A 56,526-nucleotide genomic window follows, 5' to 3' on the forward strand; every position below is an offset into this window, starting at 1 on the left:
GGGGGGTTTGTTCCCCCCGGGTCGGGTGTTCCCCGCCCCCCCCCCCCCCCCCCCCCCCCCTCCCCCCCCCCCCCGGCCCCCCCCCCCCCCCCCCCCCCCCCCCACCTTCGGCAGGTGAACTCACCCACCACGTACGGTCTTTCACCGTTTCAAGCCTTGACGGCCGAGGACTCCGGGAGCACATTGGCCCCACCCTGAGAGCGCTCTCATCGGGCCACCGCATCCCCGCTCCCCGAGAGGGTCTGCCGGTGCCGAGAGGCGCGGGAGGTGTCCGACCTGGCGAGGACCCCGGCTACCGCGCCTCGGCGAAGCGCGCCATCTGCTCATCGGTCAGCCGCAGTTGGCGGGCCGCGAGCGCCTCCTCGATCTGTTCCACCCGGCTCGCGCCGACGATGGGATCGATCCCCTGCCGCATCAGCCAGGCGAGGACGACCTGGTTCCGGGTGGCCGCCAGTTCGCCGGCGACGGCGTCCAGCACCGCGAGGACCCGCTCGGTACCGGGGTGATCGTAGGTGCCCGGCAGCGGCTTGTCCGGGCGCGCGTACGAGCCCCACAGCAGCGAGCTGTACGACCACACGGCGAGCCCCTCCGACGCCGCGAGGTCCAGGTCCTCGGCGGTGAGCATCCGGTGGCCGGCCTCCGCGACGGGGGTGAGCGGGCGCGGCTGGAGCAGCGAGTGCCGCAGTTGCAGGGCCGTCCACGGGGCCACCCGCAGCTCCCGCGCGAGACTCCGGGCGCGCTCGACGCGCCAGGCGGCGTGGTTCGCGGCCCCGATCCGCAGCGCCACTCCCCTGTCCACCAGTTCGCCGAAGGCCCCGACCGTCTCCGCAAGCGGCACGGCCCGGTCCTCGGCATGCGCCCAGAGCAGGTCGACGTGCTCGACGCCCAGGCGGCGCAGGCTGCCTTCGACGCCCGCGCGGACGGCGGGGGCGGAGAGCCCTTCCGCGCTCTGCGGCCAGGCGCCCGGCACCAGCGGGTTCTGCCGGACCTTCGTGGCGATCCGCACCGCCTCGCGCGCCCCTGGACGGGCCCGCAGCCAGGCGCCGATGACCCGTTCGCTGGCTCCGCCGGCTCCCTCGGGGTCGGCCCAGAAGGAGTAGCAGTTCGCGGTGTCGAGCCAGCGACCGCCGCCGGCGACGAAGGCGTCGAGGACCGCGAAGGCCCGCTCGGGCTCCACGCGGGTACCGAAGTCCATGGTGCCCAGGACGACGTGGGGATGGGTGGTGTGCACCCGGCCGGTGTTCATGCGGCCCATGCTCGGACCTGGAGCGCGCTCCAGGTCAAGAGCCGTGGCGGCTACCGCAGTTCGGCGCGGAAGGCCGCCGGCGTTCTCCCGGTGTGCAGTTGGAAGAACTTGGAGAAGTTCGCCGCGTCCGGGAAGCCGACGGCCGCGCCGACCCGGCCGATGGGCAGCTCGGTGTGGGCGAGGAGGCGCTTGGCCTCCAGGACGACGCGTTTGTCGATGAACCCCTTGGGCGTCTCGCCGGTGGCCGCGCGCACGGCCCGCACCAGGGTGCGGCGGGAGTAACCGAGGGCGTCCGCGTAGGCGCTGACGCTGTGGTTGGTGGCGAAGCCCTGCTCGACCGCGTCCCGGAACAGCGTGAAGGTGTTGTCCGCCTGCTGCCGTGAGCCGGGCGCGGAGCTGGCGGCGAGATGGGCGAGGCGCAGCAGGAACGCGGTCAGGTCGTGCCGCAGGACGGCCGTGTGCAGGCTGGGCGGGAGGGTCGTCGTGTCCTCGTACTCGCGGCGCAGCTGCTCCAGGGCCGCCCGCAGCGCTTCGAGCTGGGCCGCGTCGGGGTGCAGCAGCGGCGGCAGGTCGTAGCGGTACAGGCCGGTGGCCTCGACGGTGGCGCGGGGCAGGAAGCCGGGTTGCATGGTCAGCACGGTTCCGCGGTACACGCACTCGCGGGAGAAGCGGTGGACCTGTCCGGGTCGTATCCACAGCAGGTCGCCGGCCGCGGCCTCGTACTCGGTGAAGTCGACCATGTGGCGGACGGGGCCCTCGGTGAACAGCAGGACGACGTGGAAGTCGATGCGGTGGACGCGGTCCAGCGGGATGTCGGTCCGCCAGGAGCGGTCGGTCCCCATCCGGCCGATCCGCATGCCGACACCGCCGACGGCCAGCTCGGTCGGGAAGGGGAGGGTTCTGATGCCGTCATCGGCCGCCGTGCCGTCCTCTTGGCGCGTTGTGTCAGCCATGTCCGTTTCGTGCCGTCCCTGCTCCGCGATCACTGTCCCAGATTCACCACAGGGTGACACATCCCGCCCTTCCGTCGAAAAAGTCAGACTTTTAAGTTTGAACGCGTCCGGCCAGCCCTTCCGTACTGAACGAGGACTTCTTGAAGATGAGCACGCACACTTCCGGTGGCTTCGAGTGGACCGATCTCGACCGGCGGGCCGTGGACACCGCCCGGCTGCTGGCGGCCGACGCGGTGCAGAAGGTGGGCAACGGCCATCCGGGCACCGCGATGAGCCTGGCGCCTGCCGCGTACACGATCTTTCAGAAGGTGATGCGTCACGACCCGGCGGACCCGGAGTGGACCGGCCGTGACCGGTTCGTCCTCTCCCCCGGCCACACCTCGCTGACCCTGTACACCCAGCTGTTCCTGGCCGGGTACGAGCTGGAGCTGGACGACCTGAAGGCGTTCCGCACCCACGGTTCGCGGACCCCCGGCCACCCGGAGTACGGGCACACCGCGGGCGTGGAGACCACCACCGGGCCGCTCGGCCAGGGCGTCGCCAACGCGGTGGGCATGGCGATGGCCGCCCGCTACGAGCGCGGCCTGTTCGACCCCGAGGCCCCCGCGGGCACCTCCCCCTTCGACCACACCGTCTGGGCGATCGTCTCCGACGGCGACCTGGAGGAGGGCGTCTGTGCCGAGGCGTCCTCGCTCGCCGGCCACCAGAAGCTCGGCAATCTGGTCTTCCTCTACGACGACAACCACATCTCCATCGAGGGCGACACCGCGACCGCGTTCTCCGAGGACGTGCTGAAGCGGTACGAGGCATACGGCTGGCACACCCAGCGCGTCGAGCCCACCGCCGACGGCGACGTGGACGTGCCCGCCCTGTACGCGGCCCTCGATGCGGCGCGCAGCGAGACCGGGCGGCCCTCGATCATCGCGATGCGCACGATCATCGCCTGGCCCGCCCCGAACGCCCGCAACACCGAGGCATCCCACGGCTCGGCGCTCGGCGCGGAGGAGGTCGCGGCCACCAAGCGCCTCCTCGGCTTCGACGCGGAGCGGTCCTTCCAGGTCGAGGACGAGGTCCTGAAGCACACCCGGCGGGCCCTGGACCGGGGCGCCGAGGCGCACGCGGCCTGGGACAAGCGGATCGCCGAGTGGCGCACCGCGGAGCCGGCGCGGGCCGCCCTGTTCGACCGGATCAGCCGGGGCGAGCTGCCCGCGGGCTGGGAGGACGCCCTGCCGGTGTTCGAGGAGGGCAAGTCGGTCGCCACCCGCGCCGCCTCCGGCAAGGTGCTCCAGTCGCTCGGCCCGGTGCTGCCGGAACTGTGGGGCGGCTCCGCCGACCTCGCCGGCTCCAACAACACCGACATCGACAAGTCCAGCTCGTTCCTCCCCGAGGGCAACCCGCTGCCGACCGCCGACCCCTATGGCCGTACCGTGCACTTCGGCATCCGCGAGTTCTCCATGGCGGCGGAGATGAACGGCATCGCCCTGCACGGCAACACCCGCGTCTACGGCGGCACCTTCCTGGTGTTCTCCGACTACATGCGCAACGCGGTGCGGATGTCCGCGCTGATGCAGCTGCCGGTGACGTACATCTGGACGCACGACTCCATCGGCCTCGGCGAGGACGGCCCGACCCATCAGCCGGTCGAGCACCTGGCCTCGCTGCGCGCCATTCCGGGCCTGAACGTCGTCCGCCCGGCGGACGCCAACGAGACCGTGATCGCCTGGGCCGAGATCCTGAAGAGGCACGCCACCAGCCCTGCCCCGCACGGGCTCGCGCTCACCCGCCAGGGCGTGCCGGTGTACGCGCCGAACGAGGACGCGGCCAAGGGCGGCTATGTGCTGCGCGAGTCCTCGACGGAGGTCCCGGAGGTGATCGTCATCGCGACCGGCTCCGAGGTGCAGCTCGCCGTGGCCGCGCGGGAGCGGCTGGAGGCCGAGGGCATCGGCACGCGGGTGGTCTCGATGCCGTCCGTGGAGTGGTTCGAGGAGCAGCCGCGCGCCTACCGCGAGCGGGTGCTGCCGCCTGCCGTGAAGGCGCGGGTGGCGGTGGAGGCCGGCATCGGGCTGACCTGGTACCGCTATGTGGGTGACGCGGGCCGGATCGTCTCCCTGGAGCACTTCGGCGCCTCCGCCGACGCGGGGACCCTGTTCACCGAGTTCGGCTTCACCCCCGAGAACGTCGCCGCGGCGGCCCGCGAATCGCTCGCCGCCGCGCGCGCCTGACACCGACACACAAGGAAAGATGATCACTGTGACCGAAGCAATCGCGACTCCGGGAGCCCTCAAGCGCCTTGCCGACGAGGGTGTGTCCATCTGGCTGGACGACCTGTCGCGGGGGCGGATCACCTCGGGCAGCCTCGCCGACCTGGTGGCGAGCGGCAGCGCCGTCGGTGTCACCACCAACCCGTCGATCTTCCAGGCGGCCATAGGCTCCGGCGAGGGGTACGAGGAGCAGCTCACCGAGCTGGCCGTGCGCGGCGTGACGGTCGACGAGGCCGTACGCATGATGACCACCGCCGATGTGCGGGACGCCGCCGACGTCCTCGACTCCGTGTACCGGGCGACGGACGGCCGCGACGGCCGGGTCTCCATCGAGGTCGACCCCCGGCTGGCCCACCGCACGGCGGCCACCATCGCCGAGGCCAAGCAGCTGTTCTGGCTGGTCGACCGCCCGAACGTGATGATCAAGATCCCGGCGACCAAGGCGGGCCTGCCGGCGATCACCGAGGTCGTCGGGCTCGGCATCAGCGTCAATGTGACCCTGATCTTCTCCCTGGAGCGCTACCGCGAGGTCATGGCCGCCTACCTGGCCGGCCTGGAGAAGGCCCGCGAGCGCGGCATCGACCTGTCCACCATCCACTCGGTGGCCTCGTTCTTCGTCTCCCGCGTGGACTCCGAGATCGACAAGCGGCTGACCGCGCTCGGCACCGACGAGGCCCTCGCCCTCAAGGGCCGCGCGGCCCTCGCCAACGCGCGGCTGGCCTACGAGGCGTACGAGGAGGTCTTCGCCTCGGACCGCTGGCTGGCGCTCGCCGGGGACAAGGCGAACAAGCAGCGTCCGCTGTGGGCGTCCACCGGTGTGAAGGATCCCGCGTACAAGGACACCCTGTATGTGGACGACCTCGTCGCGCCGGGCACGGTCAACACCATGCCGGAGGCCACCCTGCTCGCCGTCGCCGACCACGGCGAGATCACCGGCGACACGGTGACCGGCGGCTACGCGCAGGCCCGTGCCGACCTCGGCGCGATCGAGCGGCTCGGCATCTCCTACGACGAGGTCGTCCAGCAGCTGGAGGACGAAGGCGTCGCCAAGTTCGAGACGGCCTGGCAGGACCTGCTGGACGCGGTGGCGAAGTCCCTGGAGAGCAAGGGAGTTGACGCGCGATGACCGAGAAAGCGAGCCCCGCCCCGGCACCGGAGGAGGTCCGGGTGCCCATCGCCCCGGCCGCCGACTGGGTGAACCCGCTGCGGGACACCCGCGACCGGCGCCTGCCGCGCATCGCGGGTCCGTCGGGGCTGGTCATCTTCGGGGTGACCGGTGACCTGTCCCGCAAGAAGCTGATGCCGGCCGTGTACGACCTGGCCAACCGCGGTCTGCTGCCGCCGGGCTTCTCCCTGGTCGGCTTCGCCCGCCGCGAGTGGGAGGACCAGGACTTCGCGCAGGTCGTCCACGACTCGGTGCGCGAGCACTCGCGCACCCCGTTCCGCGAGGAGGTGTGGCAGCAGCTCGCCGAGGGCATGCGCTTCATCCCCGGCGACTTCGACGACGACACCGCGTTCAAGCAGCTCAAGGACGCCGTGGAGGAGCTGGACGCCTCCCGCGGCACCGGCGGCAACTTCGCGTTCTACCTCTCGGTGCCGCCGAAGTTCTTCCCGAAGGTCGTGCAGCAGCTGAAGAAGCACGGCCTGGCGAGCCCGCCCGAGGGCTCCTGGCGGCGCGCGGTCATCGAGAAGCCGTTCGGCCACGACCTGGCCAGCGCCCGCGAGCTGAACGCGATCGTGCACGACGTGTTCGAGCCGGACCAGGTGTTCCGCATCGACCACTACCTGGGCAAGGAGACGGTCCAGAACATCCTGGCGCTGCGCTTCGCCAACCAGATGTACGAGCCGATCTGGAACCGCAGTTACGTCGACCACGTCCAGATCACCATGGCCGAGGACATCGGCATCGGCGGCCGGGCCGGCTACTACGACGGCATCGGCGCCGCCCGTGACGTCATCCAGAACCACCTGCTCCAGCTGATGGCGCTCACCGCCATGGAGGAGCCCATCGCGTTCGACGCGGAGGCGCTGCTCACCGAGAAGCTGAAGGTGCTCAAGTCGGTGCGGCTCCCGGAGGACCTGGGCCGGCACACCGTGCGGGCCCAGTACGCGGGCGGCTGGCAGGGTGGCGAGAAGGTCGTCGGCTATCTGGAGGAGGACGGCATCGACCCCCAGTCGAAGACCGACACCTTCGCCGCGATCAAGATCGGCATCGACAACCGGCGCTGGGCGGGCGTCCCGTTCTACCTGCGCACCGGCAAGCGGCTCGGCCGCCGGGTGACGGAGATCGCGGTGGTGTTCAAGCGGGCCCCGCACTCCCCCTTCGACTCCACCGCCACCGAGGAGCTGGGCCAGAACGCGATCGTGATCCGCGTCCAGCCGGACGAGGGCATGACGGTCCGCTTCGGCTCCAAGGTGCCGGGCACCTCGATGGAGATCCGGGACGTGTCCATGGACTTCGCCTACGGCGAGTCGTTCACGGAGTCCAGCCCGGAGGCGTACGAGCGGCTCATCCTGGACGTGCTCCTGGGCGACGCCAACCTGTTCCCGCGTCACCAGGAAGTGGAAGAGTCCTGGAAGATCCTCGACCCGATCGAGCAGTACTGGGCGGCGCACGGCCGTCCGGCACAGTACGCGTCGGGCAGCTGGGGACCGCGGGAAGCCGACGAGATGCTCGCACGAGACGGACGGAGCTGGCGCAGGCCATGAAGATCGACCTGACCGACACCACGGCAAGCAAGATCAACAAGGCGCTGGTGCAGGGCCGCCGAGCGATCGGCACCCCGGCCGTGGGCATGGTCCTGACGATGGTCATCGTCACGGACGAGGAGAACGCCTACGACTCGATGCGGGCCGCCGAGGAGGCCTCGCACGAGCATCCCTCGCGCACCCTGGTCGTCATCAAGCGGCACCCGCGCACCCTGCGCGACCGCACCCACTCGCGCCTGGACGCCGAGGTCCGGGTCGGCTCGGAGGCCGGCACCGGCGAGACGGTGGTGCTGCGCACCTACGGCGACGTGTCCGACCACGCCGACTCGGTGGTGCTGCCGCTGCTGCTGCCGGACGCCCCGGTGGTCGTGTGGTGGCCGGTGGACGCGCCCGACAACCCGTCCAAGGACCCGCTCGGCGCGCTCGCCCAGCGCCGGATCACCGACCTGTACGCGGTGGAACGGCCGATGGAGGTTCTGGAGGCCCGCGCCCGCAACTACGCGCCCGGCGACACCGACCTCGCCTGGACCCGGCTGACTCTGTGGCGCTCGATGCTGGCCGCCGCGCTCGACCAGGCGCGGGCGAAGGTGACGTCGGCGGCCGTGGAGGCCGAGGCGGACAACCCGAGCGCCGAGCTGCTGGCCCGCTGGCTTCAGGCGCGGCTCGGGGTGAGCGTGGACCGGGTGGTCACCGAAGGTCCGGTGGTCACGGCCGTACGGCTGGGTACCCGCGACGGCGAGATCGTCGTGGACCGCCCCGAGGGCCCGCTCGCGACGCTCACCCTGCCGGGCCAGCCGCCGCGCACCCTCGCCCTGAAGGTCCGCCCCACCTCCGAACTCATCGCCGAGGAGCTGCGCCGCCTCGACGCCGACGAGATGTACGCCGTCGCCCTGCGGGGCGAGGCCGCCAAGGAGAACGCCTGAGATGGCCGACGTCCATTATCCCAGCCTCACCCGCCGGCCGGAGTGGACGGCGCTCGCCGACCACCGCGCCGAGGGGCCGCTGCACCTGCGCGAGCTGTTCGCGTCGGATCCGGGCCGCGCCGAGCGGTACGTGGTCCGGGCCGGTGATCTGTACATCGACTACAGCAAGCACCTGATCACGGACGAGACCCTGGCCCTGCTGCGGGAACTCGCCGCCGCCACCGATGTGTTCGGGCTGCGGGACGCCATGTTCCGCGGCGATAAGATCAACGTCACGGAGAACCGGGCGGTGCTGCACACCGCGCTGCGCGCGCCGCGGGACGCGGTGATCGAGGTGGACGGCGAGAACGTGGTGCCCAAGGTGCACGCCGTCCTCGACAAGATGAGCGACTTCGCGCAGCGGGTGCGCTCGGGCGCCTGGACCGGGCACACCGGCAAGCGGATCCGCAACGTGGTCAACATCGGCATCGGCGGCTCCGACCTCGGGCCCGCGATGGCGTACGAGGCGCTGCGCAGCTTCGCCGACCGCGACCTGACCGTCCGCTTCGTGTCGAACGTGGACGGCGCCGACCTGCACGAGGCCACCCGCGACCTGGACCCGGCCGAGACGCTGTTCATCATCGCCTCCAAGACCTTCACCACCATCGAGACGATTACCAACGCCACCTCCGCGCGCACCTGGCTGCTGACCGCGCTCGGCGACGATGCCGCGGTCGCCCGGCACTTCGTGGCGCTGTCCACCAACGCGGGCAAGGTGACCGAGTTCGGCATCGACCCGGACAACATGTTCGAGTTCTGGGACTGGGTCGGCGGTCGCTACTCGTACGACTCCGCGATCGGTCTCTCCCTGATGATCGCCATCGGCCCGGACCGGTTCCGGGAGATGCTGGAGGGGTTCCGGCTGATGGACGAGCACTTCCGCACCGCGCCCGCCGAGGCCAACGCCCCGCTGCTGCTGGGCCTGCTGGGCATCTGGTACGGCAACTTCCACGACGCCCAGTCGCACGCCGTACTGCCGTACAGCCACTACCTGTCCAAGTTCACCGCGTACCTCCAGCAGCTCGACATGGAGTCCAACGGAAAGTCGGTGGACCGGCACGGGCGCCGGGTGGAGTGGCAGACGGGTCCCGTGGTCTGGGGCACGCCGGGCACCAACGGGCAGCACGCGTACTACCAGTTGATCCACCAGGGCACCAAGCTGATTCCGGCCGACTTCATCGGCTTCGCCGAGCCGGTGGCCGAGCTGAGCGGTGAACTCAAGGCGCAGCACGACCTGTTGATGGCCAACTTCTTCGCCCAGACCCAGGCGCTGGCCTTCGGCAAGAGTGCCGAGGAGGTCCGTGCGGAGGGTGTGCCCGAGGAGCTGGTGCCGCACAAGACCTTCCAGGGCAACCGGCCCACCACCACCGTCCTGGCGAGGGCACTCACCCCGTCCGTGCTGGGCCAGCTGATCGCGCTGTACGAGCACAAGGTGTTCGTGCAGGGCGCGGTGTGGGACATCGACTCCTTCGACCAGTGGGGCGTGGAACTGGGCAAGGTCCTCGCCAAGCGCGTGGAGCCCGCCCTCACCGAAGGCGCCGAGGTGCCCGGCCTCGACCCCTCCACCACGGCCCTCGTCGCCGCCTACCGCACTCTCAAGAACGCATCGGAGAACTGATCATGCAGCTCGGTCTCATCGGTCTCGGCAAGATGGGCGGCAACATGCGCGAGCGGATCCGCCGCGCCGGCCACACCGTCATCGGCTACGACCGCAACCCTGAGGTCTCCGACGTCAAGAGCCTCGCCGAACTGGTCGAGAAGCTGGACGCGCCCCGCCATGTGTGGGTGATGGTCCCGGCCGGCACCGCCACCCAGACCGTCGTGGACGAGCTGGGCGACCTGCTGGAGCCCGGCGACACGGTGATCGACGGCGGCAACTCCCGCTGGACGGACGACGAGAAGCACGCCGCGGCGCTCGGCATCAAGGGCATCGGCTTCGTGGACGCCGGCGTCTCCGGCGGTGTGTGGGGCCTGCAGAACGGCTACGCGCTCATGGTCGGCGGCGAGAAGGAGAACGTGGACCGGCTCCAGCCGATCTTCGACGCGCTCAAGCCGGAGGGCCCGTACGGCTATGTGCACGCGGGCCGGGTCGGCGCCGGGCACTTCTCCAAGATGGTCCACAACGGCATCGAGTACGCGATGATGCAGGCGTACGCCGAGGGCTGGGAGCTGCTGGAGAAGGTGCACTCCGTGGAGAACGTCCGCGAGGTGTTCCGCTCCTGGCAGGAGGGCACGGTCATCCGCTCCTGGCTGCTCGACCTCGCGGTCAACGCGCTGGACGAGGACGAGCACCTGGAGAAGCTGCGCGGCTACGCGGAGGACTCCGGCGAGGGCCGCTGGACCGTCGAGGCGGCCATCGACAACGCGGTGCCGCTCCCGGCGATCACCGCCTCGCTGTTCGCCCGGTTCGCCTCCCGGCAGGACGACTCGCCGCAGATGAAGATGATCGCGGCGCTGCGCAACCAGTTCGGCGGCCACGCGGTCGAGAAGAAGGGCTGACCGTGGCGGACCTTCTGCTGGTCCGCCACGGGGAGACGGAGTGGAGCAGGTCGGGACAGCACACCAGCTACACCGACCTGCCCCTGACCGACCACGGCGAGGAACAGGCCAAGTCCCTCGCCCCGCTCCTGTCCGGCCGGACCTACTCGCTCGTGCTGAGCAGCCCGCTCGGCCGCGCCCAGCGCACCGCCGCCCTCGCGGGCCTGACCGGCGTCGAGCCCGAACCCGCCCTGCGGGAATGGGATTACGGCGGCTACGAGGGCATCACCACCGCCGACATCCACCGCACCCGCCCCGGTTGGGACCTGTGGACCGACGGGGTGGTGCCGGGGCCCGAGGGGCATCCGGGCGAGTCGCCCGCCGAGGTCGGCGCCCGTGCCGACCGGGTGCTGGCCCGCGTGGAGAGCGCGCTCGCCGGGGACGGCGGCGATGTGGTGCTCGTCGCCCACGCCCACGTCCTGCGGGTCCTGACGGCCCGCCGGCTGGGCCTCGCGCCCGCACAGGGCCGGCTGTTCCAGCTGGCCACCGGCACCGTCAGCCGGCTGTCCACCGAGCACGGGCACCCCGTGATCGCCGAGTGGAACCGGCGGCCGTAGCACCGCACGCACCGTGGTCCGGGTCACCCCGTGTGACCCGGACCACGGCATTCGCGCTGTCATGTTCGCGTCTTAGAATCGGGGCACCGAGCGCACCACCGCGGCGGACCGAGGCCCTGAGGAAACCCCCGATGACCAGCGTCGAAGAACCGGTACGACCCGGCGGGCGGGTGCGGGACGCCGCGCGCACCAGGGCCGAGATCCTCGACGTGGCCACCCGCGAGTTCGCGCGGGCCGGTTACGAGGGCGCGCGGGTGGAGGAGATAGCCGCCCGCACCCGCACCACCAAGCGGATGATCTACTACTACTTCGGCGGCAAGGAGCAGTTGTTCACCGCCGTCCTCGAACGGGCCTACGGCGCCCTGCGCGACGCCGGGCGCCGGCTGGACGTCGCCCACCTCGACCCGGTCGCGGCGGTCCGGCACCTGGCCGAGACGGTCTTCGACCACCACGAGCAACACCCGGACTACGTCCGTCTGTTGAGCACCGGGAACATCCAGGGGGCGGAACACGTCAGGGCCTTACGGAGACTCGGCGCGACCGGCTCCCCCGCGCTCGACGCGCTGCGGGAGATCCTCGCCGCCGGGCAGGGCGCTGGGGTGTTCAGGACGGACGTGGACGCGGTCGACGTGCACGCGGTGATCAGCTCGTTCTGCTTCTTCCGGACGGTCGGCCGGCGTACGTTCGGCGCGCTGTTCGGGCGGGACCTGACCGATCCGGAGCGGCGGGGGCACTACCGCAGGATGGCCGGGGACATGGTGATCGCGTACCTCACGGCCGGCGGGACGGGACCGGTCGGCCGCTGACGGCCGGACCGGCTCACTCGGGCCGGGTGACGGCGGCGTCGAGCAGCGGGCCCAGTTCGCGCACCACCGTGGTCAGCGGCCGTACGTCCCGCTCGGCCCGTGCCATCAGGATCGCGCCCTCCAGGGTGCTGATCATCAGCGTGGCCAGGGCCGCGGAGCGGTCCGCCGGTACGCCCAGGGCGGTGAGGGCCCCGGCGAGCGGGGTCCGCCAGGCGGTGAAGGCGGCGGCCACGGCGGTGCGGGTCGCCTCGTCGGAGGCGGCGCGATCGACGGTGGCGGCGGCGACCGGGCAGCCCGCGGCGAAGCCGTCCCGGTCGTACTCGTCCGTCCACTGCGCGGCCATCGCCGCGAACAGGGCGCTCGGCACCGGCTCGGGCAGCTGCTCGACGAAGCGGGCGATCCGTTTGCCGGCGTACCGTCCGGCCCAGGCGACGGCCTCCGTGACCAGTTGTTCCTTGCCGCCTGGGAAGTAGTGCTGGAGGGAGCCGCGCGGGGCCCCGGCGTGCGCGGCGACCTCGCGCATGCCGGTCGCGGTCACCCCGTCGCGCCGGATGAGCTGGGCCGCGCTGAACACCATCCGCTCGCGCGGGCCGCGCTCCCGCTCGCCCATGTCCCGCCTCCGTGTCTCTCTGATGTCCCCCCGGACAACTCTATGACCGGCGTCATAACGCCCGCTACTATGACGACTGTCATAATCGGTCGGCACAGCGAAGGACGGCTCCCGTGCGCGTCGGATTCATCGGTCTCGGAGTGATGGGCGGGCCGATGGCCCTGCGCCTGGCGGCCGCCGGCACACCGCTGGTGGTCTGGAACCGCACCCCGCACCGCACCGAACCGCTGCGCGCGGCCGGTGCCGAGGTCGCCGCGGACGCCGCCGGGGTGTTCGCGCGGGCCGAGGTGGTGCTGCTGATGCTCGCCGACGAGCCGGCCCTGGACGCGGTCCTCGGCCGCGGCACCCCGGAGCTGGCCGCGCGGGTCGCGGGACGGACCGTGGTGCACATGGGCACGACGTCCCCCGAGTACTCGCGCGCCCTGGAGGCCGACATCCGTGCCGCCGGCGGGGGCTATGTCGAGGCGCCGGTGTCCGGATCGCGGGTCCCCGCGGAACAGGGGCGGCTGGTGGCCATGCTCGCGGGCGAACAGGCCGCCGTGGACGTGGTACGGCCGCTGCTCGCGCCGCTGTGCGGCGAGGCGTTCGGGTGCGGGGCGGTGCCCGGCGCGCTGCTGATGAAGCTGTCGGTCAACCTGTTCCTGATCACTCTGGTGACCGGGCTGGCCGAGGCGTTCCACTTCGCCGAGCGGCAGGGCCTGGACCCCCGCCTGTTCCTGGACGTCCTCGACGCGGGTCCGATGGCCAGCCCGGTCTCCCGGATGAAGGCGCCCAAGCTGCGCGAGCGGGACTTCGCGGTGCAGGCGGCCGCGCTCGACGTCCTGAAGAACAACCGGCTCGTCGCCGAGTCCGCCCGCACGGCCCGCCTGGCCTCCCCGCTCCTCGACGTCTGCCACGCCCTCTTCCAGGAGACGGTGGCGCAGGGGCACGGCGGAGAGGACATGATCGCCGTACTCAGGGCGATCGAGGCACGGACGGAGAGCGCGGCCTAGGCGGTACCACGAGCGTCTTCTCGCTGGTCGATCACCAAGCTCAACTTCCGCTCAGAACACTCACCTTTCCTTGACGATCTCTCGCTGACCCCACGATTGTTGTGCACATGCCGCTCACCCCTACATCGCCCACTCGTGAGTTGAGGACGGTCTGATGAAGCCTCTTTTGCCGGCTGTCGGCTTGTCGGCTCTGGCGCTCCTCACGGCCTGTTCCGGTGGGGGCCACCCTCAAGACACCGCGACTCACGGTGCGTCGAGGGCGACGGGTGCGGCACCGGCTCCGGCACAGACCCCGACGTCGCCGGACCGTCTTCCCGATCCGGTCCAGTCCCCGGTCCCTGTCGGGTCGAAGACCCTCTACACGGGGTCGGGGCACGGTGCGGGCGGTGTCGCGCTTCCCGCGTCAGCGGGGAAAGCCTCGTCTATCAAGGTGATGTGGACATGCGCCGGCCCCTCCAGGTTCAGCATCACGGCCGCCGGAGGAACCCTCGCCGGTTCCCAGTGTGGTGACGGGAGCGGGGTGTTCACCGCCGCGGTACCGCACGCCAACCTGCGTGACCTGGCGTGGAAGTTCGCAGCGGCCAATTCGGTGATCTGGCGCATCGTCGTCGTACAGCCGCCCGGGAACTGATGCCAACGCCGTGTAGTTCGCGGTTGGGCACGTCGCCAAGGGCCTGCGAACACCGCGGGAATCGTGTCCCCGCCTTGCAGGAGAAGCCGCAGGGCCGCTCAGGCGTAGGTCTGCGCAGGTACGCGCCGAGTTATCTTGTTCGCGACGACCCGGTCCTCGTTCCTCAAGCCCCCTTTTGATGGCGGGGCGCTGGTGGGCCCCACGATCGTGGGGCCCAGCGACCACGATGCGGCCGGCCTCGTCGCGGCCATCAGCGAGTGGCCGTGATCAACGCACCCGATCCGTGCCCTCGTCGGGGGCCGACTCGTCGGTGAGTCGGTTGTTGCGGTCGATCTCCGGCATGTGTGTCTCGGCCCAGACCCGCAGGGCGGAGAGCGGTTCTTCGAGGGACAGGCCCAGCCCGGTGAGCCGGTAGTGGACGGCGGGCGGCACGGTGGGTTCCACCCGGCGCGCGACCAGACCGTCGCGGACCAGGCTCCGCAGGGTGACGGACAGCATCTTCTGCGAGATGCCGGGGATACGGCGCCGCAGTTCCGCGAAACGGAGTTCATCCGGAGCCTCCTCGGCCAGCACCTTGACCGCCATCGACGTCCACTTGGTGCCGATACGGTCGAGCAACTGACGGGTCGGGCAGCGCGGATCCAGCAGATCGCCCCGCTCACCGGGCCGCCGACCGGGCTCGCCGCGCCTCGATGTGGTCACTCCGGGCTCACCACCTGAAGGGAAAGTGCCGTCTTGGACGGACCAGAGTAGTTCCCTAGCGTGACCTGGTCACCATTCCTCACCACACTTCTGGAGCCTCTCCATGCCCGAACTGCGGCGCGTCCCCGTCAACGGTGTCGAACTGAACGTCGCGCTCGCCGGATCGGGCCCGGCCGTACTGCTGCTGCACGGCTTCCCGCACACCTGGGAGCTGTGGACGGACGTCATGGCCGACCTCTCCGGCCGCTACCGCGTCATCGCGCCGGACCTGCGCGGGTTCGGCGCGAGCAGCCCGGCCGCCGGCGGGTACGACGCGGGCACCCTGGCCGAGGACGCCGCCGCGCTTCTCACCACGCTCGGTGTGTCCTCGGCCGCGGTGGCGGGCATCGACGCGGGTGCCGCGCCGGCCTTCCTCCTCGCCCTGCGCCGCCCCGGTCTCGTCCGGCGCCTGGTCGTCATGGAGTCCCTTCTGGGCGGGCTGCCCGGCGCCGGGGAATTCCTCGCCGACGGGCCGCCATGGTGGTTCGGCTTCCATTCCGCCGCGCCCGGCCTCGCCGAAACCGTGCTGGAGGGCCACGAGGCCGCCTACGTCGACTGGTTCCTGCACGCCGGCACACTCGGCGACGGGGTGCGCCCCGCCCTCCGGGACGCCTTCGTCCGCGCGTACACCGGCCGCCCGGCGCTGAGCCGCGCGTTCTCGTACTACCGGGCGCTGCCCGAGAGCGCCGTACAGATCGAGCGGGCGGTCGCCACCGCCCGCCTGACGGTGCCGACGCTGGCATTGGGCGCCCGGCCCGTCGGTGCCGCGCTGGAACGCCAGCTCCGCCCGATCACCGACCGTCTCACCGGACACGTCATCGAAGACTGCGGCCACATCATCCCGCTGCACCGCCCGCGCGCCCTGCTCACGCTGCTGCATCCCTTCCTGGCCGGTGAGGACACGAAAGCAGCGTGAGCAGGGGCCGACTTTCGATACGGGCCCCGGTCCGCCTCAGCGCTTGGGGATGCCGTACACCCGTGCGACGTGCAGCCGGACGACCAGCCGGCGGTCGCGGACCATCGCGGCGCGGTACTCGTCCCAGTCCGGGTGCTCGCCGAGCACCGCGCGGTAGAGCCGGATCAGCTCCTCCACGGTCTCGTCGTGGGGGTCCCGCGCGACCGGGGACAGCTCGGCCATGCCCTCCGCGACGGTGTACGCCCAGCGGTCGTCGCTGGTGACGTGGTACGAGGCGCGGGGATCGCGGCGCAGATTGCGGGTCTTGGCGCGGTCGTCGGTGACGGAGATGCGGATGATCCGCTCGTCCGGGTCGTAGGCGTGGCTGACGTTGGACAGCTGGGGGCGGCCGTCGCGGCGGAGGGTGACGAGTACGCCGCCGTGTCCTTCGGAGAGCAGCGGGAGGAGCGCGTCCTGCGTGGAGTCCTGGGTCATGCAGGGGTCAACCGCGCGCGGTCCGGACCGCATTCCCCGGCCGTCCGCCATCCGAGGGCGCCGGACAGCGGCAGCAGACAGTGTCTACGGCGCTCTGGTAGACACTGTCTATGGCCGAGTCGGACAAAAGTCTGCGCGAGCGTCTCGTGGACGCGGGCGCGCAGTTGCTGGCCGCCGAAGGGGTACAGGCGCTGACCTTGCGGGAGATCGCCCGGCGCGCGGGCGTCTCGCACGGGGCGCCGCGCCGCCACTTCCCCACCCATCGGGAACTGCTGTCGGCCATCGCCCGGCGGGGCTTCGGCGAACTGGCCGGGCGAGTGGAGACGACCCTCGCCGGGGCGCCCGGCGACGCCCGTGGACGGGTGGCCGCGCTGTCCCGCGCCTATCTGGACTTCGCGCTGGACAGTCCGGGGATGTACGAGCTGATGTTCCGTCACGATCTGCTGGAGAGCGGCCACTCGGGGCTGCGGGAACAGAGCCTGCCCCTGTTCGCGCTGTTCGCCCGGCTGGTCGGCGAGGTACGGCCGGACGCCGACGCCCGCCGGGTGACGGCCGCCCTGTGGGCCAACCTGCACGGACTGGCCCAGCTGTGGCGCTGGCGCAGCATCCAACTCGCCACGGACAGCGAAGACTTGAAACCGCTGCTCGACGCGGTACTGGACGCGCACCTCGGCGCGGGGGCCGGGCGGTGAGCCGGCGGCTGACGCTGGTGAGCAGCGTGGCGGGCGCGGCGATCGTCGCGCTGGACGGCACGGTCCTCACCGTCACGCAGCCCCGGCTGCAACACGACCTGGGTGCCACGTTCGCCGAGGTGCAGTGGACCAGTACCGCGTATCTCATCGCGGTGGCCGCCCTGTTGGTGTTCACGGGGCGCCTCGGTGACCGCTGCGGGCACCGGCGGATGTTCGGGCTCGGCATGCTGGGGTTCGGCGCGGCCTCGGCGGGCATCGCGCTCGCGCCCGGAGTCGGCTGGGTGATCGGACTGCGCGCGGTGCAGGGGGTGTTCGCGGCGCTGCTCCAGCCGGCCACGCTCGGCATGCTGCGGGGCGCGTACCCGGCGGACCGGCTGGCGCGGCCGCTCGCCACCCGCACGGCCGTGACCGGACTCGCCGCGGCCCTGGGCCCGTTGGCGGGCGGCGCGCTGGTGACCGGGCTGGGCTGGCGGTCGGTGTTCCTGGTCAATGTGGGACCCGCGCTCGCCCTCGGCCTGCCCGCCCTGCTCCGTCCGGACCGGCACCCGGACCGGCACCCGGACGGGCGCCCGGACGGAGGCCCGGCGGCGGTCCGTACCCCGCTGGACCTGCCGGGCGCGCTACTGCTCGCGGTGGCGCTCGGCTGTCTTACGCACGCGCTGGTCACCCGGCCGGTGTCCGGTGCGGCGATCGGCGCCGGCCTGCTCGCGGCCGCCCTCCTCGTCCGGCACGAACGGCGTGCGCCCGGCCCGCTGCTGCCCCCCGAGGTGATCGGCTCCAGGGTGGTCGGGGCGGCGCTCGGCATCCTGCTCGCCGCCTCCGCCACCCTGTCCGGCACCCTGTTCACCGTCACCTATGTGCTCCAACAGCGCCTGGGCCTCGACCCGTTCGACAGCGCCCTGCGCGCCCTGCCGCTCGCCGCGCTGATGGTCGGCTCCGCCACGCTGTGCCCCCTGGCGCTGCGCCGGTTCGGTACGCGCCGTACGACGGCCACCGCGATGGCGCTGCTCGCGCTCGGCGTCCTGGCGCTGTCGCGGGCCGCCGCCACGCCCGCGCTGCTCGCCGGGTTCGCCCTGCTGGGCTGCGGGTTCGGCACCGTGATGGTCGCGGCCGGGCACGCGATCGTACGGCGGGCCGAGCCGGCCGTCGCCGGGGTGGCGGGCGGCCTCCAGCAGACCGCGCTGAACATCGGACCCGCCGTGGGCGTGGCCCTCGCGGCGGCGCTGCACGACGCGGGCACCCCGGCCACGCTCGGGGCGCTGGCGGCGGTGGCGGGCCTCGGTGTGCCGGCGGCCCGCGCGCTGCCCGGTGCCGGAGGCGGCCCGGCCGTCGTACCGGCCCCACCTGCTCCGGCCGTCACCGCTCCCGCGCGGCGAGGTGCTCGGTGAAGAAGGGCGTGGCCTCGGCGACCGCGCGGTCGACGTACTTCGGGACGTCGTAGAAGTCGATGTGCGTGGCGCCCTCCACCACGACGAGCTTCTTGGGGCTCCGCACCCGGCCGTGCAGCTCGGTGGAGTGCCACAGGGAGCCCGCCTCGCTGCCGGCGACGATGAGGACCGGCTGGGTGAGCAGGTCCTCGACCAGGTGGAAGGCGTCGTAGCCGAGGATGCGGGCGATGCTGCGGGTGAACAGCTTCTTGTTCCGCGCGTTCGGGTGCCGGGCGCGGGCGGTCAGGTAGTAGTCGTGCGCCTCGGCCAGATCGCGCGGGGTGTTCTCGTCCGGCTCCCGGGGGACGTACGGGAGGTACGCCTGCTCGGCGCCCCGGGCCTCGGCGGTGCGCTGCGCGGCGGCCGCGTCGAGGGCCGGGACGGCGGCGGAGTCGGGCTCGGTGCCGTACCAGCCCTTGCGGTAGCCGCTGCCGATGTCGACGGCACTGACCGTGGCGACGGCCCGCACCCGGTGGTCGGTCATGGTGGCGCTGACCGCGTAGCCGCCGCCCGCACAGATACCGAGGACGCCGATGCGGTCGGGGTCCACGAAGCCGAGCGTCTGGAGGTGGTCCACGGCCGCGCGGACGTCCTCGACGCGGGCCGCCGGATCCTCCAGGAAGCGCGGCTCACCACCGCTCTCGCCCTGGTGGGAGGCGTCGTAGGAGCGTGACGAATCCCTGTTCGGCCAGCTTGGCCGCGTACAGCCCGGCCGTCTGCTCCTTGACGCCGCCGCCGGGGTGGACGATGACGAGCGCAGGGTGCCGGCTGCCGCGGTCGGGGTCCGGGGGCAGATGGAGATGGCCGGACATCGCGACCGGGCCGTTGGTGAAGGTGATGGCCTGCATCGGTGGGCTCCCTCGGTGTGGGGTCGGGGAACGCGCCGTGCCCGGATCACCCCCGGCCAGGTGGGGCTGCCGGCGGGGCCGCGCCGCCGGGTCACCGGGCTGCGCCGCGAGGAGGTCGCGGTGCCGGCGGGGGTGCGAGCCCCGAGTGCTACGTGCAGATCGAGCGCGGGGACGTGGCGGGGGTGTCCGAGGTGATCCTGCACGCGATCGCCCGCGCGCCCCGGCTGGACGAGACCGAGACCGCACACTTGTTCGACCTGGCGCGTGCCGCCGCCACGGCGAAGGCCGGCCAGGGCCGGGGGCGGCGCCGGGTGGCCGCCCGGCAGGCGCCCGTCCCCGTCCCGCCCGGCGTGCAAGCCCTGATGGACGCGCTGGTCGAGGCGCCCGCGGTGGTCCAGAAGCGGTGGTCCAGAACGGGCAGCTGGACATCCTCGGCGGCAACGCCCTGGGCCGCGCCCTGTGCGCCCCGGTCTTCGAACGGGCCGGCGACGCGCCGCCCAACCTGGCCCGGTTTCTCTTCCTGGACGAGCGGGCCGGGGAGACGTTCCCCGAGCGGGAGGGCGCGGCCGATGCCGCCGTCGCCCTCCTCCAGGTGGCGGCCGCGCGCTCGCCCTACTCCAGGGCGGTCACCGGCCTCGTCGGCGAACTGGCCACCCGCAGCACGGAGTTCCGCACCCGGTGGGCCGCGCACGACGTACGGGCCCACCGGCGCGGCAGCAAACGGTTCCGGCATCCCGCGGTCGGCGATCTCACGCTCGACTTCGAGGCCCTGGAGATCGCCGGCGGCGACGGAGCAGCGGGCGCCGGGCGCGCCAGGGGTGTCCGCCGCCGCCGAGCGGTAGCGGCGGCTGTTACGACCGCGCCGCCGACCTGCTCCGGACCAGCGCGAACGCGGCGGTGGCCAGGCCCAGGACGCCGACCACCAGGCCGGCGACACCGAGGTCGCGGGCGGTGGAGTCGCTCGCCTTCGCGGTGGTCGTACCGGCCGGCTTGGCCGGGGCGGCGGCGGGCGAGGCGTCGTCCGCGGTGAGCTTCAGCGCCGGGGCCGGGTTCTCCGGCTCGTCGTCGCCGGAGGCCGGCTGCTCGATCCACCGGACGACCTTGCCGTCCGAGTAGGTCTGGAGCGTCTTGAACGCCAACTGGTTGGTGTCCTCGGGCAGTTCACCGAAGGCGACGTTGAAGTCCTCGTACTGCCCCGGTTCGATCCTGCCCCCGGTGAAGGTGATCTCGGAGGCTGCCTCGGTGATGGTGCCGTCGTCGGTCTTGACCGGCGTCTTCAGCTTGGTGGTGGTCACCTTGGCGGTCCAGCCGTCCTCCGGGTGGACCAGGACGCCGAGGACGGGGTGGTCGGTGGGCAGGAATACCTGGACCTTGCTGGTGTAGGCGTGGTCCTCCTCGTTGGGCACGCGGAAGGTCAGCACGCCGTCGGTGGCGCCCTTGGCGTAGCTCTCCGGGTGGACGGTGACGTGCGCGGACGCGGCACCGGCGGCGAGCAGGACCGAGGCGGCCGTGAGGGCGGTGACGGCGCCGGCGCGGCGCAGGGCGATGCGTGATGCGGACATGGTGAGTCGATCTCCGTACGGTGACGAGTGACAGGGTCAGGGGTCAGAGCGGGTACGGGATCGGGGCGGGCGGTCCGCGCCGGGTGACCGCGTGCCGCAGCGGGGTTCGGCGAGGCGGGGCACCGGCGGACCGGTCACGCGGGACCGGTTCGGCACAGGCGGGCAGCGGGGCGGGCCGCCAGCGGACGAGGAGGGCGGGGACCAGCGCGGCGGTGCGCCGCAGCAGCGTCCACAGCGCGGCCTCGCCCCGCCGCAGCCACCAGGAGGCGGCGAGGGCGGCGAGGAGGTGGGCGGCCGTGGCGTGGGCCATGGTGTGCGTGGCCGTCCCGGACATACCGGCCGCACCGTTCATGCCCGGCATGTCGGCCATGCGGGAGCCGGTGCGGGCCGCGGGGGTGCCGGTTCGGGCCGCGTCGAAGCCCAGGTGCAGCCCCGCCTGGGTGAGCAGCATCGCCGCGCCGATCCCCGGCCCCGACCGCTCCCGCCCGCCCAGCGCCCAGCCGAGCGCGAGGACCGCGAGGAAACCGGCCGCGTCGCAGCGGAGCGACGGCATCTCCCCCATGGCAAGCCCGTGGCCGACGGCGGCGAGCAGCACGCACACCGCGGCGAACACCGCGGCCCGCAGGCCTCTCACTACCGGGGATGCACTCACAGCGCCCGATCCTCCCACGGCGGGCAGCGGCGCGCGCAGTGCCCGTGGCATTCGGCCGAGACGGGTGGGGAGGGCGGGTACAGGGGGGCGGTCGGTCGGTGGGGGAGGCGGGGCGACCGGCGCGGGTACGACGAGGCGGCCGGTCGGCGGGGCGTGCGCCCGGCGCGGCTACGGCCGGGCGCGTGCCGGGCGCGGCCACGGCCGGGCGCGTCGGCCGATGCCGCCGGGCGACGATCAGCGGCCGGGCGCCCGGCGGTCGTGGTTCAGGCGGCGCTGCGGCCCCGTTCCCGGTGCGCGCGCGCGATCTCCGCGTACCGGTGGCCGCTGCCCTTGATGGTCCGGGTCTGGGTGCGGTAGTCGACGTGGACCAGGCCGAAGCGCTTGTCGTAGCCGTAGGCCCATTCGAAGTTGTCCAGCAGGGACCAGGCGAAGTAGCCGGCCAGCGGGGCGCCCCGGCGGGCGGCGGAGGCGCAGGCGGCGAGGTGGGTTTCGAGGTAGTCCTGGCGTTCGGGGTCGTGGACGGTGCCGTCGGGGCGGACCGTGTCGGGGAAGGCGGAGCCGTTCTCGGTCACGTACAGGGTGCGGGCGCCGTACTCCTCGGTGAGCCGGAGCAGCAGGGTCTCGATGCCGCCGGGGTCGATCTCCCAGTCCATGGCGGTGCGCGGCACGCCCTCGCGGCGGACAGCGCGGGCGTACGGCGCGGGGCCCTCGGGGTCGTCGGTGACGTGTGCCGGGAAGTAGTAGTTCAGGCCGAGCCAGTCCAGCGGCGCCGCGATCGTCGCCAAGTCCCCACCCCGCAGCGGCAGTTCGATGCCGTAGGTATCCACCATGTCGGCCGGGAAGCCGCGGCCGTGCACGGGGTCGAGCCACCAGCGGTTGACATGGCCGTCGTGCCGGCGGGCGGCCGCGATGTCCTCGGGGCGGTCGGTGGCCGGGTGCACGGTGGAGAGGTTGTTGACGATGCCGATCCGGGCGTCCGGGACGGCGGCGCGCACGGCCTCGGTGGCGAGACCGTGGCCGAGGAGCAGATGGCAGGAGGCGCGGACCGCGGCGGTCAGGTCGGTCCATCCGGGGGCCATCGTGCCCTCGTAGTGGCCGATCCAGGCCGAGCAGGACGGCTCGTTGAGGGTCGTCCAGAGCTTGACGCGGTCGCCGAGGCGCCGGGCCACGGCCTCGGCGTACGCGGCGAACGCGTGGGCGGTGTCCCGCTCCGGCCAGCCGCCGCGGTCCTGGAGCGTCTGCGGCAGGTCCCAGTGGTAGAGGGTGACGCAGGGGGTGATGCCCGCCGCGAGCAGGTCGTCCACCAGCGCGTCGTAGAAGGCGAGGCCCCTGGGGTTCACCTCGCCGGTGCCGCCGGGGACGACGCGGGGCCAGGCGACGGAGAGGCGGTAGGCGTTGAGGCCGAGGCGGCGCATCAGGGCGATGTCCTCGCCCCGGCGGTGGTAGTGGTCGCAGGCGACATCGCCGTTGTCGCCGCCCGCGATCTTCCCCGGCGTGTGGGAGAAGGTGTCCCAGATGGAGGGTGTCCGGCCGTCCTCGGCGACGGCTCCCTCGATCTGGTACGCCGAGGTGGCCGTGCCCCACAGGAAGTTGTCCGGGAGTGCGGCGAGGTCGATGCGTTCGGACACGGAAGTCCCTTCGGAATACGGGGTGTTGCCGGTCACTTGACGGCCCCCGCCGTCAGCCCGGCCACGAGGTAGCGCTGGAGCAGCAGGAAGCCGGCCACCACGGGCACGCTGACGACCAGCGAGGCGGCCATGATCTGGTTCCAGTAGACGTCGTTGAGGGTGGAGTAGCCCTGGAGGCCGACGGCGAGGGTGCGGGTGGTGTCGTTCGTCATCACCGACGCGAACAGCACCTCGCCCCACGCGGTCATGAACGCGTACACGGCGACGGCCACGATGCCGGGGATCGCCGCCGGTACGACGATCCGGAACAGCGCGCCGAGCGGACCGCAGCCGTCGACCAGTGCCGCCTCGTCCAGGTCGCGCGGCACCGAGTCGAGGTACCCGATGAGCATCCAGATGGAGAACGGCAGGGAGAAGGTGAGGTAGGTGAGGATCAGGCCGCCGCGGGAGCCGAACAGGGCGATGCCGGTGGCGTTGCCGATGTTGACGTAGAGGAGGAACAGCGGGAGCAGGAAGAGGATGCCGGGGAACATCTGCGTGGACAGCACGGTGACGGTGAAGACACGCTTGCCCCGGAAGTCGTAGCGGCTGACCGCGTAGGCGGCGAACACCGCGACGACGACGGACAGTACGGTCGCGGAGCCCGCCACGATCAGGGAGTTCACGAAGTAGCGGGCGAGCGGCACCGTGGACCACATGTCGATGTACGGGCGGATCGTCAGCCCGCTCGGCAGCCAGCGGAACTTCCCGGAGACGTCCGCGAGCGGTTTCAGCGAGCTGGAGACCATGACGTACACCGGGAGCAGGACGAAGCCGGTGAGCAGGGTGAGGAAGACGCGCCGGGTCCACAGGAACGAACGCGGCGGTGCCAGCGGCGAGTTACGCATCGGTGGTCCTCCGGCCCCGCGAGGTCGCCAGCAGATAGGCGCCCGTCACCACGAGCAGGAAGATGAGCAGCAGGACGGACATGGCGGAGCCGGTGCCGAAGTTCCAGGTGGCGAACGAGGCTTGGTAGATGTGCACGGAGACGAGGTCGGCGGCGGCGGGGGCGGACTTGCCGAACAGCACGTAGGGCGTGTTGAAGTCGTTGAACGTCCACAGGAACAGCACCAGGACCAGTACCTGGTTGACCGGGCGCAGGCAGGGCAGGGTGATGCGGCGGATCCGCTGCCACGTCCCGGCGCCGTCCAGCGCGGCCGCCTCGTACAACTCCCCCGGAATGTTCTGGAGTCCGGCCGTCACCACGAGGAAGGCGAACGGCCAGCCCTTCCACACCGACACGGTCAGCAGGGCGCAGAAGCTGTTGTCGCCGATGAGCCAGAAGGCGGGCCTGGCGCCGATGTGCAGCTGGTCGTGCAGGACGTGGTTCACCAGGCCGTTGTCGTGCTGGAACATGAACACCCAGGTGATGACGGCCGCGTAGACGGGCAGCGCGTACGGCACCAGGAACAGGGCTCGCAGCAGGCCCCGGCCGCGGAAGGCGTCCTGGAGGAAGAGGGCCGCGGCGGTGCCGATCAGCCAGCACAGGGCGACGGACAGCAGGGTGAAGCCGACGGTGACGAGGAAGGAGTGCAGCAGGGCCTCGCCGACGGGGGCGCGGAAGTCCACGGACAGGCGGTAGTTGCCGAGGCCGGACCAGGGGGCGGTGCCCCAGTCGCGGATGTAGAACTGGGTGAGTTCCTTGAAGCTCATCACGATGCCGATGGCCATCGGCACCAGATGGACGAGGAGTTCGAGGACGAGGGCGGGCAGGAGCAGCAGGTACGGCAGCCCGGCGCGGCGGAGCCTTTCGGTACGGCGGCGGGCCGGGGCCGCCGCCGTACCGGGAGGCGACTTCGCCACCGACTCCTCAAGGGTGTGGGTGGTCATGGCCGTTACGCCGCCGGCATCTGCTGCTGGGCCTTCTGGAGCGCGGCCCTGACCGATGCGGTGGTCACGGCGCGCCCGGCGGCGGCGTCGGCGAACAGGTCCTTGACGGCGGTGCCGACCGTCGTCTCGAACTGCGATTCGTCGGGCACCTGCGGCAGGGGGGCGGCGCTGGTGGCGAGGGTGTTCTTCAGCACCGTGTTGGCGGGGGTGTTGAACGCGGGGTCGTCCTGCGCGCTGGTGACCGGCGGGATGGAGCTGTAGGCCTTGTTGAGGATCTTCTGCTCGGCGTCGGAGGTCATGAACTTCACGAACCGCGTCGCCCCGTCGAGGTTGTGGGTGTTGCGGAAGACCGCGATGTTGATGCCGGCGGCCATCGAGTCGACCCGGGTGCCGGGGCCGGGGGTGCCGGAGCGCACCGGCACGGGCGCGACGCCGTACTGGCTGTCCTTCATGCCCTGGGAGGCGAGGTTGGCGGAGGCCGACTGCCACAGCAGCATGGCCTGCCGGCCCTTGGCGAAGTCGCTGACGGACTGGTTCTGCGCGTATTCGGCGTCCCCGGCGGGGATGATCTGGTCCTTGGCCATCAGATCGACATAGCTCTGGACCGCGTCGACCACCTTGGGGGCGGTGAAGTCCGGCTTGCCGTCGGCGGTGAAGAAGTCGGCGCCGCGCTGCTTGGCGAAGACGAAGACGTGGTGGATGTTCTCCGACACGTTGGAGCCCTCGGCGCCCAGTGGGGAGATGCCCTTCGCCTTGATCTTCTTGCCGTCGGCGATCAACTCGTCCCAGGTGGCGGGCGGTTGGGAGATACCGGCGTCGGCGAAGATCTTCTTGTTGTAGTAGAGCGCGTACGCCAGCGCGTACAGCGGTACAGCGGCCGGGTCCTTGCCCTTGACGCCGGTCGAGGCGAGCGCGGACGGCACGAAGCGGCTCTTGCCGCCGATCTTGTCGAAGTTCGCGGCGTCCCAGGGCAGCAGCGCGCCGCTCGCCTGGAGGGAGGCGCTCCAGGAGTTGCCGATGTTCAGCACGTCCGGGCCCTGGCCCGAGGTGGTCGCGGTCAGGATCCGGTTGAGCAGGTCGGGCCAGGGCACGACCTCCAGCTTCACCTTGATGCCCGTCTGCTTCTGGAACTTGTCGAGTTCGGGCTGGAGGACCTGCTTGTCGACGGCGACGCTGGCGCCCTGGTTGGAGGCCCAGTAAGTCAGCGTCTTCGGCGCGTCGTTGGACCCGCCTCCCGTGGACGAACCGCCTCCGCAGGCTGTCGCCGTGAGGGCGAGAGAGAGGGTGACGGCACCGACGGCCGCGGCTCGGATGCTGCGCATGTCTCCAGGTGTCCCTTCCCGGCGTCGAGAACCTTCGGGATCGCGCCCCGGTACCGGCCTGCCCGGCCGGCCCCCTCCGAAGACCCTCACGTCTTAATTTAGGACGTGAGTTAACCGGCGCGGATGCGCGCCGTCAAGGGATGCGGCAGAGGTTCCTCGCGTTCTTCGCACCCTCGGATCCCGCGGGAATGGGGGCGGGTCAGAGGCGGGGCGGGGTGCGCGGAAGGGCGCCGGTGAGGGTCAGGGACCGGGCGGGATGCGCGGGGAGGACGCCGGAGAGGGGGCTAGACGCCGGGCAGGGCACGGAGGGCACCGGAGAGGGTCAGGGCCGGGCGGGATGCGCGGAAGGACGCCGGTGAGGGTCAAGGGCCCGACAGGGGACGCGGGAGGGCGCCCGTGAGGGTCAGGGCGACGAGGCGCGCGGCGAACTCCTCGTCGAGCGGGGCGCCGCTGACGAGGGCGCGGGTGAACAGGGCGCCGCCGATGGCCTCGACGACGAGAGCGGGGTCCGTGTCCGGCGCGAGTTCGCCGCGTTCGACGCCCCGGCGGACCATGACGGCGCCGCGTTCGAGGCGCTCGGTCCAGTAGGGCAGCCGGCGGTCCGGCAGGGTGTCGTCGCGTTCGACGCTCAGCCGGAGCAGCGCCTCGCCCTGCGCCGTCGCGAGCAGCCGGGCCAGCGCGCCGAAGTAGGCGGTGAGATCGTCGCGCACGCGTCCGGTGTCCGGCACCGGCATCGTCGCGTCGAGCTGTTCGGTCAGCGCTTCCAGGATCAGGTTCTCGCGGGTCCCCCAGCGCCGGTAGACGGAGGTCTCATGGACGCCGGCGGCGCGGGCGACGGCACCGACGGTGGTACCGGCGAGCCCGTGCGCGGTCAGGACGTCCACGGTGGCGGCGAGCACGGCGGAGCGCATCCGGGCCCCGCGGCGGCGCAGGGGCGGTGCGTTCCGGTCGGACGAGGGCATGCCCCACCTTAACGCAAGGCCACTTGCTTTACCCCTCGGGCGGGCGTAGGTTCATCGCAAGGCGACTTGCGTTAAGGGGCTCGCGGCCCACGGGGTCGCCGCCGTGCCAAGGAGGCCATGTCATGGAGCAGATGCTCGCCGCCCGGCTGCACATCCCGAGCCGCACCCTGCGGATCGAGGAGGTGGCGCGGCCGGAACCCGGTCCCGGCCAGGTCCTGGTGAAGGTGGAGGCCGCGGGCGTCTGCCTGTCGGACGTCCATCTGATCGACGGCACCCTCACCCCGCTGCTGCTGCGCGGCGACACGGTCACCCTGGGCCACGAGGTGTCCGGCACCATCGCGGAGACCGGCCCCGGCGTCACCCGCTGGACGCCGGGTCAGCGGGTGGTGCTGTACGCCGGCGAGATCCGCGACGGCGTGACGTACACCCGCGGCGTGGACTACGACGGCGGCTGGGCCGAGTACGCGCTCTCCGCCGAGCACGCGCTGACCGAGCTGCCCGCGGCCATCCCCTTCGACCAGGGCGCGATCATCCCGGACGCGGTCTCCACACCGTGGGGCGCGATCACGGTCACGGGCGCCGTGCGGCCCGCCGAGGCGGTCGGCGTCTGGGGCGTGGGCGGACTCGGCGTGCACGCCGTCCAGTTGCTGCGGGCGATCGGCGCCTGCCCCGTCATCGCGGTCGACCCCAACCCCACCGCCCGCGAGCGCGCCCTCGACCGGGGCGCGGACCTGGCGCTGGACTCCGCCGACCCGGCGCTGCGCGAGCGGATCCGCGAGGCGACCGGCGGTACCGGGCTCGCCGCCGCCTTCGACTTCGCCGGCGTCCCGGCCGTCCGGGCACAGGCGCTGTCGGTGCTCGCGCCCAGGGGCCGGCTGGTCCTGGTGGGCCTGACCGACCAGCCGCTGACCGTGGCCGACGGCACCCGCTTCAGCTACCTCCAGCAGCAGATCCTCGGCCACTACGGCTCCGACATGCCGGTCGCGCTGCCGCAGCTGCTCTCCCTGATCCGGAACGGCCGGCTGGACTTCTCCGGCTCCATCAGCGGCGAACTGCCGCTGGCGCGGGCCGCGGAGGCGGTGGAGCGGCTGGAGAAGAAGACCGGCGACCCGATCCGGCTGATCCTTCGTCCCTGACCGGACGCCCGGAAGGACGCGCGGTGGCGGGATCACCCCGGCAGGGGAACCCCGCCACCGCTTTCACGTACCGCACCGCTTCTTCACACACCGCCGCCAACTCGACCTATCGACGCGGGAGTTCACGTCCCCGGCGCCGGCCGCGCCGACTCCCACACCGTGTGGAACGCCAGCCGCAGGCACGCCGCCAGGGCCGGGTGTTCGATGAACAGGGTCGTCGTGGTCCCCGCCCCCGCCACCGGGTCCGGCATGTCGCACAGGACGAGGGAGGCGTCGGCGACGACGAGCTTGAGGGGCAGGCCGGGGGCGAAGCGGGCCTCTTCCCCGGCGGCGGCGAAGCGCCGGACGTGCGCCACCGTCTCGGGATCGGCCAGGGCCTCGGAGAGGTAGATCGCGCGGACCGTGCCGCCGCCCCGGCGCAGGCGGCGCACGGCGGTGATGCCCGCCGCGTTCTCCGCCGGTGCGACGAAGGGAGGTTTGCAAAAGGTGAGGAGTTCGTGACGGGCCTGGGACTGAATGTCGGCGAAACGTTCACCGATGGCCCTCGGGTCGCGCAGGATCTCGATGCAGTCCAGCGGGTCCGTGTGCCGCCGGCCCTGGGCCCACAGCGGGCCGAGCAGACCGGCGAGTTCACGGGAGGCGCGTTCCAGCCGCTCGACGGTCTCCCGCTGGGCGGACATCAGCCGGGCGAGGGCCGTTTCGGGGGGCTCCGCGGAGTACGTCGTCACACGTCCGGGGCGTGCGGTGGCCAACTGCCGCCGCACCAGGGCGTCCAGGACGTCGTACACGCGCTGGCGCGGAACGTCCGCCTCGCGGGCCACCTCGGCGGCCGTATAGGAGCCGCGCCTGAGCAGCGACAGATAGATCCGCGCCTCGTAGCGGGCGAGCCCGAGGGACATCAGGCGGTTGACGGTGGTGTCGTCCAGCTCCATGACCGCAGAAGATATCGGCCAACCCGGAAGCTCGGGCCAAGGTTTTGCCAACTCCCCTTGTTTTCAACGGCAAACAGTCAATAACCTCAACCCCAGCCACCACTGACCGGGGTGGCACATCCATCCACATGCCCGGAAGCAGACTCCGACCGGCCACCCCCAACGATGGGTTGTCATGTCTATGACACACCCGCAGGCCGTCGTACCGGAGTCGACCATCCCCCCACGGAGGGCAGTTTTTTGCATTCCCACCGCAGAAGGAACCGGATACGCCGCAGCGCTCCCGCACTGCTGGGCGCGGCGGCTCTGATCACCGGCGGCGTGGCCGTCGCGACACAGACCTCGGCCTTCGCCACCACCCCCGCCGCCCACGCGGCGACCACCTCCGCGGCCACGCCGGTGCACACCCACCGGCTGTGTTCGCAGCCGAGCAAGCCCGGTTACATGGCCTGCCAGTCGGTCGAGCGCACCGACATCGTCCAGCACAAGTCCCTCGGCCCGCACGACACCCCGCAGGGCTTCGGGCCGTCCGACCTGGCGGCCGCGTACAACCTCCCGAAGGACGGCGGCAAGGGCCAGACGGTCGCGATCGTCGACGCCAACGACGACCCGAACGCCGAGAAGGACCTGGCGGCCTACCGCTCCCAGTACAACCTGCCCGAGTGCTCCACGGCCAACGGCTGCTTCAAGAAGATCGACCAGGACGGCGGCAGCAACTACCCCGCGCCGGACGCGGGTTGGGCCGGGGAGATCTCCCTCGACGTCGACATGGTCAGCGCGGCCTGCCCGCAGTGCAAGATCCTGCTGGTCGAGGCCAAGTCGGCCAACATGGACGACCTGGGCGCGGCCGTGAACCAGGCCGTCAAGCAGGGCGCCAAGTTCGTGTCCAACAGCTACGGCGGCAGCGAGGGGTCCGACGACACCTCCGCGGACGACCAGTACTTCAAGCACCCCGGCGTCGCCATCACCGTCAGCTCCGGTGACAGCGGCTACGGCGTCGAGTACCCGGCGGCCTCGCCGTACGTGACGGCGGTCGGCGGCACCTCGCTGAAGAAGGACAGCAGCACTCGCGGCTACTCCGAGACCGTCTGGGGCAGCTCGTCCGGCGGCGACGGCGCGGGCTCGGGCTGCTCGCAGTACGAGGCCAAGCCGTCCTGGCAGAAGGACACCGACTGCGCCAACCGCGCGGTGGCCGACGTCGCGTCCGTGGCCGACCCGGCCACCGGTCTCGCCGTCTACGACACCTACCAGGCCAGCGGCTGGAACGTGTACGGCGGCACCAGCGCCGCCGCGCCGTTCATCGCCGGCGTCTACGCCCTCGCGGGCGCTCCGGGCTCGGGTGACACCCCGGCGTCGTACCCCTACTCCCACCCGGACCAGCTGAACGATGTGACCAGCGGTGCGAACGGGTCCTGCGACGTGGCCTACCTGTGCCAGGCGGGCAAGGGCTACGACGGCCCGACGGGCCTCGGCACCCCGAACGGGACCGGCGCTTTCACCAAGTAGTCCGGGTTTGATCCGGACCGGGTGAGCGCCGCACGCCGGTCCGTCCGGCCCCCGCCGCGGGCCGGACGGACCGGCGTTGCGCGTGCCCGCCAACTCTCCTTTTTTCCTGGTGAGTTCATCCGTGCCGTCGGTTACGCTCGGCCGCATGACTGCTGACGACATCCCCACGCTCGCCCTCGCCTTCCCCGGCCCGGAGCGCGACAGCGGGGTCGAGGCCATCATCAGCGGCCGCAAGACGGCCATGACGGCGCTGGCCGAGATCCTGGAGAAGGCCGGCGAGCCCCTGCCCGAGGTGGGCCGGCGGTACGCGGTGCTCGACTCGGACGACCGCCCGGCCGTCGTGATCGAACTGACCGAGGTCCGGGTGATCCCCTTCCGCGAGGTGGACGACCGGTACGCGCTGGACGAGGGCCGCGGCTACGCCGACGCACGGGAGTGGGCCGCCGCCCACCGGGACTTCTTCGCCGGCGAGCAGATGACCGGACTGCTCGGCTACACGCCCGCCGTGGACGACGACGCCCTGATCGTGGCCGAACGCTTCCGGGTGGTCGGCGCGGAGGACTAGCCGAGGAGCAGCGGAGGGACCCCACCGTCCACGGTCGTGCATCATTCGGCGGTGGTGGAGGCCGAGTTGACACCGGCGGCCGTTCGGGCAGCGGCTCTGCCCGCTTGGTGCCCGATTCGCCCTGTCCGGCGGGGTCGTCCGTGTCGTACACCGGGAGGGTGGGACCGGTCTCGGCGTGGTGAGGAGAATCGTGCACGGACACAGGAAGCGACACGAGGATCCCACGGCGGCGGGCGCGGGGCCCCGGCCCGCCGCGGCGCGGGCGGCGGACAGCCGGCGCTCCGGGCAGCGGGATGCGCTCCGACCGGACGTGACGGCCTCCGGGCAGCCGGATACGCTGCGGCCGGACGCGGTGGCCGCCCTGCAACGGCTGATCGGCAACGCTGCGGTCAGCGAGATGCTGGGCCGCGCCGGCACGGAGCGGTCCAAGGCGGCCGAACGGCAGTCCGCCTCGGTGCGCGGGGTGCTGCGCTCCCCCGGCCGGCCACTGGACGACGCGGTGCGCACCGACATGGAGACCAGGCTGGGCGCGGACTTCTCCGACGTACGCGTGCACACCGACGGGGCGGCACACGAGTCCGCGGCCTCCGTCTCCGCCGAGGCGTACACCTCCGGCTCCCACATCGTCTTCCGGCGGGGCCGCTACGACCCGTCGTCCGACGCGGGCCGCACGGTACTCGCCCATGAGCTGACGCATGTCGTGCAGCAGCGGCGCGGGCCGGTCGCGGGGACGGACACCGGGGGCGGGCTGGCCGTCAGCGATCCCTCAGACCGGTTCGAGCGGGAGGCGGAGCGGGTCGCGCGGCGGGTGACGGGCGGCACGGCGCGCCAAGCGGGGGCCGGGACGGAGGCCGAAACGGCGGCTGAAGCGATGGCCGAGGGGCCGGTCCAGGCGCCGGCCGGGGCGGCGCACGCCGGCGCGGTCACCGGCGCCGCCCTGACCGTCGCCCGGCTGATGTCGGTCGAGGAGTTCCAGGGGCACACCACCGTCAGCGCCTTCCAGAAGCGCGGCCAGTCCATCGACCAGGTCGAGCGGGCCCTCGCCGAGTGCCATACGAGCGCGGCACGCCCGCAGAACTACGCCGCCAGGGCCGACCGGTTGGAAAACCTCGTCCAGGCCGCCGAGGGCTACCTCGCCCAGTCGAAGTCGGGGCGGCACCGGGACGTCGTACAGGCGCTGCTCGCCGAATGCCGGCCGGAAGCCGCGATCTTCCGGCAGCTCGCGAACGCCGAGGCGGCGGCGAGCCCGCTGGCGCGGGCGCGCGGGTTCCTCGCCGCGCAGGAGGCCGTCCTCCAGCGGGTCCGGACCGCGCATCTCGATCCCGACAGCGATCTGTCCCTGGCCAACGTCCATCTCCAGAACTCCGTGCTGCAGGCCGTCAACGCGCTGACGGACGCGGAGAAGACCACCCTCGTCGGCGACGATCTCCAGCTGCTGGCCGAAATCCAGGCGGACCCCGGTGCTCCCCAGGTCACCCGCGACACCCTCGGCGACCTGCTGGCGCACCGTGACATCGTCAACTTCACGACCGGCATGCCGGGAACGAAGCTGTCCGAGCCGGAAGTTGCCGAGAAGTACACCCTCAGGCACATGATGGCGCAGCCCGAGGGCGCCACGGAGCGGCTCGGCTCTCTCGCCCATGAACTCACGCATGTGGACGCCGGCGAGAGCTACGCCAACACCGAGATCCTGCTGCTGTTGCGGCAAGACCTTCCCGACGCCGAGATCACGGCGCTGGCCGCGCGGCGCAAGGCCCGGATCGACGCCCTGGAGGGACTCCTGAGGCACGACCGGACGCTCACCGCCGCCCAGAGGAACCTCTTCCAGTCCAAGCTGAAGTACGCCACCGACGCCTCCAAGGGCGTCGGCCGCTACGCGGCGTTCTTCAAGAACAAGCTCGATCCCGCCACCTACCAACGCCTGCTGGACATCGACAAGTTGAGCGCCCCGAACAGCTCGGCCCTCGTGGAGTACGACACCGTGGTCACCCAGCTCCTCGTCTATCTGCACCGCTGGGGCGTCGACCAGACGGACCCGCTCTACGCTGCGGTCGCCCAGCTGGCCACGGAGTTGCGCACCGACCGGAGGGCCGCGGCGGCGGGCCAGTAGACGACGGGCGGGCCGAGGCCGGCGCCAGCGGACAGCGGACGGCCGGGCGGACAGCGGACGACCAGGTAGGCATCGGACGGCCCGGCGGACAGCGGTCGGCCGAGTAGGCATCGGACGGCCGGGCGGACCTCGGACGAGGGCGGCGGACAGAGGGCGGTTCGAGAGCGCCCCGCCCTCCCCCTACGATCAACCCATGCGAGGGTGGACGAAAAGCCTGATGGCCGCCGGTGTCCGGGAGCCGGGGCTGCGCGCGGACTACGACCGACAGCGGGCATCGGTACGACGCTTCCGGCGCACGGCATATCTCGCGGCCAGGCTGCTGCTGCCCCGCCCGCTGCTGCCGCACGTGGTGGCGGCGACCGCCCTGATGGACCACGGCGACAACCTCCTGGACACCGGCCCCCTGCCACAGCGCGAGGCGGCATGGGCCTCCTGGGAACGCCAGGTGCGCGACGCCCTGCGCACGGGTACGAGCGACAGCCCGCTCCTGCGCACGCTCGTCCACACCGCGTCCGCCCACCCACGGCTGGGCCCCCTCGTGGAGACCTACCTGGCGACCGCCACCGCCGAACTGCGCTTCACGGGCTTCGCCACCGAGGCCGACTACCAGGCATACGTGGACGCCTACTCGTACCCCGCCTTCATGCTCGTCGCGGGACTGCTCGCGCCGGAGGGCGACGACCTGCCGTACCGCGCCGCCTGCCGCACCTTCATCGAGGGCAGTCAGCGGCTCGACTTCGTCAACGACCTCGCCGAGGACCTCCGGGAGGGCCACGTGGGCATCCCGGCCGAGGCGATGGCTCGTTTCGGGGTCACCATGGACGACCTGAGGGCCGGCACCGGCGGCGCACCCCTGTCAGACCTGATCGCCAATCAGATCGCCATGGCTCAAGCCGCGTTGTCGGCCGCGAGCACCCTCCCTGCCCTGGCCTCCCCCGACGGCCGGCGCCTCGCGGGTGCGTTGGTGCAGCTCGAACTCCTCACGGCAGAAGCCGTACTCACACGCGGCACCGCAATCCTCCACGGCTCCACGAACCCACCCCTGCCCAAGACCCTGCGCGTCCTCACCCGCAGATACTGACCGCCGCACCGTTTACTCCGGTCGGAGTACAGGTGCAGGTTCGTCGTCAACGGCTTCGACTCGCCCGTAGAACAGGCGGCACAGGCCCCGTCGAAGGAGGAAAATACCCCGGTGGACACAGGCAACGCGTTACGAACGTGGGGGTTCGAGGACAGCGGGGAAGTCCCCGGACTCAAGCCGCTCCCCGAGGGATTACCGCCTGAACTACGGGAGTTCGTGGTCGCTCTGCGCGGTCTGTTCCGGACGGCCGGCAAGTCATTGCGGCAGTTCTCGGTGTATCACCATGTCAGCGCACCCTCTGTTTCGCGTTACCTGTCCGGTGTGCGCATCCCCGACAAGGCGTTCCTCGACGCTCTGTTGAAGTCCGCGTGCCGTACCTGCGGTCCAGAGGTGACCCTTGAGGTGCAGAAACACATCTACCGCCTGCACCGCGACGCCCTTCTGACGCAGGACCCGCAGCGCTACCGAGCCCAGTTGGCCAGTGACCGACTGGAAGTGGCCGTACTGGAGAAGGAGCAGGCCGAGCTGACGATCACGGAACTGCGGCGCGGTGTTTCCGACCAGAAACGCCAGCTACGCGAGCTGGAGTTGCGTCTGCGGCAGGTCCAGCACGCACGCAGCCGGGAGAGCGTCCGGCATGGTGAGCAGATGGCCCTGCAACAGGAGCAAGAAGAGGCGTGGCGAGCGCAGTGCGGGCAGCTCAAGTCGGAGATCGAGCGCCTTGAGGCGGCAGTCCACCGTGCCGAGTCGGAGCGCGACGCCGCCTGGGAGCTCTGCCGCGAACTGGAAGAGGAACTGGCGCGGATCGAGACCGACGTCGAGCGGGCCCGGCAGGAACGGGCGGAGCAGGAGGAGCATCTTCGGCGGGCCTTCCTCCAGGGTGCTCCGGAGAACCTCCAGGATGAACTGGCCCGCGCCTACCGCCTGGTCGATGCGCTGCGCCTGACTGCCGCACAGGACGCGGCGGCGCTGGAACATCTGCGGGAGGTCGCCCAGGACGTCGCCCGCCGACGCCTGCCCGAGATCGTCGCCCAGCTGTCCGGGTCCGACCCGCTCGACGTCGACACGTCCGTTGCCTCGCTGGGCGTCCATGACCGTGCCGAGATCAATCAAGTGGCCCGCGCGTTCGACGAGGTGCAGCAGGAAGCCGTGCGCCTGGCCTCCGATCAGGCTCTGCTGCGCGGCAACATCAACGCGATGTTCACCGGCCTTTCCCGGCGCACACTGGCGCTGGTGCGGCAGCAACTTTCCTTGATCGCCCAGCTGGAGGCACGAGAAGCCGACCCGGACCAACTGGCGGCCCTGTTCCGGCTGGACCATCTGACCACCAGAATGCGCCGCAACGGTGAGAACCTGCTGGTACTGGGCGGCGAGGACCCGCATCGCCACTGGAGCCGCCCGGTCCCTCTGGTGGACGTGGTGCGCGCGGCCGCCTCCGAGGTGGAGCAATACGAGCGGATCGAGCTCGCCCACATCCCGGCGGCTGATGTGACGAGCGCCGTCATCAACGACCTTGTCCACCTGCTTGCCGAACTGCTGGAGAACGCCACCTCCTTCTCCTCCCCACAGACCAAGGTGCAGATCGCCGCGCACATGCTGCCCGACGGCCGCGTCCTCATGGAATTCCATGACACGGGGATCGGCCTGCCTCCCGAGGACCTCACGCTCATCAACGAGCGCCTCGCCGCGCCACCCGCCATCGACGTCGCCGTCTCCCGGCGCATGGGCCTGTATGTCGTCGGTCAGCTTGCACAGCGTCACGGCATCCGCGTCCAGCTGCGCCCCTCGGACTCCGGCGGCACCACCGCTCTCGTCATGCTCCCGCTCCGTGCACTGAACCGGACGGCCTGTCCGTGACGCCTCGCCCCCGCAAAAGTGTTCCCACCTGCGGAAACACACCCGTTCCCGCTGCCCAACGCCCCCACGGTCACGCCATCCTGTCCATCCCCCGGAAGTGCGGTCCACGACCGCTCCGGGGCCGCACCACACCGACCGGAGGATGACACCGTGGACCCTTCTTTGATCACTCTGCGCACCGCCTTGATCCTGCTCCTGGCCATCCTGACCGGCATCGGCGCCGCCGTACTGTCCCGTCTTGCCGCAGCCCCTCTGCCCTACGCCGTCCTCACGGGAATCGCCGCCTCCGCCGCCGCGATCCCCTACTTCAACAACCTCATCGAACGCCGCTGAGCCAACCGGGCAACCGGGCACGAGCACCGCTCCGCGCGGACCGAGCCCTTGCCGATCACCGATGGACACCAGTGACAGGGGTCCTGTCCTACCGCCAAACACGGCAAAGCCTCAGTCCAGGCCACGACAAGGTGGCGGAGCCGACCCTGCTTGCTGTCGAATACGGCTCCTCCGTCGCCCAGTTGCTGCACCGACATGGATACGGCGCGGGGCATTCGGTGAGTGCGCGCGCCGTGTCCGAAGGCGTATGGCGGAAATGTGCGGCATGCGACTACGCGGGCGCACCCGCGAGCATCGACAATCACACGAAGCGGACCCACACGACCGCGGCCGACCAGTCCTGAGGAGCAGCACGATGACCGATCCCACGTCCACCCAGCGCGCCGACCTGGAGACGGCGGTGCGTAGGTCCGGCGGCCACTGGGACACCGAACGCGGCCTGCGTACAGTGCGCGACGCCGGGCACGACCCGCAGGACAAGCACACCCGCCGGATCCTCCGGGACCTCGCGGGCGAGGGTCTGCTGGTAAAGCTGGCGGACCGGCCCGTCAAGTACTGCCGGGTTGAGGCGGAATGAGGACGGCATCCGGGCGGTGACCGAACTGAGAGGCTGGGAGGATCACGTTGTCTGGCGCCCGTGACGTCGAGAACAAGGTCAAGCTGCTGCCCGCCGACCCGGAGGCGGCAACGGTTCTCAAGGGCTGGGCAGCGCAGGGGGACGCTCTGCTGGACGTGGGCTGAACCGCGACACCCGTTCGATGTCCACCCCGACCGCGGCGGAAGCGAATCCGGCGAGCGTGCGCCCGCCGCTTCGCGACAGGGAGAAATGCACGGGCGCGCCGGCGACTGACGGCCGCCCGTGGCCCTCGCCGCAGCGGGGGCGCCGTTCCCTGGCGCTGCGCCGGCGAGTTCGCCGCCGCGGAAGCCGCCCCGCAATCGGCGCCACCCTCGCCGGTGCCTATGTGCTCGGTGAAGTGCTGGGGTCGCTGGCGCTCGGCGCCTGGCTGCGCCCGCGGCGGCTGAACCGGCGCCTGGCCGCCGGGATGGCCGTCGGAGCCCTCGCCTTCGCTGATCTCGCCGCCTTCCCCAGCACCTCGGTGACCCGTACGGCCACCCTGGTGATCCTCGCGGGCGCGGCCCCGGCCGCCAGTCCGGGCGGCATGCGCACCATGCTGATCGCCCTGGTCGACAAGGCCGACGAGCCGCGGGCGCTGAGTGCCGAGACCGTGCTGACCCAGGTCACCTGGGGCGGCGCGCCCGCCCTCGTCGTGCTGCTCGCGGTGAACATCCGGCCGGGTGCGCCGATGGTGCTCGGCGCCGTGGGCTTCGCAGCCGCGGCGGCTCTGCTGCTCGTAGTGCCCGCCCACCGGGCCGCGGAGCCGGAGGGCGCGGCCGGGACGGCCGGGGGCTGGGGCAGGGAGCGGGGCAGGCTCCTCGCCTCCGTCTGGCCGATCTATCTCACCAGCGCGGCGGCGATATCCATGCTCGCCACGGCCGAGCTGGCCCTCACGCCGCTCCTCGAATACCGGGGGCTGACGGTCGACTGGCCCGGTGTCCTGCTCGCCGCCTTCTCCCTGACCAGTGCCTTCGGGGCGTCCCTGTACGGCCTGCGGACCTGGCCCGGCACGGTACGCGGGCGGCTGTCCGGACCGTTCCCGGACGCCCCGGCGCCGGCCGCGCCGGGGCCGCGGTGCCGCAGCTCGGCCGCCGCGCTGACGAGCGTCAAAAGCACGGTGATGGCCACGCCGCCGAGGATGGCGACGACCGGGGCGAGCCGGAGAGAACGGCCGCGGAGGCGGAGGCGGAGGTGGAGGCGGTGATGGTGTAACCCACTCCCTGCACAGCGTGCTTCGGCAGGCGTTCGCGAAGGCTGAGACTGCGCGTCACCATCACACCGGCCTAGAACAGACCGGCGGCGAGGAAGGCCACCTCGATGCCCCACAGGCTGGAGAAGACCGCGGACAGGCTCACACAGGCCGCGGTGACCAGCAGGAACACCAGGCTCTGGGCCTGACCCGACGAGCACCGTTGCGCAGGTCGCGCCGGCTGACGGCGGGAGAGTCGCACGGCCCCGTTCTCGTGACGACGCTGGGCCTACCTCGACCACCTGCACATCGGCTGACCGCGCGCGCCGGAAGAGGTGAACCGGGACGGCACACCGGGACGCCCGCCGGAACGGCGAACCGGCGCGTTGGTCACGCGGTCGGTCACGCCACAGCCCGAGAAACAGAAAAACCCCAGATCAACTGGGGTCTCTGCTGGTGTCCGAGGGGGGACTTGAACCCCCACGCCCGATAAAGGGCACTAGCACCTCAAGCTAGCGCGTCTGCCATTCCGCCACCCGGACCAGGTGTCTGCCGCCTTGCGGAGGGCTTCCCCCGCGGCGACATGGACAACAATACCAAGGTTTCGGAGTGCGTTTCACCTGCGTATTTCGCTGGGGCGGGCACGTAGGCGGACCGTGTACGCGGTGCGAGAAGCCGTGCGCGCAGAGCGAGCGGGTGCGCTACGGGCAGTGGACGACCTGACCGGCGTACGACAGGTTCCCGCCGAAGCCGAAGAGGAGGACCGGGGCCCCGGTGGTCAGGGCGCCCCGCTCGACGAGTTTGGAGAGGGCGAGGGGGATGCTCGCGGCGGAGGTGTTGCCGGATTCCGTCACATCGCGGGCGATCACCGCGTTGACGGCGCCGAGCTTCTCCGCGAGGGGCTCGATGATGCGCAGGTTGGCCTGGTGGAGGACGACACCGGCGAGATCCTCGGGGGCGATACCGGCGCGCTCGCAGGTCTGGCGGGCGATGGCGGGCAGCCGGGTGGTGGCCCAGCGGTAGACGCTCTGGCCCTCCTGCGCGAACCGCGGCGGCGTGCCCTCGATCCGCACCGCGTGCCCCATCTCCGGCACCGACCCCCACAGCACGGCCCCGATCCCCGGCTCCTGCCCCGGCGCGCACGCCTCCACCACCGCGGCGCCCGCGCCGTCGCCGACGAGGACGCACGTGCTGCGGTCGGTCCAGTCGGTGATGTCGGTCATCTTGTCGGCGCCGATGACCAGGGCGCGGGTGGCCGCGCCGGCGCGGATCGTGTGATCGGCGGTGGCCAGGGCGTGGGTGAAGCCGGCGCACACCACGTTGACGTCCATCGCGGCGGGTCCGGGGACGCCGATCCGGGCCGCGACGCGGGCGGCGGTGTTCGGGGACCGGTCGATCGCGGTGGAGGTGGCCACGAGGACGAGGTCGATGTCGGCGGGAGCGAGCCCCGCGGCGGCGAGGGCCTTGGCGGCGGCGTGCGCGGCCAGTTCGTCCACGGGCTCGTCGGGGCCGGCGATGTGCCGGGTGCGGATGCCGACCCGCGTGCGGATCCACTCGTCGCTGGTGTCGACCATGCCGGCCAGGTCCTCGTTGGTGAGCACCCGCGCGGGCTGGTAGTGACCGAGGGCGGCGATGCGAGAGCCGTGCATGACGGAGGTCCCCTTGTTGCCGTGGGTGGTGAACGGGATCCACAGTCTGGCCAGTGACTCGCCAGTACGACGGCACGTGAAGCCACAGGAAACGGGCAGGCGAATTGTCGGCTCCCCTCAGCCGCCGGGCTCCGCGCGGAGCGGGCGCGGCACCGTCCTCCATGTGCAGGACAATGCGTAAGCAGGACAATGAGATCTCCGCACCAGGGCCGCCACGGCCACCCGCACGGACAGAACCGGGGCTGATCAGCACATGGGACGAGTCACGGACCGACGCAAGGTCCTCCGCATCCGGGACGGCGCGGTCTCCACCCGGCCGGACACGCTCGTCGCCGAGGAACCCCTGGAGATCCGGCTGAACGGCAAACCGCTGGCGATCACCATGCGCACTCCGGGCGACGACTTCGCGCTCGCGGCGGGATTCCTGGTGAGCGAGGGCGTGCTGGCCACCGCGTCCGACCTCCAGAACATCGTCTACTGCGCGGGGGCGACCGCGGACGGTTCGAACACCTACAACGTGGTCGACGCCCGGACCGCTCCGGGCGTCCCGCTCCCCGATTTCACCCTGGAGCGGAACGTCTACACCTCGTCCTCCTGCGGACTGTGCGGCAAGGCCAGCCTGGACGCCGTACGTACGACCACCCGCTGGCCGATCGCCGACAGTCCCCGGCTCCGCGTCACGCCCGAGCTGCTGGCCGAGCTGCCCGACCGGTTGCGGGAGGCCCAGCGGGTCTTCGACCGCACGGGGGGTCTGCACGCGGCGGCCCTGTTCACCGAGGACGGGGAACTGCTCGACATCAAGGAGGATGTCGGCCGGCACAACGCGGTCGACAAGCTGGTGGGCCGGGCCCTCCAGGACGGCGGGCTGCCCCTGTCCAGGACGGTACTGCTGGTCTCCGGCCGCGCCTCGTTCGAGCTCGCGCAAAAAGCCGTGATGGCCGGCATCCCCGTACTGGCCGCGGTGTCCGCGCCATCGTCCCTGGCGGTGGACCTGGCGACGGAGACCGGCCTGACGCTCGTCGGATTCCTGCGCGGCAGCTCGATGAACGTGTACGCGGGCGACGACCGGATCGCCCTGGAGAAACAACCGGAAACCACCAAGCACTGACCGCCGACTGCCCCCTTACAGACTCCGGCCCCCTTAAGGGAAAGCCCGCTCCCCGACGCGGACTCCGGCTTCCCCTAAGGGGCCCCAGTTGCTCCTAAGGGATTCCCCCGCCCTCCCCCCGCACCCCCGCCGCGATCTCCACGAAGGACGCCACCAGCGCGGAGCCGCGCCCCTGTGGCCACGCCAGCAGCACCTCGTCGGGCTCGGCGTCGGTGACGGGCACGTAGCTGATGTCGGGGCGTGAGTACTGCTCGGCGACCGAGCGCGGTACGAGGGTGATGGCGGTGCCCGCCGCGATGCACTCGAACTTCTCCTCGATCGTACGGATCGGCAGGTCCCCCGGCCGGGTGTCGGAGTAGCGCAGCCACCTCTCGCCGTCGAGGTCGGCGAGGCTCAACTCCTGTTTGCCGGCGAGCCGATGGTCCTCCCGGAGCATCGCCACGCGGGGCTCTCGGTACAGCGGCCTCAGCTCAAGGCCCGCCTCGCGCACCGGCCGTCGTACGTACGCGACGTCGACCGTCCCGTCGAGGAGCAGCCGCTCCTGGTCGTCCCACTCGACGCGGCGGGCGTTGCCCTGCACATCCGGGTGCGCCGCGGCGAAGGCGCGCAGCGCGGGGGCGACGACGACGCCGGCGCGGAAGCCGACGACGAGCCGCCGGGGCCCGCGCGCGGCACGCAGCACCCGGCGCCGCGTCCCGTCGGCCGAGTTCAGCAACTGTCGGCCGTCCTCTAGAAGTTGACGTCCGGCGTCGGTCAACCGCACGCCGTGGCTGTCGCGTACGAGCAGTTCGGCACGCAAGTCCTTCTCCAGCGCGCGGATCTGACGGCTCAGCACGGGCTGGGCGATGTGCAGCCGTTCGGCGGCGCGGCCGAAGTGGAGCAGTTCGGCGACCGCCACGAAATAGCGGACCTTGCGCAGATCCAGGTCGATGGCCGCCCCCTTACTCGAACGCGTGGCGATGCCTTCAGGGTATCGCCACGGCCGGAAGAGGTCTTGGACGAACCCGCCCCCCGAACCGCAGTCTTGGAGACGTCCGGAAGACGGAGCGCGAAGCGAGAAGACAGGAAGAGGTAGTTCCATGAGTCTGCGGGGACAGCGTGTGGTGGTGCTCGGCGGTACATCGGGCATCGGGTTGGCGGTGGCCGAGGGCGCGGCGCGGGAGGGCGCCGAGGTGGTGGTCGCCTCCCGGCGGCAGGAGAGCGTGGACGCGGCGGTGAAGCGGTTGCCGGAGGGCGCGCGCGGGGAGGTGCTGGACACGGCCGACGAGGCGGCGGTGCGCGGGTTCTTCGAGCGGCTCGGCGCCTTCGACCACCTGGTGTACACGGCGGGTGAGACGCTGCTGCTGGAGAGTGTGGCGGAGACCGAACTGGCGCGGGCCCGGCGGTTCCTGGACACCAGGCTGTGGGGTGCGTACACGGCGGTGAAGTACGGCGCCGGGTCGATCCGGGCGGGCGGGTCGGTCGTACTGACCACGGGTACGGCGGGGACGCGGCCGCTGCCGGGATCGAGCGTGGTGTCGGCGCTGTGCGGGGCGATGGAGTCGCTGACGCGGGCGCTGGCCGTGGAGTTGGCGCCGCTGCGGGTCAACGTGGTCGCGCCCGGTGTCGTACGCACCGGTCTGTGGCGGGAGTTGCCGGAGGCGGAGCGCGAGGGGCTGTACACCGCGGCGGCCGGATCGCTGCCGGTGGGACGGGTGGGCGAACCCGCGGAGGTGGCGGAGGCGTACCTGTATCTGATGCGCGGGGGTTACAGCACCGGCTCGGTGGTGGTCGTGGACGGCGGCGGCACACTGACCTGAGAAACGGACCCGCCCCCACCTCCGTCATCCTTCCGCCACGCCGGAAATCCTCGTCAACAGCAGCAGGAACAGCTCGCGTTCGCCTGCCGAGAGCGGTGCCAGCAGTTCCTCGTTGGCCGTACGGGCGGCCCGCTCGCAGCGTTCCAGGAGCAGGCCGCCCTCCTCGGTGAGGGACACGGCGTTCTTGCGGCGGTCGCCGGGATCCGGTGCGCGGACGATCAGGCCGGCGCTCTGGAGGTCGTTCAGGATGCCGACGAGGTCCTTGGGATCGAGCGCGATCCCCCGCGCGAGATCGGCCTGGGCCACGGGGGCGAGGTCGCGGACGGCGGAGAGCACCACGTGATGCCACATCTTCAGGCCCTCCGCGGCGAGGGCGTCGGCGACGAGGGCGCGACCCCGCGCGGCGGCCCTGCCGAGGAGCCAACTGGGCAGCGCGCGGATCGCGGTCAGGGGAGGTTCGGCGGCCATGACGCCAGTCTATCCAAAAAAACGTTGGACTTCCCCATGACTTTCGGCATATCGTTGGGGCTCCCAATGATTGCGCTGGGTTCGGACTCCTCCGTCCCCGCGCCCGATCACGCCGGCCCGGCCGGCCAAAGAGACCCCGATGCGCCGTGTCCGGTACGACTCCCCCGGTGGCCCCCTGTTCACGGAGAAGGCCGGCATCCCCGAGCCGGGGCCCGGACAGCTGCTGGTGCGCTGCGCCGCGATCGGCGTCACGCTGCCGGTCGTCCGCAAGGTCCGCGAGGCCGCCGAGCCGATACCGCTGGGCGGCGAACCGGCGGGCGAGGTGGTGGCGGTCGGCGCGGGGGCGACCCGGTTCCGGACCGGCGACCGGGTGACCGGCCTGTGCTTCGGGCACGGGTACGCCGATTACGCGGTGCTGGACGAGGCCATGGCCTCACCCGTGCCCGAGGGTGCCACCGAGGTGGAGGCGGTCGCACTGGTGCGCAGCGGACTGGTGGCACTGGGCGCCCTGTCGGCGGCGCGGCCGGAACCGGGCGAGTCGGTGCTGGTGACGGCGACGGCGAGCGGCGTCGGACACCTGGCGGTGCAGTTGGCGCGGGCGCGGGGCGCGGGGCGGGTGGTGGGCGCCGTGTCCGACCCCGCGAAGACGGAGTTCGTGCACTCCCTCGGCGCGGACGACTGCGTCCGGTACACCGACGACAGCTGGGGAGACCCGGTGGACTGCGTCCTGGACGCGGTCGGCGGCGATCTCCTCACCCCCGCCCTCGCCGCCCTCGCCCCGCACGGCCGGCTGGTCGCCTACAGCTCGGGCGGCGGCACCGTCCGGGCGTACGACCTGCTCGTGGGCGCCAAGTCGGTGATCGGCTTCCAGATGGCACTGATCGCCCGCGGCCGGCCCGAGCTGTACGAGCGGTGGCGCCGGGAGCTGTGGCGGCTGTTCGCCGAGGGGAGCGTACGGCCCGTGGTGCACGCGGAGTTCGCACTGGAGGACGCGGCGCGGGCACACGAGGTCATCGAGACGCGGTCCAACCTGGGCAAGGTCGTGCTGCGCCCATGAGCCCCCGCACGCTTGCTCCGGTAAACCCCCGGCTGGTTCCGGTGGCGGGCTCCATCGCTTCCGGCGGTGGGTCCCGGCACACTTCTTCTATGACACCAATGGCCCAACTACCTTCGATGAGACGCACCGTGGACATGGGATGTCCGGACGTCCAGATGTCCGGCCGACGAGAGGCAGGCCGCCCGTGCCGTCGAGACGACCGTCATGTCTTCGCGCCCGACTCAGATCCGCACTCGCCACGGCCGCCGTCATGACGACCGCCCTCCTCGCGCCCCTGCTGCCCGCCCAACCGGCGCACGCCCGCACGACTCCGCCGGCCCAACCGCCCCAGCACGCCCAACAGGTCACCGTGGATCCCGAGTTCGAGCAGCAGGTGCTGTTCCGGGCGTCCCAGGATCCGGGGTACGCCTGCTTCCGTATCCCGGCCGTCGTCAGGACGAAGGACGGCACACTGCTGGCCTTCGCCGAGGGCCGGGTGCTGAACTGCGGGGACGCCGCCGACATCGACATCGTGGTCAAACGCTCCACCGACGACGGCCGCACCTGGAGCCCGCTGCGGGTCGTCAACGAGGGCGCGGGCGACACCCACGGCAATCCGGCGCCCATCGTGGACCGGGCGACCGGCCGCGTCTGGCTCGCCGAGACGTACAACACGGGGCGTACGGACAGCGCCAGTTGCTCGGTCCCCTGCGACCGCACCCCGCATCTCCAGTACAGCGACGACGACGGCCTGACCTGGTCCGCGCCACGCGATCTGAGCCCCGAGATCCTGCCCGCCGACTGGAACTCCTGGTACGCGACCGGACCGGTGCACGGCATACAGCTGACCAGGGGGCGGTACGCGGGCCGGCTGGTGTTCGGGGTCAACGCCGAGACCTGGGACGGCAGCCGGGTCACCGCCAACCACGCGGCGCTCATCGTCAGCGACGACCACGGCGGCCACTGGCGGATCGGCGCCACCGACACCTGGCCCATCGCGGACGACGGCATCTTCCGGCAGAAGCCGTCCGAACTGACCCTCGCCGAACTCAGGGACGGCTCGATCCTGGTCAGCGGCCGGGAGACGGACGGCACCGACCTCGGCCAGCGCACCCAGACCACCAGCCGCGACGGCGGGAACAGCTTCACCGCGCCCTTCCGCGCCCAGCCCGACCTGTACACCCCGCAGGTGCAGGGGTCGATACTGCGCCTGGGCGACCGCGTCCTGCTGGCCTGCCCCGCCGACCCCGACCGGCGCCGCACCATGATGATCCGCTCCTCCTACGACGGCGGCCGCACCTGGGACAGCGTGGACCGGGGCACGGTCGTCACCACCGACTGGTCCGGCTACTCCGACCTGGTGCGCATCACCGGGGACACCGTGGGCCTGCTCTACGAGGGCGGGGCGGTGGACGCGCGGGACGAGATCCGCTTCGCGCGCTTCACCGAGGACTGGCTCACCCCGCGCCGGGGCCCCGACCCGGTCACCCCGGACCTGGCCCCGCATGCCCGCCCGGCCGCGGTGCTCGGCGGCGCGCAGGAGACGGACGGCGTCTTCGGGGGCGCGCTCGCCTTCGACGGCACGGACGACGCCGTACGGCTGCCGTACCGCGCGAGCCTTCCTCTGGGGGCGAAGGACTTCACGGCGTCGCTGTGGTTCAGGTACACGGCGGTGACCGGGGAGCAGCCGCTGCTGTGGATGGGCGGGATCGGGACCAGCGAACCGCAGGTGTGGCTGCGCGGGGAGCCGGCGAACCACCGGATACAGGGGCTGATCACCGCCCGGGCCGGCGCGGCGGCACCACGGACGGTGTCCGTGCGCACGGACACCGCGTACAACGACGGGCAGTGGCACCACGCGGTGCTGCGCCGGGGCGGCGGAGCGCTGTCGCTGTTCGTCGACGGCACGAAGGCTTCGGTGGCCGATGTGCCGGGTTCGGTGAGCCGTGACTCGCCCTTCGGTGTGCACATAGGTCAGCGCATGGACAGCAGGGCCTTCTTCACCGGCGCGATCGACGAGGTGCACGTCTGGGACCGGGCGCTGACCGACCAGGAGCTGGCGGACCCGAAGGCGCTGCGGTCACCGAAGGGCACGGTGCTGTGGCTGCCCCTGGACTGGACGAGCGGCTGAGCCACCGGCGCCCCCGCTCTCCCCGCCCCCGGTGGCGCCACCGTCCCCGGCCCCGGCGTGGCCACCGTCCCCGAACCCGGCCGCGTCACCGCCCTCGGGCCGGGCCGCGCCACCGTCCTCCGTCCCGGCGTCCCTGTGCTCGACGCCCGGATCGTGGGCCCGGCGCTTGGCGATGACCGCGCACACCATCAGCTGCATCTGGTGGAAAAGCATCAGCGGGAGCACGGCCAGGGAGGCGTGGGCGCCGAAGAGGACGCTCGCCATGGGCAGGCCCGAGGCGAGGGACTTCTTGGAACCGGCGAACTGGATGGCGATCCGGTCCTCCCGGCCGAAGCCCAGCGCCCGGCCGCCGTACCAGGTTCCCAGCAGCATCACGGCGAGCACCGCGGCCTCGACCAGGAGGAGCGCGCCGAGCCGGGCGGGGCTGACCTGGTGCCAGATGCCCTGGATCATGCCCTCGCTGAACGCGGTGTAGACGACGAGGAGGATGGAGCCGCGATCGACCAGCCCGAGGACCTTCTTGTGCCGGGTGATGAAGGGGCCGATCCAGCGCCGCAGCAGCTGCCCGGCGAGGAACGGCACCAGCAGCTGGAGCACGATCTTGACGAGTGAGTCGGCGGAGAACCCGCCACCGCTGTTGCCGAGCAGTACCGCCGCCAGCAGCGGGGTGAGGACGATGCCGACCAGGGAGGAGAAGGAGCCCGCGCAGATGGCGGCGGGCACGTTTCCGCGGGCGATGGAGGTGAAGGCGATGGAGGACTGGATCGTGGACGGCACCAGCGTCAGGAAGAGGAGGCCCTGGTAGAGCGGCTGGGTCAGCAGCACCGGCACGGTGGCGCGGGCGGCCAGACCGAGCGCGGGGAAGACGAGGAAGGTGCAGGCGAGCACGGTGACATGGAGCCGCCAGTGGCGCAGTCCGTCGAGTGCCTCACGGGTGGAGAGGCGGGCGCCGTAGAGGAAGAAGAGGAACGCGATCGCGGCGGTCGAGGCGCCGGAGGCCACGGTGGCGCCGGTGCCATGGGCCGGGAACAGGGCGGCGAGACCCACCGTGCCGAGGAGCAGCACGATGTACGGGTCGATCGGCATCCAGCTCGGCCAGCGCAGGCGTGTCACGGTGCTCCGATGGGTGTGCGACGGCAAGGGGGTGTGACGGCGTTCCGGTCGGGCCCCGCGGGGCCTGCTCTCATGATCCTCCGCCCCGCCTCGATCGGGAAACCCGTACACCACTCTCACTGTCATCACGATCTGCGATAAGCGGCGTACGCTGGGGTCGTGTACGACCCGACGCAGTTGCGGACCTTCCTCGCGGTCGCCCAGACGCTGAGCTTCACCCAGGCGGCCCGGCGGCTCGGGCTGCGCCAGTCCACGGTGAGCCAGCATGTGCGCAGGCTGGAGGACGCGGCGGGGCGTCCGCTGTTCGCGCGGGACACCCACTCCGTGGAGCTGACCGAGGACGGCGAGGCGATGCTGGGCTTCGCGCGCCGGATCCTCCAGGTGCACGAGCAGGCGACGGCGTTCTTCACCGGGGCGCGGGTGCGCGGGCGGCTGCGGTTCGGCGCGTCGGAGGACTTCGTGCTGACCCGGCTGCCGGAGATCCTGGCGGGCTTCCGCTACGACCACCCCGAGGTCGATCTGGAGCTGTCGGTCGAGTTGTCCGGCACCCTGCACGAGCGGCTGGCCGCGGGCAAGCTCGACCTGGTGCTGGCCAAGCGGCGCCCGGAGGATCCGCGGGGGGCGCTGGTGTGGCGCGACGACCTGGTGTGGATCGGCGCCGAGCGGCTGCGCCTGGACGCCGACCGGCCGGTTCCGCTGATCGTGTATCCGCCGCCCGGCATCACGCGGGCGCGCGCGCTGGAGGCGCTGGAGCGGCAGGGGCGCGACTGGCGGATCGTCTGCACCAGCGGCAGCCTCAACGGGCTGATCGCCGCGGCCCGCGCGGGGCTCGGGGTGATGGCGCACTCGCGCCGGCTGATCCCACCGGGCCTGTTCCGGCTGCCGGAGCGCGCCGGGCTGCCGGAGCTCGGCAAGGTCGACTTCGTGCTGGTGCACGGCCGCCGCCGGCCCGGCACGCAGGAGGCGGCGGACGCCCTCGCGGCGGCCGTCCTGGCGGGCGGGGAGCGGCTGCGCCGGCACGGGGGCTGAGGGCGGTGTGGCACTGTTCACGCCGGGCGCGGCCGCGCCGTCAGCGCCCGGTGTGGTCATGGCCGTAATAGGCCTGTACAGAGCGGTAATCGGTGCGTACAGATTCGGTGGAGATTACGGCGCCGAAACTTACTGACCCGTCAGTATTGTGTCCGTCCCTTCCCCATGTGCGGGCATTTTCCGGACAACCCTCGGGCGGAAGGCACGGTTTGCTCGGTTTCCGCCCCCCTCCCCTCCGGTCAGGGTGTGAGGTAGCTTTCACGGCGCTGTGCCACACATCACCGGCGCGTTCAGGCAGCGAGGATCGGGGAGCGAGGATTGCGCGAGTTCACCAACCCGCCTCTCACGTCGGCACCGCCGGTGGGTGGTCTGGCCGATGTCGTCTTCGAGCACGCCCAGACGGACCCGGAGCACGTCGCCCTCGGCCGCAAGGACCCCAGTGGGCAGTGGCGCGATGTGACCTCCGCGGAGTTCCGGGACGAGGTCCTCGCGCTGGCCAAGGGGCTGCTGGCGAGCGGGGTCCGGTTCGGCGACCGGGTCGCGATCATGTCCCGTACCCGCTACGAGTGGACACTCTTCGACTTCGCACTGTGGACCATCGGCGCCCAGGTGGTGCCGGTCTATCCCACGTCCTCGGCCGAGCAGTGCTTCTGGATGCTGTACGACGCCGAGGTCACCGCGGCGGTCGTGGAGCACGAGGACCACGCGATGACCATCGCCACGGTGATCGGCCGGCTCCCCCGGCTGCGCCGGCTGTGGCAGCTGGACGCGGGCTGCGTGCAGGAGCTGTACGACGCCGGCGCGCACCTGGACGACGAGGTGGTGCACCGGCACCGGCAGGCGGTCACCCCGGACTCGGTGGCCACCGTCATCTACACCTCGGGCACCACGGGCCGTCCCAAGGGCTGTGTGCTCTCGCACGGGAACTTCATGTTCGAGGCGGACAGCGTGACGGGCCGCTGGGAGCCGGTGTTCCACTCCAAGCGCGGGGACGAGGCGTCCACCCTGCTGTTCCTGCCGCTCGCCCATGTCTTCGGGCGCATGGTGGAGGTGGCGACGATCCGGGGCCGGGTGCGCCTCGGCCACCAGCCGCAGCTGAACGCCGCCGCGCTGCTGCCCGACCTCCAGGCGTTCAGACCGACGTTCATCCTGGCGGTGCCGTACATCTTCGAGAAGGTGTTCAACGCCTCCCGGCGCAAGGCGGAGAAGGAGGGCAAGGCGGGGCCGTTCGAGAAGGCGGTCGAGGTCGCCGTGCGGTACGCGGAGGCGATCGAGGCGAAGGCATGGGGGGACGGGCCCGGCCCGTCGGCGGGGCTGCGGATGCAGCACCAGTTGTTCGACAAGCTGGTGTACGCGAAAGTCAGGGAGGCGATGGGCGGCCGGATCCGCAACGCCATGTCCGGCGGCTCGGGCATGGACCGCCGCCTGGGGCTGTTCTTCGCGGGCGCGGGCGTGCAGATCTACGAGGGCTACGGCCTGACCGAGTCGACGGCGGCGGCGACCGCGAACCCGCCCGAGCGCACCCGGTACGGCACCGTCGGGCAGGCGATCCCCGGAACGACCGTGCACATCGCGGACGACGGCGAGGTCTGGCTCTACGGCGGCAATGTCTTCCAGGGCTATCTGAACAACCCGAAGGCGACCGACGGCTCGCTGCACGACGGCTGGCTGGCCACCGGTGACCTGGGCTCCCTCGACGAGGACGGTTATCTGACCATCATCGGCCGCAAGAAGGAGATCCTTGTGACCTCCGGCGGCAAGAGCGTCTCGCCCGGCGTGCTGGAGGAGCGGGTCCGCGATCATCCGCTGGTCAGCCAGTGCATCGTGGTCGGCAACGACCGCCCCTACATCGCGGCCCTGGTCACCCTCGACCAGGAGGCCGTCGAGCACTGGCTCCAGATGCGCGGCAAACCGGCGATGGCGCCCGCGCAGCTGGTGCGGGACCCGGATCTGGAGACCGAGGTGCGGCGCGCGGTGGTCGCCGCGAACACGCTGGTCTCCCAGGCCGAGTCGATCCGCACCTTCCGGATACTGGCGCAGCCGTTCACCGAGGAACAGGGCCTGCTGACACCGTCGTTGAAGCTGAAACGAAAGGCGATCGAGAAGGCGTACGAGCGCGAGGTCGAGGCCCTGTACAAGTCCTGAGCGGCCGAAGCGGATCCGGGTGTCTCCGGGCGCGTCAGGAATGTATCGCGGTGGGTGATCGTTGACGATGGAGAACCACGTTGTCGACAAGCGAAGGATCACGAGCTCGTGAGCAGCAAGGTCCCCCCGATCATCCTCAACAACGGCGTGGAGATGCCCCAGGTGGGCTTCGGCGTGTGGCAGGTGCCGGACGACGAGGCCGAGCGGGCCGTCGGCACCGCGCTGGAGGCCGGGTACCGCAGCATCGACACAGCCGCGGCGTACGGCAACGAAGAGGGCACCGGCCGGGCCATCGCGGCCTCCGGTCTGCCCCGCGAGGAAATCTTCGTCACCACCAAGCTCTGGAACAGCGACCAGGGGTACGACGCGACACTGCGTGCCTTCGACACGTCGCTGCGCAAGCTGGGGCTCGACCACCTCGACCTGTACCTGATCCACTGGCCGCTGCCGGCGCGGGACACGTACGTCGACACGTACAAGGCGCTGGAGAAGCTGTACGCCGACGGCCGGGTCCGTGCCATCGGTGTGTCCAACTTCCTTCCCGAGCATCTGCGGCGGCTCGCGGAGGAGACGTCCGTCATCCCCGCGGTGAACCAGATCGAGCTGCATCCGCATCTTCAGCAGCACGAGGCGCGGGAGTACCACGCGGAGCAGGGCATCCGGACGGAGGCGTGGTCGCCGCTCGGGCAGGGCAAGGGGCTGCTGGAGGTGCCGGCGATCGTGGCGATCGCGCAGAAGCACAACCGCACTCCGGCGCAGGTGGTGCTGCGGTGGCATGTCCAGCAGGGCACCATCGTGATCCCGAAGTCGGTGACGCCGTCGCGGATCAAGGAGAACATCGAGGTGTTCGACTTCAGTCTGGACGAGGAGGATCTGGCGGCGATCGGCGCGCTGAACGAAGACCGGCGGATCGGTCCGGATCCGGCCACGTTCGACATGGGCTGACGTTCGGGGGCGTTGGCTGACGTTCGGGGGCGTTGAGGGGGGACGCCCCGCACCACGGCTGGGCCGGGCGCCCCCTCAGGGGCGCGGGGAACTGCGCGAGCGGCCACGACGGACCGGCAGACGTACGACGGCGCGCCACCCCCGGACCGCGGTCACAGCGCATGCGCATCCGCATGCACCACGGTGAATTCCTCCAGCGCCACCACCCTCGCCCGCGCCTTCGCCGTGCCGGACTGGCGGACGGCGGAGGCGGCGGCGCGGGAGGACGCCAGGGTGTGGTGGTCGGTGAAGACCGTGCCCGCGATGCCCCGGCCCCGGTCGCGGTCCAGCAGCAGCGCCGTGCGGGCCAGCCCCGGTACCGTCTCCAGCCGCGGCAGCGCCGTCGCGTGGAAGGTGTCGGCCAGCAGGTCCGCGTCGCGGGGGTCGAACTCCAGCCGGGCGACGCGCAGTCCGCCGCCGACCACGGGCCGCGGCAGGGCGTGGAAGACCGCGACGCGATAGTGCTCGACGGCCACCGACGCGGCGAACGGCTCCAGCAGCGCGGGGCGGCGTTCCCGCATCACCTCGTCGCTGTTGACCTGTGCCTCCTCGGACTCCCACCAGCTGACGGTGAGCAGTTTGCCCAGTTCGCGGTCGACGAAGACGCCCGCGCCCCGGTAGCCGGGCCGCTCCTCCAGCAGATCGTGGCCCTGGCTGTTCAGGGCGCGCAGGGCCGAGTCCAGCCGGGCCGGGTCCCCGGTCGCGTACACCGTGCGTACGAACATGACGCCTCGCCTCCCAGGGCGCGGATGACGCCGATCCCTCCGGTGACTCCAGTCTCACCACGGGCGCAAACCACCGCAATACGCACCAGGTTGCGCGCGTTCGCGATCCGAGGGTTGACGCGCACATGGCGCCTACGCCACCGTGGAGCCGCCCGGTAAGGAAAGTTTCCTAACAGAAGGGTCCCGCACAGTGCGTCTTCGATCACTGACCCTCGCCGCGGCCTCCGGGGCCGCCCTGCTCGCCGCCGGCCTCGTGCCCGCACACGCGCTCGCGAACCCCGCGCCGGCCTCCGCGCCGAAGGCCGCCCAGGAGGGCTCGGTCAGCGCGGCCGATCTGCTCGCCAAGGTGAAGTCCTGTTCGCAGATCTCCAACGGCAAGTACAAGACCGACGACGAGACCTCGGCCACGGTCCCCGTCTGCGGCAAGAACGGCGCGGTGTTCTGGAAGGCCGACATGGACATCGACTGCGACGGCCAGCGCACCACCGACTGCAACGAGGACCGCGACCCCTGGTTCCAGGACGACACCGCCTTCCACCAGTCCGACGGCAAGCCCCTGAAGGCCGAGACGCTGCCCTATGTCGTGGTGCCCAGCACCAGCAGCATCTGGAAGTACACCGACTACGGGATCAAGGGCGGCGGGGTGGTCGCCGTCATCTACGGCAACAAGGTGGAGTACGCCGTCGTCGGCGACACCGGCCCCACGAAGATCATCGGCGAGGCGTCGTACGCCACCGCCAAGGCGCTCGGCATCGACCCGGACCCGAAGACCGGCGGCGCGGACTCCGGGGTGACCTACATCCTGTTCAAGAACTCGAAGGTCTCCCCCATCGAGAGCCACAGCGCCGCCGTCTCCCTGGGCGACCAGCTGGCCAAGCAGTTCATAGCCAACAACTGACGCGGCCGGTACGTCAGTTGGGTTGACCCAGCGGACGTACGACCAGGGTGTTGACATCGACCCCGGCCGGCTGCCGGATCGCCCACACCACCGAGTCGGCGATCTGGTCGGCGGTCAGCAGGGGCCCGATCGGCAAGTCGCCCAGGCCGTCCCAGAACGGGGTCTCCACCCGGCCGGGGGCGATCAGCGTCACCCCGACGCCGAAGTCGGTGACTTGCCGCCGGGTGTTCTCGGCGAGCGCGGTGACCGCCCACTTGGTCGCCCCGTAGAGGTTGCCGGGCGTGTTCACGAACCCGGCGACACTGCCGACGAGCACGATCCGGCCCCGCGTCTCCTTGAGCGCGTCGATCGAGGCGCGGATGAGCAGGGCGGGGCCGAGGACGTTGGTGAGGACCATCTCGGGCCAGCCGGCCGGGTCGCCCTCGGCGACGGTGTCATGGGTGGCGAAACCGGCGTTGGCGACGACGGTGTCCAGCCGGCCGTACGCCGTGCGGGTGCGGTCGACCGCGTGCCGGACGTCGTCGTACGACGCCGCGTCGCCCACGACCGTCGTCAGCGCCTCGGGGTCGCCCAGGCTCGCGGCGAAGTCCCGCAGCCGCTGTTCCGTACGGCCCGTGACGGTGACCCGGTGGCCCGCGGCCAGCAGTCGCCGGGCGGCGGCAGCCCCGATGCCGCTGCCGCCGCCGGTGATGAGCGTGACCGGAGAGTCGTTCATGGTTTCCCCCTGGATTTCCGAATGCCGGTGGGCGGAAGGGGAGTTCACCAGTTGAAGCGCTCTCGAAGTCAAGTGCCGCCGGGCGCGGGAGGGGTCAGGACGGGCGGACGGCCGTGTACACGGTGTGGGCGGCCAGCAGGAACACGTCCGGCCGCCGGTGGACGCTCGCGGGATCGGCCGGGTCCAGGAGCCGGTCGAGGGTGTCGCGGTCCTCGGCGGCGAGGGCGTCACCGAAGCCCTCGCGCAGCCGGCCGAGGTGGGCGGCGGCGTAGGCGCGGGTCCGGTCGTCGGCGGGGGCGGGCAGGTCGAGCAGGAAGCTGCGGGTGCCGGTGTGCTTCAGGCCCGCGGCGGTCAGCAGGGCCGGCCAGTCCTCGGTCTCGGCGACGGCACCGGGGAGGTCGGCGCGCATCCGCGCGAACCAGTCCTCCTCCTGCGCGTCCAGCCGTGCCTGGAGTCCGGGGCGGCCGATGCCGAGGTCGCGGGGCAGGAAGCGGGAGGGCAGGCCGCCTTCGAGCAGGGCCAGGGTGCCGCCGGGGGCGAGCCGCTGCCCGAACGCGGTGAGCGCGGCCCGCTGGTCGCCGAGGTGGTGCAGGCTGCGGCTGGCCCACAGCAGATCGGCCGGCTTCGGCAACTCGTCCAGTACGTCCGGGAGTTCACCGGCGAGGGTGTCGACGCGGCCGGCGAGGCCCAGGCGGTCGGCGCGGGCGCGGGCCCGGTCGAGAAGCGGCGCGGTGCCGTCCACGGCGACGACCCGCGCGCCGGGGAACACCTCGGCGAACAGGCAGGACAGGACGCCGGGTCCGCTGCCCGCGTCCACGATCAGCCCCGGCTCGGCGGCCTCGCTCGCGAGCCAGGACAGGGCCTGCCGGTACAGGGGGGCGAACAGCTCGGCCTGGGCCTCCAGGTGGGGGGCCATCGCGTTCCAGTCGAGGTCCGAGCCGTGCCCGTGGCCGTGCTGGTGGCCGTGGCCCTGTTCGTGTCCCTGCGTCTGGCCGTGGGTGTGGTTGCCGTCGTGGTCGTGCGCCATGGTGGTCAGCCTTTCTTGCGGGTGCCGTCAGGGTGCGACGGCACACCGGGCGAAGGCCAGCTACGTTGCCGACCCGGCAAATCCGTGGCGGGAGGCCGCCGGAAAAAAACCGGATGCCCGGCCGCCGCTCACTCGTCCACCATGGCCCGATGGGCAACGACATGGTGGAGCGCTTCCTCGCCGACGGGTTCGTGAAGATCGAGGGCGCGGTCGCACCTCGGGTCGCGGAGGACTGCGCGCGGCTGCTGTGGCGGGAGACGGGGTACGACCCGGAAGACCCCGGCACCTGGAAGGAACCGGTGGTGCGGATCGGCGGCCTGGCGCAGGGGCCCTTCGCGGCCGCCGCCAACTCCACCGCGCTGCACGAGGCGTTCGACCTCTTGGTGGGTGAACGGCGGTGGCTGCCGCGGTACTCGCTCGGCACGTTCCCGCTGCGCTTCCCGCACGCCGAGGAACCGGGCGACGCCGGCTGGCACATCGAGGGCAGCTATCTGCCCGAGGGCGCGACCTGGTTCCACACCAATCTGCGCTCGCGGGACCGGGCGTTGCTGATGCTGTTCCTGTTCAGCGAGGTGGGCGAGGAGGACGCGCCGACGCGGATCCGGGTCGGTTCGCATCTGGACGTGCCGCGGATCCTCGAACCGTACGGCGAGGCGGGTGTCTCGGGGCTGGAGATCGCGCCGGAGCTGGAGGCGGCGAGCGCGCACCGGCCGCTCGCCCTGGCCACCGGGCGCCCCGGCGATGTCTATCTGTGCCATCCGTTCCTGGTGCACGCGGCGCAGCCGCACCACGGCACCCGGCCGCGGTTCATGGCCCAGCCGCCGCTGGAGCCCGCGGTGCCGTACGAACTGGAGCGGCCGGACGGCTCGTACTCCCCGGTGGAGACGGCCATCCGCCGGGGCCTCGGCCGCTAGCTCGACCGGGCCCTCGCATCCCGACCCCGGCCCCCAGTCAGCCGCGTCCCCTCACTGTTTGCGGAAGGCGCGCAGGGAGAAGGTCGGGTCCGGGCGGCGGCG

General features: G+C 71.9%; 51 protein-coding genes, 1 tRNA gene and 3 pseudogenes (1 of these 55 running past the window's edge). 31 read left to right on the forward strand and 24 right to left on the reverse strand.

Annotated features, from left to right (window positions below):
* Positions 1–292: 292 nt before the first annotated feature.
* Together AC069R_RS03220 and AC069R_RS03225 are read right to left on the reverse strand one after the other, a co-directional pair.
* On the reverse strand, positions 293–1,246 hold the full coding sequence (locus AC069R_RS03220; RefSeq protein WP_478764044.1) for an aldo/keto reductase: 954 nt from the start codon (positions 1,244–1,246) through the stop codon (positions 293–295).
* Positions 1,247–1,296: 50 nt separating this feature from the next.
* Entirely contained in the window at positions 1,297–2,199 is a 903-nt protein-coding gene (locus AC069R_RS03225) for a helix-turn-helix domain-containing protein (protein WP_478764046.1), read from the reverse strand.
* A gap of 146 nt (positions 2,200–2,345) precedes the next feature.
* On the opposite strand from AC069R_RS03225, the gene tkt reads away from it, so the two are divergent.
* The 8 genes from tkt (at position 2,346) to AC069R_RS03265 (ending at position 12,032) form a co-directional block, all read left to right on the forward strand.
* Positions 2,346–4,421, forward strand: a complete 2,076-nt coding sequence (tkt, locus tag AC069R_RS03230; protein ID WP_478764047.1) for a transketolase — start codon at positions 2,346–2,348, stop codon at positions 4,419–4,421.
* A gap of 19 nt (positions 4,422–4,440) precedes the next feature.
* Entirely contained in the window at positions 4,441–5,586 is a 1,146-nt protein-coding gene (tal, locus tag AC069R_RS03235; protein ID WP_478764048.1) for a transaldolase, read from the forward strand.
* Positions 5,583–7,169: a glucose-6-phosphate dehydrogenase gene (gene zwf, locus AC069R_RS03240; protein WP_397983022.1), complete on the forward strand. Its 1,587-nt coding sequence runs from the start codon at positions 5,583–5,585 to the stop codon at positions 7,167–7,169. The genes tal and zwf overlap by 4 nt, the downstream gene beginning before the upstream one ends.
* Positions 7,166–8,092: a glucose-6-phosphate dehydrogenase assembly protein OpcA gene (gene opcA, locus AC069R_RS03245; protein ID WP_478764050.1), complete on the forward strand. Its 927-nt coding sequence runs from the start codon at positions 7,166–7,168 to the stop codon at positions 8,090–8,092. Before zwf ends, opcA begins: the two co-directional genes overlap by 4 nt.
* Position 8,093: 1 nt before the next feature.
* Positions 8,094–9,749, forward strand: coding sequence for a glucose-6-phosphate isomerase (gene pgi, locus AC069R_RS03250; protein ID WP_478764051.1), 1,656 nt, complete (start codon positions 8,094–8,096; stop codon positions 9,747–9,749).
* A gap of 2 nt (positions 9,750–9,751) precedes the next feature.
* A complete protein-coding gene (gnd, locus tag AC069R_RS03255; RefSeq protein WP_471068618.1) occupies positions 9,752–10,630 on the forward strand; it encodes a phosphogluconate dehydrogenase (NAD(+)-dependent, decarboxylating) in 879 nt (292 codons plus the stop codon).
* A 2-nt stretch (positions 10,631–10,632) separates the two neighbouring features.
* Positions 10,633–11,226: a histidine phosphatase family protein gene (locus AC069R_RS03260; protein WP_478764052.1), complete on the forward strand. Its 594-nt coding sequence runs from the start codon at positions 10,633–10,635 to the stop codon at positions 11,224–11,226.
* A gap of 131 nt (positions 11,227–11,357) precedes the next feature.
* Positions 11,358–12,032, forward strand: a complete 675-nt coding sequence (locus AC069R_RS03265; protein WP_478764053.1) for a TetR/AcrR family transcriptional regulator — start codon at positions 11,358–11,360, stop codon at positions 12,030–12,032.
* A gap of 13 nt (positions 12,033–12,045) precedes the next feature.
* Here AC069R_RS03265 and AC069R_RS03270 read toward each other — a convergent pair whose 3' ends face one another.
* A complete protein-coding gene (locus AC069R_RS03270) occupies positions 12,046–12,642 on the reverse strand; it encodes a TetR/AcrR family transcriptional regulator (protein ID WP_478764055.1) in 597 nt (198 codons plus the stop codon).
* Positions 12,643–12,734: 92 nt separating this feature from the next.
* Between AC069R_RS03270 and AC069R_RS03275 the strand changes: the two are divergent.
* Positions 12,735–13,634 (forward strand): annotated as a pseudogene (locus tag AC069R_RS03275) (NAD(P)-dependent oxidoreductase); the annotation flags it as partial.
* Between the two features lie 898 nt (positions 13,635–14,532).
* Here the strand turns inward: AC069R_RS03275 and AC069R_RS03280 are convergent.
* Positions 14,533–14,967, reverse strand: coding sequence for a winged helix-turn-helix transcriptional regulator (locus AC069R_RS03280; protein ID WP_478764057.1), 435 nt, complete (start codon positions 14,965–14,967; stop codon positions 14,533–14,535).
* 103 nt (positions 14,968–15,070) lie between these two features.
* Here AC069R_RS03280 and AC069R_RS03285 point away from each other — a divergent pair, with 103 nt between their 5' ends.
* Positions 15,071–15,922: an alpha/beta fold hydrolase gene (locus tag AC069R_RS03285; protein ID WP_478764059.1), complete on the forward strand. Its 852-nt coding sequence runs from the start codon at positions 15,071–15,073 to the stop codon at positions 15,920–15,922.
* Positions 15,923–15,958: 36 nt separating this feature from the next.
* Here the strand turns inward: AC069R_RS03285 and AC069R_RS03290 are convergent, their stop codons facing one another.
* The gene (locus AC069R_RS03290) at positions 15,959–16,396 is read right to left on the reverse strand and encodes a PPOX class F420-dependent oxidoreductase (protein ID WP_478764061.1); all 438 of its coding nucleotides are present in this window, start codon (positions 16,394–16,396) and stop codon (positions 15,959–15,961) included.
* A 110-nt stretch (positions 16,397–16,506) separates the two neighbouring features.
* Here AC069R_RS03290 and AC069R_RS03295 point away from each other — a divergent pair, with 110 nt between their 5' ends.
* Both AC069R_RS03295 and AC069R_RS03300 read left to right on the forward strand, forming a co-directional pair.
* Positions 16,507–17,088 carry a TetR/AcrR family transcriptional regulator gene (locus tag AC069R_RS03295; protein WP_478764063.1) on the forward strand — a complete coding sequence of 194 codons (582 nt, stop codon included), beginning with the start codon at positions 16,507–16,509 and terminating at the stop codon, positions 17,086–17,088.
* A complete protein-coding gene (locus tag AC069R_RS03300) occupies positions 17,085–18,476 on the forward strand; it encodes an MFS transporter (protein WP_478764065.1) in 1,392 nt (463 codons plus the stop codon). The genes AC069R_RS03295 and AC069R_RS03300 overlap by 4 nt, the downstream gene beginning before the upstream one ends.
* Here AC069R_RS03300 and AC069R_RS03305 read toward each other — a convergent pair.
* Positions 18,445–19,092 carry an alpha/beta hydrolase gene (locus AC069R_RS03305; RefSeq protein ID WP_478764067.1) on the reverse strand — a complete coding sequence of 216 codons (648 nt, stop codon included), beginning with the start codon at positions 19,090–19,092 and terminating at the stop codon, positions 18,445–18,447. The two genes, AC069R_RS03300 and AC069R_RS03305, sit on opposite strands and share 32 nt — an antisense overlap.
* 52 nt (positions 19,093–19,144) lie before the next feature.
* Positions 19,145–19,363, reverse strand: a complete 219-nt coding sequence (locus AC069R_RS03310) for a hypothetical protein (RefSeq protein ID WP_478764069.1) — start codon at positions 19,361–19,363, stop codon at positions 19,145–19,147.
* Here AC069R_RS03310 and AC069R_RS03315 point away from each other — a divergent pair.
* Positions 19,353–20,096 (forward strand): annotated as a pseudogene (locus AC069R_RS03315) (MmyB family transcriptional regulator); the annotation flags it as partial. The gene AC069R_RS03310 and the pseudogene AC069R_RS03315 overlap by 11 nt on opposite strands.
* A 118-nt stretch (positions 20,097–20,214) precedes the next feature.
* Here AC069R_RS03315 and AC069R_RS03320 read toward each other — a convergent pair.
* The 7 genes from AC069R_RS03320 to AC069R_RS03350 all read right to left on the reverse strand — a co-directional run bounded on the left by AC069R_RS03320 (position 20,215) and on the right by AC069R_RS03350 (position 27,358).
* The gene (locus tag AC069R_RS03320) at positions 20,215–20,925 is read right to left on the reverse strand and encodes a YcnI family copper-binding membrane protein (RefSeq protein WP_478764070.1); all 711 of its coding nucleotides are present in this window, start codon (positions 20,923–20,925) and stop codon (positions 20,215–20,217) included.
* Positions 20,926–20,968: 43 nt separating this feature from the next.
* Positions 20,969–21,577 (reverse strand): hypothetical protein, encoded by a 609-nt coding sequence (locus AC069R_RS03325; protein WP_478764071.1) that lies wholly within the window; start codon positions 21,575–21,577, stop codon positions 20,969–20,971.
* A gap of 263 nt (positions 21,578–21,840) precedes the next feature.
* Positions 21,841–23,205: a GH1 family beta-glucosidase gene (locus AC069R_RS03330; RefSeq protein WP_478764072.1), complete on the reverse strand. Its 1,365-nt coding sequence runs from the start codon at positions 23,203–23,205 to the stop codon at positions 21,841–21,843.
* 32 nt (positions 23,206–23,237) lie between these two features.
* Positions 23,238–24,077 (reverse strand): carbohydrate ABC transporter permease, encoded by an 840-nt coding sequence (locus tag AC069R_RS03335; protein ID WP_478764229.1) that lies wholly within the window; start codon positions 24,075–24,077, stop codon positions 23,238–23,240.
* Positions 24,078–24,084: 7 nt separating this feature from the next.
* Positions 24,085–25,074, reverse strand: coding sequence for a carbohydrate ABC transporter permease (locus AC069R_RS03340; protein ID WP_478764073.1), 990 nt, complete (start codon positions 25,072–25,074; stop codon positions 24,085–24,087).
* A 5-nt stretch (positions 25,075–25,079) separates the two neighbouring features.
* Positions 25,080–26,396 carry an ABC transporter substrate-binding protein gene (locus AC069R_RS03345; RefSeq protein ID WP_478764074.1) on the reverse strand — a complete coding sequence of 439 codons (1,317 nt, stop codon included), beginning with the start codon at positions 26,394–26,396 and terminating at the stop codon, positions 25,080–25,082.
* 362 nt (positions 26,397–26,758) lie between these two features.
* A complete protein-coding gene (locus AC069R_RS03350) occupies positions 26,759–27,358 on the reverse strand; it encodes a TetR/AcrR family transcriptional regulator (protein WP_478764076.1) in 600 nt (199 codons plus the stop codon).
* Positions 27,359–27,480: 122 nt separating this feature from the next.
* Here AC069R_RS03350 and AC069R_RS03355 point away from each other — a divergent pair, with 122 nt between their 5' ends.
* Entirely contained in the window at positions 27,481–28,494 is a 1,014-nt protein-coding gene (locus AC069R_RS03355) for a zinc-binding dehydrogenase (protein ID WP_478764077.1), read from the forward strand.
* A gap of 122 nt (positions 28,495–28,616) precedes the next feature.
* On the opposite strand, the gene AC069R_RS03360 is transcribed toward AC069R_RS03355, so the two are convergent.
* Positions 28,617–29,426: a TrmB family transcriptional regulator gene (locus AC069R_RS03360; protein WP_478764079.1), complete on the reverse strand. Its 810-nt coding sequence runs from the start codon at positions 29,424–29,426 to the stop codon at positions 28,617–28,619.
* 444 nt (positions 29,427–29,870) lie between these two features.
* Between AC069R_RS03360 and AC069R_RS03365 the strand changes: the two genes are divergently transcribed.
* The 8 genes and pseudogenes from AC069R_RS03365 (at position 29,871) to AC069R_RS03400 (ending at position 38,698) form a co-directional block, all read left to right on the forward strand.
* Complete coding sequence (locus tag AC069R_RS03365) at positions 29,871–30,932, forward strand: S53 family peptidase (protein WP_478764231.1); 1,062 nt, start codon at positions 29,871–29,873, stop codon at positions 30,930–30,932.
* Between the two features lie 145 nt (positions 30,933–31,077).
* Positions 31,078–31,497: an ASCH domain-containing protein gene (locus AC069R_RS03370; protein ID WP_478764080.1), complete on the forward strand. Its 420-nt coding sequence runs from the start codon at positions 31,078–31,080 to the stop codon at positions 31,495–31,497.
* A 190-nt stretch (positions 31,498–31,687) separates the two neighbouring features.
* Positions 31,688–33,607, forward strand: a complete 1,920-nt coding sequence (locus AC069R_RS03375) for an eCIS core domain-containing protein (RefSeq protein WP_478764082.1) — start codon at positions 31,688–31,690, stop codon at positions 33,605–33,607.
* A gap of 193 nt (positions 33,608–33,800) precedes the next feature.
* Positions 33,801–34,688 carry a squalene/phytoene synthase family protein gene (locus AC069R_RS03380; protein ID WP_478764084.1) on the forward strand — a complete coding sequence of 296 codons (888 nt, stop codon included), beginning with the start codon at positions 33,801–33,803 and terminating at the stop codon, positions 34,686–34,688.
* 984 nt (positions 34,689–35,672) lie between these two features.
* Positions 35,673–36,515, forward strand: a pseudogene (locus AC069R_RS03385) (sensor histidine kinase); the annotation flags it as partial.
* A gap of 180 nt (positions 36,516–36,695) precedes the next feature.
* On the forward strand, positions 36,696–36,878 hold the full coding sequence (locus AC069R_RS03390) for a hypothetical protein (protein ID WP_478764085.1): 183 nt from the start codon (positions 36,696–36,698) through the stop codon (positions 36,876–36,878).
* Between the two features lie 355 nt (positions 36,879–37,233).
* Positions 37,234–37,455, forward strand: coding sequence for a hypothetical protein (locus tag AC069R_RS03395; protein WP_478764087.1), 222 nt, complete (start codon positions 37,234–37,236; stop codon positions 37,453–37,455).
* A 385-nt stretch (positions 37,456–37,840) separates the two neighbouring features.
* The gene (locus tag AC069R_RS03400) at positions 37,841–38,698 is read left to right on the forward strand and encodes a hypothetical protein (RefSeq protein WP_478764089.1); all 858 of its coding nucleotides are present in this window, start codon (positions 37,841–37,843) and stop codon (positions 38,696–38,698) included.
* Positions 38,699–39,137: 439 nt separating this feature from the next.
* Here AC069R_RS03400 and AC069R_RS03405 read toward each other — a convergent pair.
* Positions 39,138–39,225, reverse strand: a tRNA-Leu gene (locus tag AC069R_RS03405).
* Between the two features lie 159 nt (positions 39,226–39,384).
* The gene (locus AC069R_RS03410; RefSeq protein WP_478764091.1) at positions 39,385–40,332 is read right to left on the reverse strand and encodes a beta-ketoacyl-ACP synthase III; all 948 of its coding nucleotides are present in this window, start codon (positions 40,330–40,332) and stop codon (positions 39,385–39,387) included.
* Between the two features lie 253 nt (positions 40,333–40,585).
* Between AC069R_RS03410 and fdhD the strand changes: the two genes are divergently transcribed.
* On the forward strand, positions 40,586–41,440 hold the full coding sequence (gene fdhD / locus AC069R_RS03415) for a formate dehydrogenase accessory sulfurtransferase FdhD (protein WP_478764093.1): 855 nt from the start codon (positions 40,586–40,588) through the stop codon (positions 41,438–41,440).
* Positions 41,441–41,534: 94 nt separating this feature from the next.
* Here the strand turns inward: fdhD and AC069R_RS03420 are convergent, their stop codons facing one another.
* Positions 41,535–42,371, reverse strand: coding sequence for a LysR family transcriptional regulator (locus AC069R_RS03420; RefSeq protein WP_478764232.1), 837 nt, complete (start codon positions 42,369–42,371; stop codon positions 41,535–41,537).
* Positions 42,372–42,519: 148 nt separating this feature from the next.
* Here AC069R_RS03420 and AC069R_RS03425 point away from each other — a divergent pair, with 148 nt between their 5' ends.
* Entirely contained in the window at positions 42,520–43,239 is a 720-nt protein-coding gene (locus AC069R_RS03425) for an SDR family oxidoreductase (protein ID WP_478764094.1), read from the forward strand.
* 24 nt (positions 43,240–43,263) lie between these two features.
* Here AC069R_RS03425 and AC069R_RS03430 read toward each other — a convergent pair whose 3' ends face one another.
* Complete coding sequence (locus tag AC069R_RS03430) at positions 43,264–43,707, reverse strand: MarR family winged helix-turn-helix transcriptional regulator (protein ID WP_478764095.1); 444 nt, start codon at positions 43,705–43,707, stop codon at positions 43,264–43,266.
* A gap of 139 nt (positions 43,708–43,846) precedes the next feature.
* Between AC069R_RS03430 and AC069R_RS03435 the strand changes: the two genes are divergently transcribed.
* Positions 43,847–44,764 carry a quinone oxidoreductase family protein gene (locus AC069R_RS03435; RefSeq protein WP_478764097.1) on the forward strand — a complete coding sequence of 306 codons (918 nt, stop codon included), beginning with the start codon at positions 43,847–43,849 and terminating at the stop codon, positions 44,762–44,764.
* 250 nt (positions 44,765–45,014) lie between these two features.
* A complete protein-coding gene (locus AC069R_RS03440; protein ID WP_478764099.1) occupies positions 45,015–46,874 on the forward strand; it encodes an exo-alpha-sialidase in 1,860 nt (619 codons plus the stop codon).
* On the opposite strand, the gene AC069R_RS03445 is transcribed toward AC069R_RS03440, so the two are convergent.
* Complete coding sequence (locus AC069R_RS03445; RefSeq protein ID WP_478764234.1) at positions 46,824–47,960, reverse strand: bile acid:sodium symporter family protein; 1,137 nt, start codon at positions 47,958–47,960, stop codon at positions 46,824–46,826. The genes AC069R_RS03440 and AC069R_RS03445 overlap by 51 nt on opposite strands.
* Before the next feature lie 186 nt (positions 47,961–48,146).
* On the opposite strand from AC069R_RS03445, the gene AC069R_RS03450 reads away from it, so the two are divergent.
* The 3 genes from AC069R_RS03450 (at position 48,147) to AC069R_RS03460 (ending at position 52,106) form a co-directional block, all read left to right on the forward strand.
* Positions 48,147–49,016 carry a LysR substrate-binding domain-containing protein gene (locus AC069R_RS03450; protein WP_478764101.1) on the forward strand — a complete coding sequence of 290 codons (870 nt, stop codon included), beginning with the start codon at positions 48,147–48,149 and terminating at the stop codon, positions 49,014–49,016.
* A gap of 318 nt (positions 49,017–49,334) precedes the next feature.
* Positions 49,335–51,161 carry an AMP-dependent synthetase/ligase gene (locus AC069R_RS03455; RefSeq protein ID WP_478764103.1) on the forward strand — a complete coding sequence of 609 codons (1,827 nt, stop codon included), beginning with the start codon at positions 49,335–49,337 and terminating at the stop codon, positions 51,159–51,161.
* 108 nt (positions 51,162–51,269) lie between these two features.
* A complete protein-coding gene (locus tag AC069R_RS03460) occupies positions 51,270–52,106 on the forward strand; it encodes an aldo/keto reductase (protein ID WP_478764105.1) in 837 nt (278 codons plus the stop codon).
* A 152-nt stretch (positions 52,107–52,258) separates the two neighbouring features.
* On the opposite strand, the gene AC069R_RS03465 is transcribed toward AC069R_RS03460, so the two are convergent.
* Positions 52,259–52,870 (reverse strand): hypothetical protein, encoded by a 612-nt coding sequence (locus tag AC069R_RS03465; protein WP_478764106.1) that lies wholly within the window; start codon positions 52,868–52,870, stop codon positions 52,259–52,261.
* Positions 52,871–53,060: 190 nt separating this feature from the next.
* On the opposite strand from AC069R_RS03465, the gene AC069R_RS03470 reads away from it, so the two are divergent.
* Positions 53,061–53,768, forward strand: coding sequence for a glycoside hydrolase family 75 protein (locus AC069R_RS03470; protein WP_478764108.1), 708 nt, complete (start codon positions 53,061–53,063; stop codon positions 53,766–53,768).
* A gap of 13 nt (positions 53,769–53,781) precedes the next feature.
* Here AC069R_RS03470 and AC069R_RS03475 read toward each other — a convergent pair whose 3' ends face one another.
* Positions 53,782–54,483: an SDR family oxidoreductase gene (locus AC069R_RS03475; protein ID WP_478764110.1), complete on the reverse strand. Its 702-nt coding sequence runs from the start codon at positions 54,481–54,483 to the stop codon at positions 53,782–53,784.
* 94 nt (positions 54,484–54,577) lie between these two features.
* Positions 54,578–55,510, reverse strand: a complete 933-nt coding sequence (locus tag AC069R_RS03480; protein ID WP_478764112.1) for a class I SAM-dependent methyltransferase — start codon at positions 55,508–55,510, stop codon at positions 54,578–54,580.
* A gap of 149 nt (positions 55,511–55,659) precedes the next feature.
* Here AC069R_RS03480 and AC069R_RS03485 point away from each other — a divergent pair, with 149 nt between their 5' ends.
* Complete coding sequence (locus AC069R_RS03485; RefSeq protein ID WP_478764114.1) at positions 55,660–56,424, forward strand: phytanoyl-CoA dioxygenase family protein; 765 nt, start codon at positions 55,660–55,662, stop codon at positions 56,422–56,424.
* A gap of 51 nt (positions 56,425–56,475) precedes the next feature.
* Here the strand turns inward: AC069R_RS03485 and AC069R_RS03490 are convergent, their stop codons facing one another.
* Positions 56,476–56,526, reverse strand: partial view of a class I SAM-dependent methyltransferase gene (locus AC069R_RS03490; RefSeq protein ID WP_478764116.1) — the end only. 690 nt of this gene lie beyond the right edge of the window; the window shows 51 of its 741 coding nt (coding positions 691–741); its start codon lies off the right edge, out of view; the stop codon is at positions 56,476–56,478.

It is taken from the genome of Streptomyces sp. NPDC043952, from assembly GCF_056435325.1.

Excerpts from the sequence above, each read along its gene's own strand:
- AC069R_RS03380 (WP_478764084.1), top strand. The coding sequence starts at position 33,801 with ATGCGAGGGTGGACGAAAAGCCTGATGGCCGCCGGTGTCCGGGAGCCG.
- AC069R_RS03355 (WP_478764077.1), top strand. The coding sequence starts at position 27,481 with ATGGAGCAGATGCTCGCCGCCCGGCTGCACATCCCGAGCCGCACCCTG.
- AC069R_RS03485 (WP_478764114.1), top strand. The coding sequence starts at position 55,660 with ATGGGCAACGACATGGTGGAGCGCTTCCTCGCCGACGGGTTCGTGAAG.
- AC069R_RS03295 (WP_478764063.1), top strand. The coding sequence starts at position 16,507 with ATGGCCGAGTCGGACAAAAGTCTGCGCGAGCGTCTCGTGGACGCGGGC.
- fdhD (WP_478764093.1), top strand. The coding sequence starts at position 40,586 with ATGGGACGAGTCACGGACCGACGCAAGGTCCTCCGCATCCGGGACGGC.
- tal (WP_478764048.1), top strand. The coding sequence starts at position 4,441 with ATGATCACTGTGACCGAAGCAATCGCGACTCCGGGAGCCCTCAAGCGC.
- AC069R_RS03465 (WP_478764106.1), bottom strand. The coding sequence starts at position 52,870 with ATGTTCGTACGCACGGTGTACGCGACCGGGGACCCGGCCCGGCTGGAC.
- AC069R_RS03475 (WP_478764110.1), bottom strand. The coding sequence starts at position 54,483 with ATGAACGACTCTCCGGTCACGCTCATCACCGGCGGCGGCAGCGGCATC.
- AC069R_RS03410 (WP_478764091.1), bottom strand. The coding sequence starts at position 40,332 with ATGCACGGCTCTCGCATCGCCGCCCTCGGTCACTACCAGCCCGCGCGG.
- AC069R_RS03425 (WP_478764094.1), top strand. The coding sequence starts at position 42,520 with ATGAGTCTGCGGGGACAGCGTGTGGTGGTGCTCGGCGGTACATCGGGC.
- AC069R_RS03365 (WP_478764231.1), top strand. The coding sequence starts at position 29,871 with ATGGCCTGCCAGTCGGTCGAGCGCACCGACATCGTCCAGCACAAGTCC.
- AC069R_RS03480 (WP_478764112.1), bottom strand. The coding sequence starts at position 55,510 with ATGGCGCACGACCACGACGGCAACCACACCCACGGCCAGACGCAGGGA.
- AC069R_RS03225 (WP_478764046.1), bottom strand. The coding sequence starts at position 2,199 with ATGGCTGACACAACGCGCCAAGAGGACGGCACGGCGGCCGATGACGGC.
- AC069R_RS03350 (WP_478764076.1), bottom strand. The coding sequence starts at position 27,358 with ATGCCCTCGTCCGACCGGAACGCACCGCCCCTGCGCCGCCGCGGGGCC.
- AC069R_RS03345 (WP_478764074.1), bottom strand. The coding sequence starts at position 26,396 with ATGCGCAGCATCCGAGCCGCGGCCGTCGGTGCCGTCACCCTCTCTCTC.
- AC069R_RS03440 (WP_478764099.1), top strand. The coding sequence starts at position 45,015 with ATGACGACCGCCCTCCTCGCGCCCCTGCTGCCCGCCCAACCGGCGCAC.
- opcA (WP_478764050.1), top strand. The coding sequence starts at position 7,166 with ATGAAGATCGACCTGACCGACACCACGGCAAGCAAGATCAACAAGGCG.
- pgi (WP_478764051.1), top strand. The coding sequence starts at position 8,094 with ATGGCCGACGTCCATTATCCCAGCCTCACCCGCCGGCCGGAGTGGACG.
- AC069R_RS03270 (WP_478764055.1), bottom strand. The coding sequence starts at position 12,642 with ATGGGCGAGCGGGAGCGCGGCCCGCGCGAGCGGATGGTGTTCAGCGCG.
- gnd (WP_471068618.1), top strand. The coding sequence starts at position 9,752 with ATGCAGCTCGGTCTCATCGGTCTCGGCAAGATGGGCGGCAACATGCGC.
- AC069R_RS03430 (WP_478764095.1), bottom strand. The coding sequence starts at position 43,707 with ATGGCCGCCGAACCTCCCCTGACCGCGATCCGCGCGCTGCCCAGTTGG.
- AC069R_RS03445 (WP_478764234.1), bottom strand. The coding sequence starts at position 47,960 with ATGCCGATCGACCCGTACATCGTGCTGCTCCTCGGCACGGTGGGTCTC.
- AC069R_RS03265 (WP_478764053.1), top strand. The coding sequence starts at position 11,358 with ATGACCAGCGTCGAAGAACCGGTACGACCCGGCGGGCGGGTGCGGGAC.
- AC069R_RS03310 (WP_478764069.1), bottom strand. The coding sequence starts at position 19,363 with ATGCAGGCCATCACCTTCACCAACGGCCCGGTCGCGATGTCCGGCCAT.
- tkt (WP_478764047.1), top strand. The coding sequence starts at position 2,346 with ATGAGCACGCACACTTCCGGTGGCTTCGAGTGGACCGATCTCGACCGG.
- AC069R_RS03290 (WP_478764061.1), bottom strand. The coding sequence starts at position 16,396 with ATGACCCAGGACTCCACGCAGGACGCGCTCCTCCCGCTGCTCTCCGAA.
- AC069R_RS03360 (WP_478764079.1), bottom strand. The coding sequence starts at position 29,426 with ATGGAGCTGGACGACACCACCGTCAACCGCCTGATGTCCCTCGGGCTC.
- AC069R_RS03395 (WP_478764087.1), top strand. The coding sequence starts at position 37,234 with ATGACCGATCCCACGTCCACCCAGCGCGCCGACCTGGAGACGGCGGTG.
- AC069R_RS03370 (WP_478764080.1), top strand. The coding sequence starts at position 31,078 with ATGACTGCTGACGACATCCCCACGCTCGCCCTCGCCTTCCCCGGCCCG.
- AC069R_RS03220 (WP_478764044.1), bottom strand. The coding sequence starts at position 1,246 with ATGAACACCGGCCGGGTGCACACCACCCATCCCCACGTCGTCCTGGGC.
- zwf (WP_397983022.1), top strand. The coding sequence starts at position 5,583 with ATGACCGAGAAAGCGAGCCCCGCCCCGGCACCGGAGGAGGTCCGGGTG.
- AC069R_RS03435 (WP_478764097.1), top strand. The coding sequence starts at position 43,847 with ATGCGCCGTGTCCGGTACGACTCCCCCGGTGGCCCCCTGTTCACGGAG.
- AC069R_RS03340 (WP_478764073.1), bottom strand. The coding sequence starts at position 25,074 with ATGACCACCCACACCCTTGAGGAGTCGGTGGCGAAGTCGCCTCCCGGT.
- AC069R_RS03320 (WP_478764070.1), bottom strand. The coding sequence starts at position 20,925 with ATGTCCGCATCACGCATCGCCCTGCGCCGCGCCGGCGCCGTCACCGCC.
- AC069R_RS03285 (WP_478764059.1), top strand. The coding sequence starts at position 15,071 with ATGCCCGAACTGCGGCGCGTCCCCGTCAACGGTGTCGAACTGAACGTC.